Annotated in this window: 57 protein-coding genes (2 of these 57 cut by a window edge); 27 read left to right on the top strand and 30 right to left on the bottom strand. The window is 65.1% G+C overall.

Annotated elements, in window-relative coordinates; translation table 11 throughout:
• The 4 genes from rlmN to AB7D48_RS02935 form a co-directional block, all read left to right on the top strand.
• Positions 1–347, top strand: partial view of a 23S rRNA (adenine(2503)-C(2))-methyltransferase RlmN gene (rlmN, locus tag AB7D48_RS02950; RefSeq protein ID WP_427975825.1) — the 3' end only. 820 nt of this gene lie to the left of the window's left edge; the window shows 347 of its 1,167 coding nt (coding positions 821–1,167); its start codon lies beyond the left edge, outside the window; its stop codon occupies positions 345–347.
• 167 nt (positions 348–514) lie between these two features.
• Complete coding sequence (locus tag AB7D48_RS02945) at positions 515–1,207, top strand: SDR family oxidoreductase (protein ID WP_427975824.1); 693 nt, start codon at positions 515–517, stop codon at positions 1,205–1,207.
• Positions 1,208–1,286: 79 nt separating this feature from the next.
• Positions 1,287–1,832: a PadR family transcriptional regulator gene (locus tag AB7D48_RS02940; RefSeq protein WP_427975823.1), complete on the top strand. Its 546-nt coding sequence runs from the start codon at positions 1,287–1,289 to the stop codon at positions 1,830–1,832.
• 2 nt (positions 1,833–1,834) lie between these two features.
• Positions 1,835–2,155, top strand: a complete 321-nt coding sequence (locus AB7D48_RS02935) for a DUF2218 domain-containing protein (RefSeq protein WP_427975822.1) — start codon at positions 1,835–1,837, stop codon at positions 2,153–2,155.
• A 99-nt stretch (positions 2,156–2,254) separates the two neighbouring features.
• Here the strand turns inward: AB7D48_RS02935 and AB7D48_RS02930 are convergent, their stop codons facing one another.
• From AB7D48_RS02930 to AB7D48_RS02915, 4 genes are read right to left on the bottom strand one after another with little or no spacing between them, the layout of a single operon-like run.
• Positions 2,255–3,172 carry a lysophospholipid acyltransferase family protein gene (locus AB7D48_RS02930; protein ID WP_427975821.1) on the bottom strand — a complete coding sequence of 306 codons (918 nt, stop codon included), beginning with the start codon at positions 3,170–3,172 and terminating at the stop codon, positions 2,255–2,257.
• Positions 3,169–4,113 carry a tetraacyldisaccharide 4'-kinase gene (lpxK, locus tag AB7D48_RS02925; protein ID WP_427975820.1) on the bottom strand — a complete coding sequence of 315 codons (945 nt, stop codon included), beginning with the start codon at positions 4,111–4,113 and terminating at the stop codon, positions 3,169–3,171. The genes AB7D48_RS02930 and lpxK overlap by 4 nt, the downstream gene beginning before the upstream one ends.
• Positions 4,113–5,342, bottom strand: a complete 1,230-nt coding sequence (locus AB7D48_RS02920; protein ID WP_427975819.1) for a 3-deoxy-D-manno-octulosonic acid transferase — start codon at positions 5,340–5,342, stop codon at positions 4,113–4,115. Before AB7D48_RS02920 ends, lpxK begins: the two co-directional genes overlap by 1 nt.
• Entirely contained in the window at positions 5,339–6,001 is a 663-nt protein-coding gene (locus tag AB7D48_RS02915; RefSeq protein WP_427975818.1) for a lysophospholipid acyltransferase family protein, read from the bottom strand. The genes AB7D48_RS02920 and AB7D48_RS02915 overlap by 4 nt, the downstream gene beginning before the upstream one ends.
• Positions 6,002–6,087: 86 nt before the next feature.
• Here AB7D48_RS02915 and AB7D48_RS02910 point away from each other — a divergent pair, with 86 nt between their 5' ends.
• Entirely contained in the window at positions 6,088–6,900 is an 813-nt protein-coding gene (locus AB7D48_RS02910) for a TSUP family transporter (protein WP_427975817.1), read from the top strand.
• Here AB7D48_RS02910 and AB7D48_RS02905 read toward each other — a convergent pair.
• Together AB7D48_RS02905 and AB7D48_RS02900 are read right to left on the bottom strand one after the other, a co-directional pair.
• Positions 6,880–7,776: a YihY/virulence factor BrkB family protein gene (locus AB7D48_RS02905; RefSeq protein WP_427975816.1), complete on the bottom strand. Its 897-nt coding sequence runs from the start codon at positions 7,774–7,776 to the stop codon at positions 6,880–6,882. The two genes, AB7D48_RS02910 and AB7D48_RS02905, sit on opposite strands and share 21 nt — an antisense overlap.
• Before the next feature lie 54 nt (positions 7,777–7,830).
• Complete coding sequence (locus AB7D48_RS02900; protein ID WP_427975815.1) at positions 7,831–8,685, bottom strand: alpha/beta fold hydrolase; 855 nt, start codon at positions 8,683–8,685, stop codon at positions 7,831–7,833.
• A gap of 88 nt (positions 8,686–8,773) precedes the next feature.
• Between AB7D48_RS02900 and AB7D48_RS02895 the strand changes: the two genes are divergently transcribed.
• Genes AB7D48_RS02895 through AB7D48_RS02885 form a run of 3 tightly spaced genes read left to right on the top strand, consistent with a single transcriptional unit; the run spans position 8,774 to position 11,149 of the window.
• Positions 8,774–9,928, top strand: coding sequence for a glycosyltransferase family 87 protein (locus AB7D48_RS02895; RefSeq protein ID WP_427975814.1), 1,155 nt, complete (start codon positions 8,774–8,776; stop codon positions 9,926–9,928).
• A complete protein-coding gene (locus AB7D48_RS02890) occupies positions 9,891–10,340 on the top strand; it encodes an RDD family protein (RefSeq protein ID WP_427975813.1) in 450 nt (149 codons plus the stop codon). The genes AB7D48_RS02895 and AB7D48_RS02890 overlap by 38 nt, the downstream gene beginning before the upstream one ends.
• 47 nt (positions 10,341–10,387) lie before the next feature.
• Positions 10,388–11,149 carry an arginyltransferase gene (locus AB7D48_RS02885; protein WP_427975812.1) on the top strand — a complete coding sequence of 254 codons (762 nt, stop codon included), beginning with the start codon at positions 10,388–10,390 and terminating at the stop codon, positions 11,147–11,149.
• Positions 11,150–11,167: 18 nt separating this feature from the next.
• Here the strand turns inward: AB7D48_RS02885 and AB7D48_RS02880 are convergent, their stop codons facing one another.
• On the bottom strand, positions 11,168–13,054 hold the full coding sequence (locus tag AB7D48_RS02880) for a hypothetical protein (RefSeq protein ID WP_427975811.1): 1,887 nt from the start codon (positions 13,052–13,054) through the stop codon (positions 11,168–11,170).
• A gap of 6 nt (positions 13,055–13,060) precedes the next feature.
• On the bottom strand, positions 13,061–14,038 hold the full coding sequence (locus tag AB7D48_RS02875; RefSeq protein WP_427975810.1) for a mitochondrial fission ELM1 family protein: 978 nt from the start codon (positions 14,036–14,038) through the stop codon (positions 13,061–13,063).
• Positions 14,039–14,072: 34 nt separating this feature from the next.
• Between AB7D48_RS02875 and AB7D48_RS02870 the strand changes: the two genes are divergently transcribed.
• Positions 14,073–15,059, top strand: coding sequence for a peptidase M14 (locus tag AB7D48_RS02870; protein ID WP_427975809.1), 987 nt, complete (start codon positions 14,073–14,075; stop codon positions 15,057–15,059).
• Between the two features lie 66 nt (positions 15,060–15,125).
• On the opposite strand, the gene AB7D48_RS02865 is transcribed toward AB7D48_RS02870, so the two are convergent.
• Genes AB7D48_RS02865 through hfq form a run of 3 tightly spaced genes read right to left on the bottom strand, consistent with a single transcriptional unit; the run spans position 15,126 to position 17,567 of the window.
• A complete protein-coding gene (locus AB7D48_RS02865) occupies positions 15,126–15,944 on the bottom strand; it encodes an inositol monophosphatase family protein (protein WP_427975808.1) in 819 nt (272 codons plus the stop codon).
• Complete coding sequence (gene hflX, locus AB7D48_RS02860) at positions 15,941–17,221, bottom strand: GTPase HflX (RefSeq protein WP_427975807.1); 1,281 nt, start codon at positions 17,219–17,221, stop codon at positions 15,941–15,943. Before hflX ends, AB7D48_RS02865 begins: the two co-directional genes overlap by 4 nt.
• Before the next feature lie 16 nt (positions 17,222–17,237).
• Complete coding sequence (gene hfq, locus AB7D48_RS02855) at positions 17,238–17,567, bottom strand: RNA chaperone Hfq (protein ID WP_427975806.1); 330 nt, start codon at positions 17,565–17,567, stop codon at positions 17,238–17,240.
• A 208-nt stretch (positions 17,568–17,775) separates the two neighbouring features.
• On the opposite strand from hfq, the gene mntR reads away from it, so the two are divergent.
• Complete coding sequence (gene mntR, locus AB7D48_RS02850) at positions 17,776–18,216, top strand: manganese-binding transcriptional regulator MntR (RefSeq protein WP_427975805.1); 441 nt, start codon at positions 17,776–17,778, stop codon at positions 18,214–18,216.
• A gap of 44 nt (positions 18,217–18,260) precedes the next feature.
• Here the strand turns inward: mntR and AB7D48_RS02845 are convergent, their stop codons facing one another.
• Together AB7D48_RS02845 and AB7D48_RS02840 are read right to left on the bottom strand one after the other, a co-directional pair.
• A complete protein-coding gene (locus AB7D48_RS02845) occupies positions 18,261–19,250 on the bottom strand; it encodes a lipid A deacylase LpxR family protein (RefSeq protein WP_427975804.1) in 990 nt (329 codons plus the stop codon).
• 103 nt (positions 19,251–19,353) lie between these two features.
• The gene (locus tag AB7D48_RS02840; protein ID WP_427975803.1) at positions 19,354–20,022 is read right to left on the bottom strand and encodes a DsbA family oxidoreductase; all 669 of its coding nucleotides are present in this window, start codon (positions 20,020–20,022) and stop codon (positions 19,354–19,356) included.
• A gap of 152 nt (positions 20,023–20,174) precedes the next feature.
• On the opposite strand from AB7D48_RS02840, the gene AB7D48_RS02835 reads away from it, so the two are divergent.
• Positions 20,175–20,726 (top strand): nucleotide exchange factor GrpE, encoded by a 552-nt coding sequence (locus AB7D48_RS02835; protein ID WP_427975802.1) that lies wholly within the window; start codon positions 20,175–20,177, stop codon positions 20,724–20,726.
• 186 nt (positions 20,727–20,912) lie between these two features.
• Here the strand turns inward: AB7D48_RS02835 and AB7D48_RS02830 are convergent, their stop codons facing one another.
• A complete protein-coding gene (locus tag AB7D48_RS02830) occupies positions 20,913–23,642 on the bottom strand; it encodes an AsmA-like C-terminal domain-containing protein (protein WP_427975801.1) in 2,730 nt (909 codons plus the stop codon).
• A gap of 17 nt (positions 23,643–23,659) precedes the next feature.
• On the opposite strand from AB7D48_RS02830, the gene AB7D48_RS02825 reads away from it, so the two are divergent.
• The 3 genes from AB7D48_RS02825 to AB7D48_RS02815 all read left to right on the top strand — a co-directional run bounded on the left by AB7D48_RS02825 (position 23,660) and on the right by AB7D48_RS02815 (position 28,170).
• Positions 23,660–26,512 carry a bifunctional [glutamine synthetase] adenylyltransferase/[glutamine synthetase]-adenylyl-L-tyrosine phosphorylase gene (locus AB7D48_RS02825; RefSeq protein WP_427975800.1) on the top strand — a complete coding sequence of 951 codons (2,853 nt, stop codon included), beginning with the start codon at positions 23,660–23,662 and terminating at the stop codon, positions 26,510–26,512.
• Positions 26,509–26,976 carry a thioredoxin-dependent thiol peroxidase gene (gene bcp, locus AB7D48_RS02820; RefSeq protein WP_427975799.1) on the top strand — a complete coding sequence of 156 codons (468 nt, stop codon included), beginning with the start codon at positions 26,509–26,511 and terminating at the stop codon, positions 26,974–26,976. The genes AB7D48_RS02825 and bcp overlap by 4 nt, the downstream gene beginning before the upstream one ends.
• A gap of 108 nt (positions 26,977–27,084) precedes the next feature.
• Positions 27,085–28,170: a GGDEF domain-containing protein gene (locus AB7D48_RS02815; protein ID WP_427975798.1), complete on the top strand. Its 1,086-nt coding sequence runs from the start codon at positions 27,085–27,087 to the stop codon at positions 28,168–28,170.
• A 64-nt stretch (positions 28,171–28,234) separates the two neighbouring features.
• On the opposite strand, the gene AB7D48_RS02810 is transcribed toward AB7D48_RS02815, so the two are convergent.
• A complete protein-coding gene (locus AB7D48_RS02810; protein ID WP_427975797.1) occupies positions 28,235–29,245 on the bottom strand; it encodes a Hint domain-containing protein in 1,011 nt (336 codons plus the stop codon).
• A 203-nt stretch (positions 29,246–29,448) separates the two neighbouring features.
• On the bottom strand, positions 29,449–30,276 hold the full coding sequence (gene mutM, locus AB7D48_RS02805) for a bifunctional DNA-formamidopyrimidine glycosylase/DNA-(apurinic or apyrimidinic site) lyase (RefSeq protein WP_427975796.1): 828 nt from the start codon (positions 30,274–30,276) through the stop codon (positions 29,449–29,451).
• Between the two features lie 26 nt (positions 30,277–30,302).
• Between mutM and AB7D48_RS02800 the strand changes: the two genes are divergently transcribed.
• The 6 genes from AB7D48_RS02800 to AB7D48_RS02775 all read left to right on the top strand — a co-directional run bounded on the left by AB7D48_RS02800 (position 30,303) and on the right by AB7D48_RS02775 (position 36,363).
• Positions 30,303–31,067: a class I SAM-dependent methyltransferase gene (locus AB7D48_RS02800; RefSeq protein WP_427975795.1), complete on the top strand. Its 765-nt coding sequence runs from the start codon at positions 30,303–30,305 to the stop codon at positions 31,065–31,067.
• Complete coding sequence (gene coaBC, locus AB7D48_RS02795) at positions 31,064–32,245, top strand: bifunctional phosphopantothenoylcysteine decarboxylase/phosphopantothenate--cysteine ligase CoaBC (protein ID WP_427975794.1); 1,182 nt, start codon at positions 31,064–31,066, stop codon at positions 32,243–32,245. The genes AB7D48_RS02800 and coaBC overlap by 4 nt, the downstream gene beginning before the upstream one ends.
• Positions 32,242–32,691 (top strand): dUTP diphosphatase, encoded by a 450-nt coding sequence (gene dut / locus AB7D48_RS02790; protein WP_427975793.1) that lies wholly within the window; start codon positions 32,242–32,244, stop codon positions 32,689–32,691. Before coaBC ends, dut begins: the two co-directional genes overlap by 4 nt.
• 22 nt (positions 32,692–32,713) lie before the next feature.
• Positions 32,714–33,166 carry a nickel-responsive transcriptional regulator NikR gene (gene nikR, locus AB7D48_RS02785; protein WP_427975792.1) on the top strand — a complete coding sequence of 151 codons (453 nt, stop codon included), beginning with the start codon at positions 32,714–32,716 and terminating at the stop codon, positions 33,164–33,166.
• A 141-nt stretch (positions 33,167–33,307) separates the two neighbouring features.
• Positions 33,308–35,035 carry an ABC transporter permease gene (locus AB7D48_RS02780; RefSeq protein ID WP_427975791.1) on the top strand — a complete coding sequence of 576 codons (1,728 nt, stop codon included), beginning with the start codon at positions 33,308–33,310 and terminating at the stop codon, positions 35,033–35,035.
• Positions 35,036–35,040: 5 nt separating this feature from the next.
• Positions 35,041–36,363 (top strand): AAA-associated domain-containing protein, encoded by a 1,323-nt coding sequence (locus AB7D48_RS02775; protein ID WP_427975790.1) that lies wholly within the window; start codon positions 35,041–35,043, stop codon positions 36,361–36,363.
• A gap of 141 nt (positions 36,364–36,504) precedes the next feature.
• On the opposite strand, the gene trmB is transcribed toward AB7D48_RS02775, so the two are convergent.
• From trmB to AB7D48_RS02750, 5 genes are all read right to left on the bottom strand, one after another.
• Positions 36,505–37,173, bottom strand: a complete 669-nt coding sequence (trmB, locus tag AB7D48_RS02770; RefSeq protein ID WP_427975789.1) for a tRNA (guanine(46)-N(7))-methyltransferase TrmB — start codon at positions 37,171–37,173, stop codon at positions 36,505–36,507.
• The gene (locus AB7D48_RS02765; RefSeq protein WP_427975788.1) at positions 37,170–38,072 is read right to left on the bottom strand and encodes a DMT family transporter; all 903 of its coding nucleotides are present in this window, start codon (positions 38,070–38,072) and stop codon (positions 37,170–37,172) included. The genes trmB and AB7D48_RS02765 overlap by 4 nt, the downstream gene beginning before the upstream one ends.
• Before the next feature lie 81 nt (positions 38,073–38,153).
• Complete coding sequence (gene metK, locus AB7D48_RS02760; RefSeq protein ID WP_427975787.1) at positions 38,154–39,341, bottom strand: methionine adenosyltransferase; 1,188 nt, start codon at positions 39,339–39,341, stop codon at positions 38,154–38,156.
• A gap of 242 nt (positions 39,342–39,583) precedes the next feature.
• Entirely contained in the window at positions 39,584–40,345 is a 762-nt protein-coding gene (gene dapB / locus AB7D48_RS02755; RefSeq protein ID WP_427975786.1) for a 4-hydroxy-tetrahydrodipicolinate reductase, read from the bottom strand.
• A 5-nt stretch (positions 40,346–40,350) separates the two neighbouring features.
• The gene (locus AB7D48_RS02750) at positions 40,351–41,985 is read right to left on the bottom strand and encodes an electron transfer flavoprotein-ubiquinone oxidoreductase (protein WP_427975785.1); all 1,635 of its coding nucleotides are present in this window, start codon (positions 41,983–41,985) and stop codon (positions 40,351–40,353) included.
• Positions 41,986–42,088: 103 nt separating this feature from the next.
• Here AB7D48_RS02750 and AB7D48_RS02745 point away from each other — a divergent pair, with 103 nt between their 5' ends.
• The 4 genes from AB7D48_RS02745 (at position 42,089) to AB7D48_RS02730 (ending at position 46,544) form a co-directional block, all read left to right on the top strand.
• A complete protein-coding gene (locus tag AB7D48_RS02745) occupies positions 42,089–42,892 on the top strand; it encodes a uracil-DNA glycosylase (RefSeq protein WP_427975784.1) in 804 nt (267 codons plus the stop codon).
• Positions 42,893–43,111: 219 nt separating this feature from the next.
• Positions 43,112–44,716, top strand: coding sequence for a transglycosylase SLT domain-containing protein (locus tag AB7D48_RS02740; protein ID WP_427975783.1), 1,605 nt, complete (start codon positions 43,112–43,114; stop codon positions 44,714–44,716).
• Positions 44,713–45,264, top strand: coding sequence for a molybdenum cofactor biosynthesis protein B (moaB, locus tag AB7D48_RS02735; RefSeq protein WP_427975782.1), 552 nt, complete (start codon positions 44,713–44,715; stop codon positions 45,262–45,264). Before AB7D48_RS02740 ends, moaB begins: the two co-directional genes overlap by 4 nt.
• A gap of 176 nt (positions 45,265–45,440) precedes the next feature.
• Positions 45,441–46,544, top strand: coding sequence for a PA0069 family radical SAM protein (locus tag AB7D48_RS02730; RefSeq protein WP_427975781.1), 1,104 nt, complete (start codon positions 45,441–45,443; stop codon positions 46,542–46,544).
• Between the two features lie 148 nt (positions 46,545–46,692).
• On the opposite strand, the gene AB7D48_RS02725 is transcribed toward AB7D48_RS02730, so the two are convergent.
• The 9 genes from AB7D48_RS02725 to AB7D48_RS02685 all read right to left on the bottom strand — a co-directional run bounded on the left by AB7D48_RS02725 (position 46,693) and on the right by AB7D48_RS02685 (position 52,036).
• The gene (locus AB7D48_RS02725) at positions 46,693–46,995 is read right to left on the bottom strand and encodes an antibiotic biosynthesis monooxygenase family protein (RefSeq protein WP_427975780.1); all 303 of its coding nucleotides are present in this window, start codon (positions 46,993–46,995) and stop codon (positions 46,693–46,695) included.
• 1 nt (position 46,996) lies between these two features.
• On the bottom strand, positions 46,997–47,335 hold the full coding sequence (gene arsC / locus AB7D48_RS02720) for an arsenate reductase (glutaredoxin) (protein WP_427975779.1): 339 nt from the start codon (positions 47,333–47,335) through the stop codon (positions 46,997–46,999).
• A 100-nt stretch (positions 47,336–47,435) separates the two neighbouring features.
• On the bottom strand, positions 47,436–48,329 hold the full coding sequence (gene argB, locus AB7D48_RS02715) for an acetylglutamate kinase (RefSeq protein ID WP_427975778.1): 894 nt from the start codon (positions 48,327–48,329) through the stop codon (positions 47,436–47,438).
• Between the two features lie 7 nt (positions 48,330–48,336).
• Complete coding sequence (yihA, locus tag AB7D48_RS02710) at positions 48,337–49,038, bottom strand: ribosome biogenesis GTP-binding protein YihA/YsxC (protein WP_427975777.1); 702 nt, start codon at positions 49,036–49,038, stop codon at positions 48,337–48,339.
• Positions 48,981–50,732 carry a membrane protein insertase YidC gene (yidC, locus tag AB7D48_RS02705; protein ID WP_427975776.1) on the bottom strand — a complete coding sequence of 584 codons (1,752 nt, stop codon included), beginning with the start codon at positions 50,730–50,732 and terminating at the stop codon, positions 48,981–48,983. The genes yihA and yidC overlap by 58 nt, the downstream gene beginning before the upstream one ends.
• Before the next feature lie 5 nt (positions 50,733–50,737).
• Positions 50,738–50,971, bottom strand: coding sequence for a membrane protein insertion efficiency factor YidD (yidD, locus tag AB7D48_RS02700; RefSeq protein ID WP_427975775.1), 234 nt, complete (start codon positions 50,969–50,971; stop codon positions 50,738–50,740).
• Positions 50,968–51,315, bottom strand: coding sequence for a ribonuclease P protein component (gene rnpA, locus AB7D48_RS02695; RefSeq protein ID WP_427975774.1), 348 nt, complete (start codon positions 51,313–51,315; stop codon positions 50,968–50,970). The genes yidD and rnpA overlap by 4 nt, the downstream gene beginning before the upstream one ends.
• A 29-nt stretch (positions 51,316–51,344) precedes the next feature.
• Complete coding sequence (gene rpmH, locus AB7D48_RS02690) at positions 51,345–51,479, bottom strand: 50S ribosomal protein L34 (RefSeq protein ID WP_284259385.1); 135 nt, start codon at positions 51,477–51,479, stop codon at positions 51,345–51,347.
• Positions 51,480–51,574: 95 nt separating this feature from the next.
• Entirely contained in the window at positions 51,575–52,036 is a 462-nt protein-coding gene (locus AB7D48_RS02685) for a MarR family winged helix-turn-helix transcriptional regulator (protein ID WP_427975773.1), read from the bottom strand.
• 59 nt (positions 52,037–52,095) lie between these two features.
• On the opposite strand from AB7D48_RS02685, the gene AB7D48_RS02680 reads away from it, so the two are divergent.
• The 3 genes in view from AB7D48_RS02680 to AB7D48_RS02670 are tightly spaced (at most 53 nt apart) and all read left to right on the top strand, a layout consistent with a single transcriptional unit that may run on beyond the window.
• Positions 52,096–52,533 carry a carboxymuconolactone decarboxylase family protein gene (locus AB7D48_RS02680; RefSeq protein ID WP_427975772.1) on the top strand — a complete coding sequence of 146 codons (438 nt, stop codon included), beginning with the start codon at positions 52,096–52,098 and terminating at the stop codon, positions 52,531–52,533.
• A 53-nt stretch (positions 52,534–52,586) separates the two neighbouring features.
• Positions 52,587–53,513, top strand: coding sequence for a patatin-like phospholipase family protein (locus tag AB7D48_RS02675; RefSeq protein WP_427975771.1), 927 nt, complete (start codon positions 52,587–52,589; stop codon positions 53,511–53,513).
• On the top strand, positions 53,510–54,685 hold the 5' portion of the coding sequence (locus AB7D48_RS02670) for a sensor histidine kinase (RefSeq protein ID WP_427975770.1). 225 nt of this gene lie beyond the right edge of the window; only the first 1,176 of its 1,401 coding nucleotides appear in the window; it begins with the start codon at positions 53,510–53,512; its stop codon lies beyond the right edge, outside the window. The genes AB7D48_RS02675 and AB7D48_RS02670 overlap by 4 nt, the downstream gene beginning before the upstream one ends.

The raw sequence follows: 54,685 nt of genomic DNA, 5'->3' as shown, positions 1-54,685 counted from the left end.
ACCCGATCGAGGAGCTGATCGCGGCCTGCCGGCGCTATCCCGGCGCCAGCAATGCGCGGCGCATCACGTTTGAATATGTCATGTTGAAGGGCGTCAATGATTCCGAGGCCGAGGCGCGGGAGCTGGTGCGCCTGATCGCCGGGCTGCCCGCCAAGGTGAATCTGATCCCCTTCAATCCCTGGCCTGGGTCCGCCTATGAACCCTCCACGCCGGAAGCGCTGAAAAAATTCGCCGCCATCGTGATGAAAGCGGGCTATGCCTCGCCCATCCGCACACCGCGCGGGCGCGACATTCTGGCCGCTTGCGGGCAGCTAAAAAGTACCGTGGAGCGAAACGCGGCCGAATAAACGCCTTGTTTCCAACAAAAACCGGCCCTTCTGGCCGGTTTTTTCATATTCCGGCCACAAAGCCGCCCGCAGCGTTTCTTTACTTTGTGAAATACCAGACGGCTTGAAGGCACCCGCGCGCGGGCAGAGATTCAAGCGCGGCGGACACAGAGCAGGAGAAGCGGGACATGGGCGTATATCTGATCAGCGGCGGCGCGCGGGGCATCGGGGCAAAGATCGCCGATTGCCTGGCGCAGAATGGCCACCGCACGGTCGTGGCCGACAAGGTCAAGCCCGCCGGCGGCAAGGCCCGTGCCGTGAATTGCGACGTTTCCGACCCCGCCCAGGTCGCCAGCCTGATCACCGGCATCGAAACCATCGAGGAACGGCTGGACGGCATTGTCTGCAATGCCGGAACGATGATCCGCAAGCCCTTGGAGGATTTGACGCCCGAGGAATGGAACAGCGTACTGGCCACCAACCTCACCAGCGCCTTTCTGCTGGTGCGCGCCGGCGCCAAAATGCTGCGCGCCGCGAGGGGAGCCGTGGTGACCATCGCTTCCAGCCGCGCCCATATGTCCGAGCCCGACACGGAAGCCTATGCCGCCTCCAAGGGCGGGCTGCTGGCGCTGACCCATGCGCTGGCCATCAGCCTGGGGCCGGATGTGCGGGTAAACTGCATCTCCCCGGGCTGGATCGATACCGGTCACGAACCCATCCGTGCCGAGGATGGCACCCAGCATCCGGCGGGGCGTGTCGGCAGAACCCAGGACATCGCGGAACTGGCCGCCTATCTCCTCAGCCCCAAGGCCGAGTTCATCACTGGCGCGGAGATCATCGCCGACGGCGGGATGACACGAAAAATGATCTACCAAGCGTGAAAGGTGAAAGCGTCTTGACTTTCGACTGTGTTTAGATATATCTAACATTATCTAAACCAAGGAAAGGATACGTCTCGTCATGAGATCCAGACATCATATGCAATTCATGTGCGGCGAGGGCCCGCGCCAGGAGCGCCGCTTCATGCGGATGGAACGTGGTTTCGGGCGCCGTGGCGGCGGCCGGCTGCTGGAGCAAGGCGATCTGCGCACGCTCGTTCTGCACCTGATCAGCGAAGCGCCGCGCCACGGCTATGAACTGATCAAGGCCATCGAGGAGATGACCGGCGGCGCCTATGCCCCCAGCCCCGGCGTCATCTACCCGACGCTGACCATGCTCGAAGAGCTTGGCCAGGTTGTCGCCGCCACCGAGGGCAGCAAGCGCCTGTTCAGCATCACCGATGCCGGGCGGGAAGCCCTGGCCCCCGCCAAACCCGCGCTGGACATCATGCTGGCGCGGCTCTCCGCCGGCCCCTCGCGCGATGCCATCATGCCGGTCAGGCGGGCGATGGAGAATCTCAAGATGGCGCTGCGCATGAAGCTCGGCAATCGCGGCAACGATGCCGAGACGATGCGCAAGGCCACCGCCATGATCGACGATCTCGTCCACAAGATCGAGGAGCTTTGATCATGCCCGCATCATCCACCAGCAAAACAGGAGACTGGTTCATGAACGCCACCGCGATCATTCCCACCAACTCGGCCCAGCGTTATCTGGGCCAGTTTGTCAGCCATTTCTCGCATAAGCTGCCGGCCGCGCGCGAGCCGGACAACAGCCAGGGCGAGGTAAGCTTCATGAGCGGCCTGTGCACGCTGGATGCGGATGCGCAAAAGCTCTCCATTATCGTCAATGCCGGCTCCCCGGAGGATCTGGACCGGTTGAAGGAGGTGGTGGACAGGCATCTGCTGCGCTTTGCCTTCCGCGAAGAGCTGCAAATCGTCTGGCGCTAGAGCTTTTCCTTCCGCATTGGCCCGTGGGGAAGGCTCTGGGTCATTGTCCCGGCAAGCCGCTTTATCCGGCCGGATAAAGCCATCCGGAAGGAGGTTGTTCTAGCCTGTGCCCTTGGGCCAGCGCCGGTGCAGCCAGAGCCAGTCGCCGGGATGCCGCCTGATCCAGCCTTCCAGAATATGGTTCATCGCCTGGGTGAGGACGAGGCCGTCGGCCTGTCTGTCACCGCCATCCGGCAGGGGAATGGGCGCCTCGCAGATCACGCGCAGCCTCGCCGGCCCCACGCGGATGACATGAATGGGAAACACCGGGCAGCGCAGCTTCAACGCGAAACTGGCCAGGGCATCCATCGTCATCGCGGTCTTGCCGAAAAACGGCACGGCGATTCCGGTATCCAGTTTCTGATCCACCAGCAGCCCCAACGCACCGCCCGCGCGCAGATGCGCATAAGCCGCCCGCGCGCCGGGCGCGCCCTTGGGAAACATCCGCACCGGGTGGTCGTACCCGTCGTCGCGCAGCCGCCTCAGAATATCGTCCACCGCCCGGTTGGAAGCGGCACGGTACATGAAACCGAAATTCACCCTGTGTTTTTCGGCGATCACCGGCATGATTTCCCAATTGCCGAGATGGCCGGTGAAAAACAAAGCCGGCTGGCCGGGAAGCAGGCGCGGCGCCACATGCTCCGCCCAGCCTTCCAGCACGTAGCCAGGTTCGTTGCTGCCCGCCGCAACCTCGCGCATGTCCCGCAGCCGCACCAGCTCGGCGATGCTCTGGCCGAGATTGACCCAGACCTGGCGGATGATCCTGGCACGCTCCGGGGCTGAAAGCTCCGGCATGGCGAGGCGCAAATTCGCCTCCCCCACCTTGCGCGAGACCGGCAATAGCGGGCCGACGCCGCCCGCCACCGCGCCGCCCAGGCGCGAGGCCGCCGTGACAGGCAGCAGCCTGAGCAGCCGGACCAGGGCCCGGACCAGCAACGCCTCGGCCCGGCGGGCGTAAGATTTTTCAGGGCCGCTCATATGTTTAGCAGCATCTCCAGCGCGGCTTCATCCTCCCAGGCCAGGTGCGCCTGCACCACCAGGCACACGGCGCGCAGATGCGGCGGCAGCTTCACGAAATCCTTGGCCGTGGTCACCAGTTTCGCGCCCTTATTGGCGGCCTCCGTCAGCAAGGCCGAGACATCCCGCGCCGCATAGACATGATGATCGGGATAGGCATGATGGCTCACCAGCTCCGCCCCCAATGAAATCACCGAGCGGAAGAATTTTTCCGGCCGGCCGATCCCGGCGAAGGCGATCACCGGGCAGCGGCCCAGCGGTTCCGCGCAATCGGGAACCAGATTGGCGCGCAGCACCGGCAGGCCGGGCGGCAACCGCGCCAACGCGCCGGTTTCGTCCGCGCCGATCAGCACCGCCGCGTCGCAGCGGCGCGCGGCGCTGCCCACCGGCTCACGCAACGGCCCGGCGGGCAGCAGCAGGCCATTGCCAAAGCCATAGCCGCCATCGATCACCAGCAGGGAGAGATCCTTGCGCAAGGCCGGATTTTGCAACCCGTCATCCATCACGATGGCGGTGGCGCCCTCGGCCAGGGCCAGCCTTGCTCCCGCCGCGCGGTCGCGCGCCTTCACGGTCGGCGCGGCCTCGGCCAGCAAAAGCGCTTCATCCCCCACTTCCCGGGCGGTGTGCAGCCCATGCTCCACCAGCAGCGGTCCGGCCAGCGCGCCGCCATAGCCGCGCGTGAGCGCGAAGGGGCGCCCCGGCAGCCGCGCCAGAACATCCAACGCCACCAGGGTTTTACCCGCCCCGCCCACGCCCACATTGCCGATGCAGATGGTCTTGATGCCAACCGACAGCCCAGGGCGGCCCACCCGCCTGGCGGTGGCGAGGCGGGTAACCAGCCCAAAGGGGCGCAACAGATGCGCGGCGGGGCCGCGCCGGGTCCAGAATGCCGGGGATTTCATCACACGCCCCCCAAGATGAGGCCTGCGAGCCGTTCAGGCAATCGTTTGGCATCCGCGAACGCCTCGGCGGCACGCTGGCCCGCCAGCCGCGCCTGTTCGGGCTCGGCCAGCCAGCCCCGCGCGGCGGCGGCAAGCCCGGCTTCGTCCCGCACCTCCCGCAATGCCTGGGCGGCGCGCAGCCGGGCGGCGGCCTCCTGAAAATTCTCCAGATGCGGTCCACAAATGACCGGCCGGGCCAGCAAGGCGGGCTCGACAATGTTATGCCCCCCGAACCCGGCCAGGGAATTGCCGATGAAGGCAAAAGGCGCCAGCCGGAAAAACAACCCCAGCTCGCCCAGCGTATCCGCCACATAGACTTGCCCCGGCAACGGCGCCTGACCCAGGGCGCGGCGGGGGGCCGACGCGCATAAGGCCGCCACCTCCGCGCCGCGTTCAGGGTGGCGCGGCGCCAGAATCGTCACCAGGCCGGGAAATATCGCCGCCAATGCCCGATGCGCGGCATGAACCAGCGCCTCCTCTCCCGGATGGGTGCTGGCCGCCAGCCAGACCGGGCCGGGCAGCGCGGCCCGCAGCGCGGCCAGGGCCGTTTCATCGCAAGGCAGCGGCGATGCGAAGAATTTCAGATTGCCCCATTCCAGCACCTGGGCCGCGCCCAGCGCGCGGAAATTCGCGGCATCTCCGGCGGATTGCGCATGGATGGCGGCGAACCCACCCAAAAGCCGCCGGGCCGTGTCCGGAGCGCGCCGCCAATGGCGGGTGGAAGCGGCGGAGAGCCGGCCATTCACCAGAACCCGCCGGATGCCCCGCGCATCGCACCCTCTCAACAGGTTTGGCCAGATCTCGCTTTCCAGGAACACCGCCGCCTCTGGGCGCCAATGGTCGAGAAACCGCGCCACCCAGCCCGGCACATCCAACGGCGCGAATTGATGCACGGCCCCTCGCGGCAAGCGCTCCGCCGCCAGCCGGGCGGAGGTGACGGTGCCGGTGGTGAGCAAAACCGGCCCGCGCGCCGCCAGCAGCCGGATCAGCGGCAAGGCGGACATCGTCTCTCCCACGCTGGCCGCATGCACCCAGACCAGCCGCCCCGCGGGGCGCGCCAGGGCGGTCATGCCCTCGCGCTCGCCCAGCCGTGCCGCGACCTCCTTGCCGCGCATGGCCCGGCGCCTGAGCATGCGGCGCAGATAAGGCACCGCCAACCGGGTTGCCCCGGCATACAGCCCGAGAATCATGGCGCGGCCCGCATGCGCGCCGCCTCCAGCGCCGCCTCGATGCTGGGCAGGGCCGCCCGCCACTCCTCACGCGGGACCGCCACGGGCGCGCCGCACACCAGCACCAGCCGGCCGAAGGGCAAGGGAATCCGCATATTGTCCCAGCTTCGCCGCAGCGTGATGAAGCGGCTCGTCGCCGCGCCGCAAGGCAGGATATGCGCGCCCGTGAGACCGGCCAAAGCGGCCACGCCCGCCGCCGCGCGCCGCGCGGGGCCGCGCGGGCCATCCGGCGTGAGCGCCACATGGGCCCCGCCTTTGATCATGCGCACCAGCTCCTGCATGCTCGCCACGCCGCCCTTGGAGCTGGAGCCGGACACCAGCCCCAGACCCAGGGCACGCATGATATTGCCGATGAGCTGGCCATCACGGTGGCGGCTGGCCAGCACCACGGCGGGGCGGGTCATGCCCGCCTGGCGGGCCACGCGCAACAGAACCGGCATGCTCGGCAGGGATTCATGCCAGAAAGCCGCGATCATCGGCGCATCGCCCGCCAGCAGCCGCAAATTCTCCGCGCCATCCAGCCTGAAGCCGAATTGCAGCCGCAGGACGGCCTGGATGTACCAGGCCAGAATCCGGGCCAAAAACGCCTGCGCGAAAGCCGATTTCAGGAAGGATCTCACGCCGCGCGGGTAGCATCAAACCGGCCCGGCCGCCAACCTCGGGCCATATTGCCAAGACAGCGTCCTGGCTTTACCGCCGCTCCACCATGCCGCATCTCTTCCTCTCCCACAGCCTTTCCCACAGCCTTCTTTGGCCGGCTTTTCGCGGCCTATCCATCCATGGCTGGCTGCTGGTGGCCTGCGCCTTGTTTCTGGGCGGGCTGGTCAAGGGGGTGGTCAGCATCGGCGTGCCGCTCGTCGCGGTGCCGCTGCTCACCGGTCTGCTTTCGGTCAAGCAGGCGGTGCTGCTGCTTTCCATGCCGATCATCCTCGGCAATATCCCGCAGGCGCTCGAAGGCGGCAAATTCTGCGCCACCCTCAAGAGCATCGGCTATCTCGTGGTTGGCGCGGTCATCGGCATCGCGCTCGGGGTGAAGGTGCTGTTCGCGATTCCGGCGCATCTGGCGGTGGGGCTGGCCGGAATCATCCTGCTTGCCGCCGCCCTCACGCTGCTGGCCGCGCCGAAATTCAGCCTGCCGAAAAAAACCGCGGCACCGGTGGGGTTGCTCGCCGGTCTCGTCAGCGGGTTCATGGAGGGGGTTTCGGCCATTCCCGGCCCGCTTCTGGCCACCTATCTCATCGCCACCGGCGCCACGGGCAAGCGCTTCACCAAGGAGATCGCGCTGGTGCTGGTGATCTCCGTGGCCGTGCTGATCTTCGTGTTCGGCCAGTCCCGCCATGCGAGCGGGGCGGATCTCCTGATGTCCGCGATCGCGGCCATACCGGTCGTCGGGGGCATTCTCGCCGGGCGGCCGCTGCGCGACGCGCTGCCGCCCAAGCTGTTCCGCGCCGTGGTGCTGGTCTTCATCATCGCCGCGGCGGCGCAGATGGTGATGCGCTCAGGCCTGATCCATATCTGACGCACCCTCATCCGGCGCATCCTCGCCCCGGCCTTGCCATTGCCGGTCCAGGGCCGCGTTGCACTCGGCGCCGAACAGGACGACATAGGCCGAGATGTAGAACCACATCATCAGGCCGATGATCGTCGCCAGCGGGCCATAGGTGGCGCTATAGGCGGCAAATTTACCGACATAGAGCCCGAAGGCCCAGCTCGCCGCCAGCCAGGCCAAGGTGGCGATGGCGGCCCCGGGCGCGTAGAATATCCGCCTGTTTCCCGCCGGGCCAAACCGGTAGAGCAACCCCAGCGCGCCGACGACGAAAGCGACCATCGCCGCGAAGCTGATCAGCCCGACGATGAACTCCATGCTCCCCGGCAGGCCGATATAAGCCAGCGCGATGGGCAGGAACACCAGAAAACCGATGGCCAGAATGGTGCCGATCACGGTCACGAAGGTCATGCTCAACGCGACGAGATGAAAACGGATCAGCCCGCGCGTCTCACGCTCCTGATAGGCCAGCGTCAGCGCGTTCAGCACCGATTTGGTGCCCGTGGAGGAGGACCAGAGCGACAGCAGCAGCGATATCGCGAAGGACAGGCCCAGCCCCTTGGCCGGCTCCGACACCAGGCTCTGAATCCGCTGTGAGATCAGCGTATACACATCCGGCGGCATGAAGCTTTCCAGGTAGCGCAATTGCGGCTGCACCGTGTCTGGATTGAACACCAGCCCGTAGAGCGAGATGAGCATGGTGATGGTGGGGAACAAGGCCAGGGTAGCATAAAAGGCGCACCCCGCCGCCACCAGCGAGACACGCTGTGAGGCCGTGGCCTGAACAGCGGAAATCAGCGCCTTTTTCACCAAGGGCAACTGCGCGCGGTTGAATCGTCCGTTCAGCATGAAGGGAGTTTAAAAGCGGGTCCCGGAATCGATCAACCGCGCGGGGCGGGTGGTTTAGCCTTCCAGCAGAAACGCCTTGATCCGCGCCTGGCTCTCATAATCCATCAGCGCCGGGGCATGGCCGGCATCGGCCACCACATAGCCCTCGGCACCTTCCGCCAGCATGCGCTCATATGTTTCCTCCAGCAGCAGGTCGCTCCGCGCGCCGCGAATCACCAGCCGCTTCATCTGGATCAGTTCCCATATGGGCCACATATCCACATCCAGCGGCACGGTGGCGCGAATCGGTTCCACGATCTTGGGATCGTAATGCATGGCGACGGTCTTGCCCTCGCCGGTCGGGTCCAGCACCTGCCGGGCGGAAAACCGCGCCAGATGCGCCCATTCGGAATCCGAGAGCAGCCCGAACGGCGCGTGCACCGCGCGCAAATGCCGTGTCAGCTCCGCCAGGGAGGCGAAACGCTCCGGCGCGTCCATCATGTAATCGCGGATCCGCTGCAACGAGGCGGCGGGGATATGCGGACCTATATCGTTCAGCACCAGTTTCGTGATGGGGGTGTTCTGCGCGGCGGCGATCATCATACCGCAAATCCCGCCGAGCGAGGTGCCCACCCAGGCAACCGGCTTGTTGATCTGCGCCAGCAGATGCGCCAGCGCCACCACATAAGTGGGCGGCTGATAGGCCAGGCCATCGGGCAGCCAGTCGGATTTGCCCCGGCCCGGCAAATCCGGGCAGATCACATGAAAACGGTCCGAAAGCGCCTCGGCCAGTGAATCGAAATCACGGCCATTGCGGGTTAACCCATGCACACACAGCACGGCCGGCGCGGCCGGATTGCCGAACTCGACATAGGCCATTTTATAGAAGCGCGTGCCTAACAGATAGTTGACCGACCCTGCCCGCGCCATATCCCGCTCCTTCTCTCGACCACTTTCTGATCCTGGCCTAAGGCCATAGATGATGCCGCCATCCGCCACAACCAGCCCAGCCAGTCGGATGATCACCCTATTGATCGGCGTCGGCCTGGCGCTGAATCTGGCGATGCTGGCCACCCTGCTGCTGGCGCCCGCCCGGCTGAACAGCGATTTCCTGGCATTCTGGTCCTTTCCGCGCTTCATCGCGGCCAACCCGGCGGCCCGGATCTACGACGCCGCCGCCCTGAGCGCCTTTCAGCAACGGCTCTATCCTGGGTTTCACAGTTTCTACCCCTATCTCTACCCGCCCACCTTGCTGCTGGCGCTCTGCTGGCTGAAACTCCTCGCCTTCAAGCCGGCCGAACTGCTCTGGACCGCGCTTGGAGGGCTGGCCCTCGCCGCGGGGACGCGCGCCATGTTCCCCACCCGCCCCTGGGCGGTTCTGGCCGGATTGCTGGCCTGCCCAGCGGCGTTGATCTGCGCCGCGACGGGGGAGACGGCCTTCTTCACCACCGCCCTGCTGCTGGCGGGCTTTGCCTGCCTGCCCAAACGCCCGGCGCTGGCGGGAGTCTGGTTCGGGCTGCTGACCCTCAAACCTCAGCTCGGTGTACTGATCCCGGTCTTTCTGCTGGCGCGGGGGGAGTGGCGGGCGATCTTTTCCGCCTGCGGCACGGCCCTGCTGCTGAACGGCCTGTCATGCCTGGTGCTGCCCGCCAATCTATGGGCGCTGTGGTGGCACACGCTGCCGGCTTATCAGAGCAGCTATTTCAACGCCGCGAAGGCGCTGAACCTCAACATCATCGTCACGCCCGCCGCCAATCTGGTGGTGCTCGGCGTCCGTGAGAGCCTGGCCTGGGCGGCCCAGGCGCTGTGCGGGCTGGCCATGCTGGCACTCACCGCCTGGGCGGCGCGGCGCGCGCCCTACCGGCTGGCTGTGGCCATGACCCTGATCGCCACCTTTCTCGCCCAGCCGCATGCCTATGCGTATGACAGCATCGCCGTGATCGCCGCGCTGGCGCTGGCGCTGGAAGCCAGGCCGCACGGCGCCATCGTGACCCTGGGGGTGGTGAGCTTCCTGGCGCCGCTGCTGCTGCTCTCCCCTGGCGCGCATTGGTTTCTTTATGCTCCCTTGCTGGCGGCATGCCTGACAGCCATCCTGGCCCTTGCGCTCGCGGCACGAAAAAGCGCAGACTCGCTCCATGAGCCAGACTCTGTTCTACCCCCCGCCGCCACCTGACCAGGCCATTTCCCAGGGCGTGATCCTGCGCCGCTGCGCCGCCTTGGTGCTGGATTCCATCGGCATGGCCCTGTTTGGCTGGGGCATGGTGTTCGCCATCGCCATTTTCGGCGTTCTGACGCTGGGTTTCGGCTGGATCGCCTTTCATATCCTGCCCTGGCTGCCCCTGGTTTATTACACGCTGCTGATCGGCGGCACCGGCGCCACGCCGGGGCAGCGCCTGGCCGGGCTCGCCGTCCGGCAGGACGCGACAATGGAACCGCCCACCCTGGCCCAGGCCTTTGTCTGGACCCTGCTGCTCTGGCTCAGCTTCGCCCTGGCGGGGCTGCCCTTCCTGTTGGCCTTCCTGAATCCGCGCCGCCGCGCGGCGCATGACATGCTCTCCGGACTGACATTGATCCGCGCCGCGTAAAATCCTTATTGACGTGAGGCGCCCAAATCTCAAACATGGGCCCCAGAATGAGTTTCAAGCCCGCCCGGAGACCGCATTTCTTCTACACCACGGCCCCCCTGCCCTGCCCCTATGTGCCAGGACGGACGGAGCGCAAGGTGGTGACCGAACTTGCCGGCGTCTCCGCCGAGACATTGCATGACCGGCTGTCGCGCGGCGGCTTCAGGCGTAGCCACAACATCGCCTATGCGCCGGTCTGCCCGAACTGCAATGGCTGCGTGCCGATCAGAATCCGCGCCCGCGACTTCATGCCCGACCGCACCCAGAAACGCATAGAACGGCGCAACACGGATCTGCTCGTGCAGGAAATGCCGCCCCGCGCCACGGCCGAGCAATATGCGCTGTTCCAGGCCTACCAGCAGGCGCGCCATGGCGATGGCGATATGTCCACCATGAGCTTTTACGATTACCGCGCCATGGTGGAGGATACGCCGATCGAAACCTCCGTGGTCGAATTCCGCCTGCCCAGCGGACGGCTGATCGGCGCCTGCCTGACCGACCGGCTGGGGGATGGGCTCTCCGCCGTCTATAGTTTTTTCGAGACGCAGATGAGCCAGCGTTCGCTCGGCACCTATGCCATCATATGGATGGTCCGCCGGACCATGGAGCTGGGGCTTGAGAATGTCTATCTCGGCTACTGGGTCGAAGAGAGCCGGAAAATGGCCTACAAGGCCAAATTCCACCCCAGCGAGGTGCTGCGCGCCGGCCAGTGGCGGCCACTGGGCGAAACATCGCCCGCCTTGCCTGGCCTGCTGTCCCAGCCGGTCTGAACCGTCCCGGCGCCGCGTTCAAAACCCGAACATATGATCGAGCGAAAACCCGCCCGCCTCGTTCTCCAGCCCATGAAAGCCAAATAGGCGGCACGTCGTGTCGCGGATCAGCACATACCCCGTCTCTCCCGCCGCCTTCAGCGCGGCGGGGGTGAAATGCCGGAGCGGCCTGACCATCCGCGACCCCGAACAGGCGATGCGGATGCGCGCGGTTTCCAGCAGCGCGCCCTGGCCGTCGTAAAGCTCGAGATCCGTGCTGGAGCTTTCCACCCAGGGCGCCGAGGCGGGATAGATCAGCACGCAAAAACTCTCCCGCCCGCCAAAGCCAAGCTTCAGGAACAGCCGCGTGGAAAGCCCAGGCGGTTTGCCGGTATAGCTTTGCGGTTCGTTCTTGTAGGTCATCAGCGTGTTGAAGATATGCGCGCCGAAGCTGCTTTCCGCCGCATGGCCATTGGCGCGCTCCTCGAAACGGAAGAGCGCGTGCAACCAGCCATCCGCCTCGCCACCCTCGCGGAAATCATAGACCAGTTCGGCATGGCCGCCATCGGGCAGCGCGTCCGGTGACAGCACATCGTCAAGATCGACGGCGCATTCATGCGCGCGCGGCAAACGGCCGAGGAATTTTTCCGCGATCTTATCGCCCGAGGGCGCGAACACATCCAGCCGCAGCGGCATGTCACGCTCGGCCTCCACCATCGGAGTGGGCAGCGCGACGGTTTTGAAACGCCCACGCGGCAGCACCGGAAACGGCAAGAGATAACCGCGCCCCATCGACGGATGCATGTCCCAGATCCCTGGATCGGGCCGCAGATCCGCGCGCTCCACATTCACATGCGCGATGCGGGTGCGCCCGTCCCGCATCACCTCGTAGCGTGGGCGGACCACATGCAGGCCCGAACGCACCTCAAGCTGGGCGGGCCAGCGCAGATCCGGAAACAGCTCCGCCACATCCAGCGCGCGGGTGGCGAAGGGCGGGATCTCCTCCTCCAGCGCCACGGGGGCATCGGCCCCCATGCGGTCCAGCGCCAGGGCGCCCTGGGGAATGGGCACGCCATGGCTGTTCTGCACCCATAGGATCACCCGCTCATCCGCGCGCGGGGCGGGCAGCCCGGCAAAGCGGGCGGAGGGCCAGGCATTGGCGTCGTGCGTGCAGGAGAGCGAGGCGCCATTATCCGTGGCATAGGTATCCAGCGCATATTTCACCACATCGTGCCCCGCCACGCCGATGGCGTGAATGAAGAGCTGACCGGTGAAGGGTTTGAGGCCGAAACGCGCGCGAACCTCCTGGCTGTCCAGCACATAACCGCCGGGGCCGGTGGGGGCCGTTTGCGCCCATTCCGCCAAAACCTGCCCGCCCTGGCCAAAGAGGATATGCTGGAACAGCACCGCGCGCGCGCCATAGCCCGCCCAGTAATTGGCGGTGGTGAGGCGCGTGGCGAAGCGGCCATCGTCGCGGAAGAACACGTAATTGGTGGCGAAGTTCCGTGGCTCCAGATAACGCCCCGGCTCGGAGAGCCAGCCCGCCGGCAGTTTCACCGCATCCAGCGTCGCCAGCTCCGCTCCGGGAGGCAGCAAGGCTTGCAGATGCCGGGCTCGTTTTTGCGCATCGAACGCGGCGAGCAGCACGGTGTTCACACGCGCCCGCGGCAGATCCAGCAGGGCCCGCGCCACATGCCCGGCGCGAATTTGGCCAATGGCGCGCGTGTCCTGCACGTAAAGCCCTTCGATCTCGAAATCCGGGCAAAGGGCGAGCAAGGGCGCGGCGATGCCGTCCGGATCGAACAGGGCCACCGGCCCGGCGCGCTCCGCCAGCCCGGCCAGCGCGCGCGCCGCCAGCGGATGCGACAAGGCCTTATAGACCACGTTGCCGCCACGCTTATTGTCGAAGGTCTCGATCTCCAGCATGCGCCCTCACAATCCCAGACGGCGGCGAAGCTCCTGCCCCGCCCATTCCGTGTCGTCCAACGGCGCTGTATCCCACAGCTCCAGCACACCGGCAAAATCGCGTACCCTGCCATCGTCGGCCAGCGCATCCATAAAGGCGCCGATGCGGGAGGATTTCCCCGGCAGCCGCGCCAGAAACACCGGCACGGCGGTGGCCACCGCCTCGGAAACCATGGATACGGAATCCGCCGTGACGATGACGGCATCCGCGCATGCCAGCATGCCGAAATAAGGATTGTCGCCGGTAAAGTCCCATATCCAGGCCCCCAGCGGCTCCAGCGCGGCACGCAGGATGGCCACCACCTCCGGGGCCGTGCGGCGCGAGGGGGTGAGCATCAACCCCGCCCCCTGACGCATCATACCGGCCAGTTGGGCGGCCAGGATGCTCGCCTCGCCCGCCTCGAACCGGTAGCGCCCGTTGGAGCCGCCCAGCAGCACCGCCACCAGCGGACGGGGCAAATGCGCGAAGCGCGGGGCCCAGAGCTCCTTCTGCGCCGCCAAGCGGGCTTGGGTCACGCGGTGCAAGGCGGTGCGGGTAACGATGACGTTCGGCCCTTCGATCCCGTCATGCCGCCCAGCCAGAATCGCGTCGAATCGGGACAGCGCCATGCGCGGATGCTGGATGGCCACCGCCTTGACCCCTGGTCCGCGCAAGGCCGCCGCCACGCGCGCGCCCGCCCCGCCCGCGCCGATCACCACCGGCGGCAAGGGGGACGCGAACAATTGCGCGCCCACCGCCCAGCGCGGATTGAACCAGAAATTGGTGGGGATATGCCGCCAGGGGGCACGAAAACGCAAAGGCCTGAAATCCGGCGTCAAACCGGCGGCTTCGGCCAAGCCCAGCGCCTGCGAACGCAGCCCCGCCAGGTCGGTGCAGATGATACGGGCATCAACCATGATGACGCGGCTTTGCGGCGCGCGGCGCGCAACGTCAACCCGGCGCATTGCGCGCAAACATGGGTAGGCTAGAGTGGCGGGCATGAGTTCCGGCCCATCCTCCGCCGTGCCGCCCGCCGCCCCGCCGCCGGGGCTGCCGGTGTTCGCCGTGGAGATTTCACCGCCGGACATATCCCCTTTTCTTCAGGGCAATACCGGCGTGCCCGGCTTTACCTGCCTGAAATCCGGACAGGCTGGGCCGCACGTGGTCTTGGTGTCGCTGATCCATGGCAATGAATTCGCCGGCGCCATCGTGCTGAAGGAGCTGCTGGAGAGCGGCTTTACGCCCCGGCGCGGCCAGCTCACGCTGGGATTCGCCAATCTCGCCGCCTATGCGCGATTCGACCCGCAAGCGCCCGTCGCCTCGCGCTTCGTGGAGGAAGACATGAACCGCGTCTGGGACGATTTCACCCTGTTCGGCGTGCGCCGCTCAGCGGAGCTGGACCGGGCGCGCGAGATCAAGCCCATCATCGATTCGGCCGATATTCTGCTCGATCTGCATTCCATGCTTTGGCCCTCGGACCCGCTGCTGCTCTGTGGCGCCGGGCCACGCGGGCGGGCATTGGGTTTGGCGGTGGGCACACCGGATCTGGTGGTGGCCGATGCCGGGCATGCCGGTGGCAAAAGGCTGATCGATTACGGGCGCTTTACCGAGAATGCCCCCAATGGCGCCGCCTGTCTGTTGGCCGAGGCCGGCGCCCACTGGCGGCGGGAGGCCGTGGCGCAAAGCCGCGCCACCGTGTGGGCCCTGCTGCGCCATGCCGGGATGATGGAAGGCCACCGCCCAGCCCCGTCACGACGTTTCGCCGAAGTGATCAGGCTGATCACCGCCCGCACGAACCGGTTCACGTTCGAGAGGGAGTTTCGCGGCGGCGAGATCATCGCGCGCGCGGGCACCCTGATCGCCCATGACGGGGATGAGGAAATCCGCACGCCGGAGGATAATCTCATCATGATCATGCCCAGCCTGAAAGTCGGTTACGGCCATACCGCGGTGCGGCTGGCGCGCATGTCGAAGGAAGCAGGGTAGAACGGCGTAACATCGAGCCTGCTTGAAACCCCTCATGGGGCCGTGCGGGATGTCAGGCGGCGCTTATTAGCGCAGCAGCGCATCCGCCAGCGCGGTCCAGCTTGCCTCGTCGGGCGTCAGCAACAGCCCGCCCTCGGTTCGGGACGGCCGGTATGGCGAACCGTCGAAATGCCGGGCATGGCCGCCCGCCTCGCGGTGCAGCAGCACGCCCGCCGCATGATCCCAGGGCAACAGCTTGCGAAACATCTGCGCATGGCAATAGCCGGCCGACAGCATGCGGTATTGGTGCGCCGCGCAACGGTAATCCGTCACCGCCGCCAGCTTGTCCAGCCGGTGCAGCACATGAGAGCGCAAGGGCTCCGGCATGAACCGCCAGGACATGGAGCCGACCATCTGATCGACCGGCACGGGAGCGGCCACATGCATCCGGCGGCGCGCGCCATCGGCCGCCACCAGCCAGCTTCCCCGCCCTTTGAGCGCCACGGCGCAATCATCGCCAAACGGATCGAAGATGAAGCCCGCCAGCAGCTCATCCGCCTCCACCAAGGCCGCCATGACCCCGAACAAAGGCAGCTCGGAGGTGAAATTGGCCGTGCCGTCGATCGGATCGAGGATCCAGACCCGCCCCGGCTCCGCAAGCCGCTCGATGCGCGCCATGCCGCTGGAAACGGCTTCCTCGCCAATGACGTCGTCCTTGGGAAAAAGCCGGTTCAACCCGGCCTTCAGCGCTTGTTCCGCCGCCACGTCGGCCACCGTCACCGGGTCCAGCGGCCCGGCCTTGGTGCGCACATCCCCCGGCGCCAGCTTCTTGAACCGGGGCAGGATCTCCGTCCGCGCCACGTGCCGTAGCAGATCGGTGACGGATTTCACCTCGCTCTCGTTCATAATGTATCGAACCTCGCTCTATCGGTGGCGGAGAGCCTGACCCGCAGCTTCATCCGGGTTTCGCCATCCTCGCGGGAGAGTACCTCGCCATGGCGGTACAGCCACGCAATCCGCGCGCCATCAGCCACGGGCACCTCCAGCTCGAAAACCTCCTGCGTCGCCGCCAGGCGCGAATCAATTTCCGCCAGCAAGCCGGGCAATCCCTCGCCCGTGAGGGCGGAAACAGCCACCCCCTCGCCCTGCACCACATGCGCGACCCCGCCCAGCATGTCCGCCTTGTTCAACACTTCCAGCGCGCGGGTCGGCCAATCCTCGTCCAACGCGCCGTCCTTGGCCATGCGGTTGAGCACGCCGCGCACATCCTTGGCCTGCGCCTCGGTATCAGGATGAGAGACATCGCGCACATGCAGCAGCAAATCCGCCTCCGCCACCTCTTCCAGCGTGGCACGGAAGGCGGCCACCAGCTCTGTCGGCAGTTCGGAAATGAAACCCACCGTATCGGACAGGATGATGTTGCGCCCGGAAGGCAATGTGAGCGCGCGCATGGTCGGGTCCAGCGTGGCGAAAAGCTGGTCCTCCGCCATCACGGCGGCCCCGGTCAGGGCGTTGAAGAGAGTGGATTTCCCCGCATTGGTGTACCCCACCAGCGCCACGATCGGGTAGGGCACCTTCTTGCGCGCGCCGCGGTGCAGCCCGCGCGTGCGCCGGACATCCTCCAGCTCGGCCTTCAGTTTCACGATCCGCTCGCCGATCAAGCGGCGGTCCGCCTCGATCTGCGTTTCACCGGGCCCGCCCAGAAAGCCAAAACCGCCGCGCTGGCGTTCAAGATGGGTCCAGGACCGCACCAGCCGGGAGCGCTGATATTCGAGATGCGCCAGTTCCACCTGCAACGCCCCCTCGCGCGTGCGGGCGCGCTCGCCGAAAATATCGAGAATGAGGCCCGTGCGGTCGATCACCTTGATGCCCCAGGCTTTTTCCAGATTGCGCTGCTGCACGGGACTCAAGGTGGAATCCACCACCGCCACGTCCACCCGCGCGTCGCGCAACGCGGCGGCGGCGGCTTCCACCTGCCCCTTGCCCAGCAGGGTGGCGGGCGTGACCGAGCGGAGCTGGAAAATCCGCTCATGCACGATCACCAGCCCGATGGAAGCGGCCAGCCCCACCGCCTCAGACAGGCGGGCCTCGGCGGAGCGGCTCTGCCCCGCGGCAAAGGCCGCCTGTTTGTCCCAAGGCAGCAAGATCGCCGCCCGGCTCGGCGGGGGCGCTGTGTCCTTCATCACGCCATCCGGGACTTCAGCCTTCGGAGTCCTGGTCGTAATTCGGCTCCGGGGCGCGGCTGAGCTTGAGCGTGCCCGGCCCACCCTCGGCGGCCGGGGCCGCCCCTTCCGTGCGGGCGGCGTCGAACAGCATGATCGGCGCGCCAGGCATCACGGTGCTGATGGCGTGCTTATAGACAAGCTGCGTGTGCCCGTCCCTGCGCAGCAGGACCGAAAAATTATCGAACCAGGTGATGACGCCCTGGAGCTTCACGCCATTGACCAGAAACACCGTCACCGGCGTCTTGCTCTTGCGGACGTGATTCAGGAATACGTCCTGCACGTTTTGCGACTTTTCATTGGCCACGATGGTACCCCTTTGTTTTTGTCGTCCGCTTTGCCGGGCGAGTGATTGATTCGACTGCAAAAATTTCAAGTTTGGCCGGCTGCGTGGCGCAGACCGCCCAGGCCCCCACTATAGCAAAATGGTGCAACGCGACAACCGCGCCTCCTACCTCTTGCCAGCATGGGGCTTTTCCCTCAAATCATGCCCCGATACCGGAGTTCGCCATAAAATGGCCGCAAACCCCCTGCCCGCCGTCCTTCCCGCGGAGCCGACGCAAGCCAGGCGCTTCGGCAAGACCCGCGCCGCCCAGTCCAGCGCCACGCTTGAGGATTACGCCGAGCTGATCGATGACCTGCTGACCAGCACCGGCAGTGCCCGCCCCACGGACATCGCCCGGCGGCTGGGCGTCTCGCATGCCACGGCGATCAAGACCATCGGACGTCTGAAGCGCGAGGGGCTGGCGACCTCCCTGCCTTACCGCGGCGTGTTCCTGACGGAGGCCGGAAGCCGTCTGGCCGCCAAAAGCCGGGAGCGCCACCGTGTGGTGGTGGAAGTGCTCATCGCCATCGGCGTGCCGCGCGAAGCGGCGGAAGAGGACGCGGAGGGCATGGAGCATCACATCTCCCCCGCGACCCTGGCGGCATTCCGGGCCTTTCTGAAACAAGCCTGAGCACGCGGGGGCAAGCCGCGCCGCCTCGGTTTTAACCCGAACGTCTAAAACCTGACGGACAGCGCCACCGAGCCATATTGAAACGCCGGGGCGGAATGATGGAATTCCGGTGTCTCAAACGTCTCCACGGCGGATAGCCGCACACCGCGATAAATCACCGCCGCGCCGACCTCCAAATCTCCTTGCCAATGAGTCAGCCCGGTTCCTCGGCTGGATTGGAAGGTATTGCCCTGGATGAGCAGGTTGTGCGCGACGAAACGCCCCAGCACACCGCCAAAGACATACCACACGAATGGCCGCGTGGGGGTATAGGCGTCCGTGCCGGAAAGCTGAGGCTGGATCAGCGCCGGACCGAAATCCGAATCCAACCCCTGGCCGAAACGCAGGATACCGCCCGCCTGGGCATAAATCTCGCTATTGCCCAACTGCCCGGTGAGCTGCGGCAATAGCTGCAAGCCGACTCCGTCGAAATCCGCGAGATTTTCACGCCAGATGCGCCCGCCGAAAAAATCCAGCGTCGGTTCGTTATGGAGCTGATAACCCCAGCCTTTGTTGGTGGTGTCACCGATGATCGCATGGAAACCGTTCTGCACGGATTGCGCCAGAGAGGCCGGTCCCACGACCCCCACCGCGGCACCGGCGATGGAGCGCATTTGCGTGGTATCCTGGATCAGGCTCAGGCGCAGGGAAAGCTGCCCGGCATAAGGACGGTCCTGCGGGTCGGGATCGTAAAGCTGTGTATCCGTCGGCGTGAAGATCACCTGCTGGAGGTCGATCTCAAGCCGTTGCCGCCCCTCGCCGAACATGCCGTGGCCAAGCTGGGAGATAAATCCCGGCACCGCGCCGGTCGGGCCGACATAACCGAGCCGTTCGCCGGAGGTATATAGCTCATCCGTGCCGGGCAAGGAGAGCGCGTCGTCCTCAAGCTGAACGGTGACGATGCTGTGTGGATCATCCGGCGGCAAGGCGGCGCGCGCTGAGGAAAATGAGCCGAGCGTGGCCACGCCGAGCGCGGCGAGACAAGATGCAGTCACGTATTTCTTCACGTTTGAACAGCCTCTTATTGAAAAGCAAAACCGGAGACGCTGTTACAAGATGGATTGCCGGTAACGAAAAAGCAAACCACCGGCCGGGCTCTCACCGCTCCCGGCCGGTGCTCAAGGCCAGGTCGATCAGCCGTTCCAGCACCTCGCCCTCTTGCGCGCCGGCGATCGCGTGCTCGCCATCGACAAGGAAGCAAGGCACGCCATTTATGCCCAGCCTGTGGGCATGAAGATTCTCCGCATGCACGAACTCCGCCCCCTCGCCCGTCTCCAGAAACTCCATCGCGGCCCGCTCATCCATGCCCGCCTGCCCCGCCAGCATTGCAAGCACGGCATGGCTGCCAATATCCTGCCCCTCGACGAAATGCGCGGCGAAGATACGCGCCACCAGCCTGTCGGCCATGCCCATGCGCGCCGCCTCGCGCACCAGCCGGTGCGCATCCACGCTGCTGGGGGTTCGCCGGATGGCGGAAAAATTAAATTCAATGCCCTCCGTCGCCCCCAACTCGGCGATGGAGGCGTAAAGCCGGCGCGCCCTGTCCTCCGCGCCGAATTTGCGGATCATGTAATCGGCGCGCGCCATGCCGTTCCGGGGCATGTCGGGGTTTAGCAGAAAAGGGCGCCAGTTCAGCTCCGCATCCAGCCCGCGCCGGCGGGCCAGCAGAAAGAAAAGCCGCTTCACCCCCAGATAACACCAGGGACATACGAAATCGAACACGATCTCGATCACCAGCCGTGGCGGCGGAGGAGCCAGACTATTCATTGGCCGAACATAGCGGCATTCGCCCGCCAGGGCGAGCGTTTGGCACACTGGCGCGAAACTTGCCGCCACCGGCGCGCCAGCCCCGGGTTCGCGCGGCCACGCGCGGGGCCGACAAGCTTGTTCGGAGGGGGATTATCGCCTAATTCCGTGGCATGACCGAAAGCAACGACAAGACCCCCGAAACCCCGGCGCCGCAGGACGAGGCCTTGCTGGAAGCACCGGATGAACGCATCGCCCGGCTGGAGCAGGAAGCGCAGGAGATGCGCGACAAATGGCTGCGCGCCGAGGCCGAGATGGCCAATCTACGCGCCCGCACCAAGCGCGAGGTCGAGGATGCGCGCCTCTACGCCGTGCAGAAATTCGCCAAGGATGTGGTCGAGGCCGCCGAAAACCTGAAACGCGGCATCGACAGCCTGCCGGCGCGCGCCGAAGGAGAGCCGGAATTGCTGACCAAGCTACGCGAGGGCTTCGAGGGCATCGAACGCTCCTTCATCGGCATTCTGGAGCGCAACGGCATCACCCGCAGCGACCCGACCGGCGCGGCCTTCGACGCCAATCTGCATCAGGCCATGGCCGAGCAGGACAGCACGGACCATCCCCCCGGCACCGTGCTGCAGGCCTGGAGCCAGACATGGCAGCTCAATGGCCGGCTGCTGCGCCCGGCCATGGTCGTCGTCTCCAAGGCCCCCGCCCAGCAGGGCTGAGCACCGGCCGCGCCGGGGCAATATCCGATCAGATAAAGCCATCCCAGATAAAGCCATCTGATCGGATAAACCGCCCGGAAATTTTCTAAGCCCCGGTACTTTCCCAAGGCCAACCAGCCCTGTTGGGGCGCTGTTTCCAAAAAGCGCCCCTCAGCGGCGCTTGGTCATGTGTTTTTGAAACGGCCGCTAATTCCTCGAAGGCGAGCTAGCCTTCGGCGGCTGTTCCCCGAGCCCGAAAATGCCGCGCAAGACCCCCGGCGTCAGCGCCGAAAGCGGATTGACGCGCACGGAGGGACTGTCCAGATCGCCTTGCACATGCGCGCGCACGGCGAATAATCCGCCCCCCTTCTCAGCGGAGAACAACCGCCCCAGCAGGGGAATTTTCCCCGGCAGGGAATTGATCGCGTAGGCCGGGACGATGGTGGTGTCGAGGTCGCATGTTCCCGCCCGGGTGTTCACCGTGCCGCTGGCCGTAAAGCCCAGCGATTCCGAATAAGCGTCGGCGCCATGCAGCTCCAATATATCGCCATTCAGCGTGAAGGGCACCAAGGCGTGATCGATCAGCAGCCCAGGCCCGGAAACCGCCTCCGCCACGCCGTAAAGCGTGGCGGCCTGCAGCACCTTGGTAAAGCCCGGCGCCTTCACCAGCCGCGCATCCGTCAGCTTCAACGTGCCGCGCGCCGCACCACCGCCAAACGCCGCCGTCAAATCCAGCCCGCCGCCGCGCATCCCGTCATAAGCGCCGAGCGCGCGCAGCAGCTCCCCCGCATCCTCTCCCTGTAAGGTCAGGTCATGGCGCCCATCCGGCGGGGAGGTCACGCTCAGGGTCAGCCCGCGGGCCTTGCCGCTGGCCGTGGAAAGGCTTTCCCCCCGCCCCGCGGCGCCGAGGGTGACATCGCGCAGCGGCGGCGCGGGCGACTTGGCGAGGTAAAATTTCCCGAATGCCAGCCTGGCCCGCCAGGGCAACCCGGCGGCGGCGGGCTCGCCGGCCGGTGCCACCGCCGCCCGCGAGGCCCGCCCCAGGGCGCTGCCTTGCTCTTTCGCGCGCACATCCAGCACCGCGCCGGACAGATTCAGCCCCCACGGCTCGCCGGGCGCCGCCGGTGGCACCAGCGTACCGCTGGCCTCGGTCCGGCCGATATGCGCCGCATCCAGCACGAAACGCGCGCCGGCACCATGGGCGCGCAGCGTGAAATCCGGCGCGTTCACCGTCAGTGTCTGGATCATGTCCAACGCACCGTCCCGCAGCGTGAAGCGCGACATGACGCGCCCAGCCTCGCCGGGGGATTTTTGCCAGCCCAACACCGGCAGGGCGAGCCCGGCCGGGGTCAAGTCGATGGTCAGCACGGCCTGCTGAACCCCGCCCGGTGGACCGCTGAGAGAAAAGTCGAACGGCGCCGTGCCCTGCGCGGCGGAGCTGACATTGCTCGGCGTGTCGAGCCCGAAGACATGCCAGAGGCGCCGCCCGGCAATGCCATGCAGCTGCAAAACCTCGTTCCCGCCATGGTCGAAGGTCTGATCCACCGTCAATGTCGCGGGTTCCCCGGCGAAATCCGTGCGGGCGCTGGCGTGCAGCGTGTGGCCGTCCGTCGTCAGCGCCACCTGGCCATTGGTGAACCCGATGCCGGGGATCAGCGTGTCCATGCGCACATCGGTGATGTCCGCCCGCACAGTCAGCGCCACCTCCTCCTTGTGCAGATCCTTCTTGAAGGGAATGGTGGCGTCCAGCACGCCATGAGCCATGCCGGTGGCGCGCCTGACCTCCGGCGGCGTGCTGTCCAGCAGGTCGAGCGGGGGCGCGCCCAAAATCGCCAGCACGTCCCGCACCTTGCCGGACAGGTCGAGCTTCAGATCGCCGAACTGGTCCTTGGCGGTCATGTCGGTGATGACGAGGCTGCCATGATTCAGCTTCACCCCGCCCGCCTCGCCGCTGGTGGCGGTGATCACCGCCGTATCCATGCCGGGCATGACGAACTGGCCGTTCATATGCACCAGCGGCGTGGCGCCTGTCAGCCAATCCAGGGTCAGGTCGTCGCCGTCGAACTGACCATGCGCGTTCACCACCCTGAAATGCGACAGATCGCCATTGGCCGCCATGTCGAACGTGAAATGCGCGCCACGCGCGGTGCCCGCGGTGATATTCTCCGTCACCCATTGGCGTGTTTCGGGCATTGCCGCGGGCGGCCAGAACGCGGCCAGGTCCTGCGCGCGCACCTCATCCAGCGTCACATCGAGCCGGCCGAGCCATAATCCTTCCCGGTGGGCGTGGAAGCTGAAGGTCAGACGCGGGGCACTGGCGCCGCGCCGCTGCAACTGGGCCATGCCATCGCTGACCGTCACGCCGCCCCCGCGCGCGACCCTCAGCACGAAGGAGGCCTGCTCCAGCGCCACGCTGTTGGGGTTCACGCCGACATCCCCCTTGCCGATGCTGACATGCATGTCCCCGCTCGACAGCGTGAAACCCGCCCCCGGCCATAGATCGGCGGACCATGAGACCGGCACGTTTCCGCCCGGAAAAGTGGCTCCCTCGCCGGTCAGCTGCACGGGCGCCCTGCCGCCGAACAGATCCGCCGCGGGCATGACAAGATTGGCGGTGGGAATATCGGCCAGCGCCCCGCCTGAATCCGTCCGCACCTTAATGCCGCCCAGGCGCAGCACGAACGGCACGGCCCCGCCTTTATGGTACCCCGCCCAGGCCAGCTCGGCCTTGGCCACATGCACATTCACGCCCTCGCCGGTGAGCTGCGTCGCCAAGCGGGACGCCAGCACGGGAATGTCCAGCGGCCCCTGCGACAGCCGGAACGCCAGCAGCCCGAACAGCCCCAGGGCAAGCAGGATCAGCAAAATGGCGATCCGGCCGAGCTGGTGCAGCGCCTCTATGACAATCCAGGCGGCTTGACCTCTGCGTGGCTTCATTCTGTTCTGCTTGCCAGATGCCCGGCGATCTTCACAAGCCATCCTTTCCACAAGCGGCCGATCAGGCGGCGGCCGAGAGGCTGCGCGCGGATTTCGCCGCCCTCGGCACAGGCGAGGCCGCCTTCGCCGCCAGCGAATCGGGCGCCGCGCTGCTGGATGCCCTGGGCGGCAATGCGCCTTATCTGGCGGAACTTGCCTGCCGGGAGCCCGCAACGCTGCTGGCCTGCATGAGGACCGGCCCATGGCGGGAGGCGCAATCCGTCCTCGCCACCCTGGATGGCTTGGCGCCGGACATGCCCCGCCCGGAACTCAGCGCCGCCCTGCGCGGCGCCAAGCGGCGCATGGCGCTTACCATCGCCATCGCCGATCTCGGCGGATTCTGGCCGCTGGAGGAAGTCACCGCCGCATTGTCCAACCTCGCGGAGGCCGCCTTGCGCGCCGCCACCCGGCATTTGCTGCGCGCCTTGCACCAAAGCGGGGATATCGTTTTGCCCGACCCCGGCGACCCCGAACGCGAAAGCGGCTTCACCACGCTGGCCCTGGGCAAGCTCGGCGCGCGGGAGCTGAATTATTCGTCGGACATCGACCTCGTCCTGCTCTACGACCCGGACGCCGCGCCCTATGGGGCGGAGTCCCAGCCGCTGATGGCCCGGCTGGCGCGCGACCTCACCACCCTGCTTTCGGCGCGGGACGAGGAAGGCTACGTGTTCCGGGTGGATCTGCGGTTGCGGCCCGATCCCGGCGCGACACCTCCCGTCGTGTCCCTGCTCACGGCGCTCACCTATTACGAGAGCCATGGCCGCACCTGGGAGCGGGCCGCCTTCTCCAAGGCCAGGCCCGTGGCCGGAGACATCGCCCTGGGTCAGCAATTTCTCGCCGCCATCCGCCCCTTCATCTGGCGCAAATATCTGGATTTCGCCGCGATTTCCGACATTCATGAGATGAAGCGCCAGATCGACGCGCAGCAAGCCGCCCATGGGCTGCGCGGTTTCGACGTGAAGCTGGGGCGCGGCGGCATCCGCGAGATCGAATTCACCGTGCAGACCTTAGGCCTGGTCTGGGGCGGGCAAAACCCCACATTGCGCATTCCCGCCACGTTGGAGGCCCTGCCCGCCCTGGCCCGTGCCGGGCATATGCCAGAGCGCGCGGCCCGGCAGCTCGCCGCCGATTACCGGGAACTGCGCCGGGTGGAACACCGTCTGCAAATGGTGGCGGACCGCCAGACCCATGAATTGCCGGGCAACGATGCCGCGCTGGAGGCTTTTTGTGTTTTCCTGGGCGCGCCCCGGTTCAAACATGAGTTTCCACGCCTGCTGAAGCGTGTGCACAAACATTTCCTGGATTTTTTCGATGCCGGCGCGCCGGAGGGCCAGGACACCCTGGACCCAGGACCGGCGGGGCCGCCACCGGCTGTGTTTTCCGACAGGCTGACGGCGCTGGGCTTCAAGGATGTGAAGCACATCGCCGAGCGGCTGCGCGACTGGGCCGGCGGCGGCATGCCGGCCTTGCGCTCACCGCGCGCGCGGGAATTGCTGGCGGGCCTGTTGCCGCATCTGCTGGCCGCCCTGGGGGCTCAGCCCGAGCCGGACAAGACATTCGCGCATTTCGACACGCTGCTGAGCCGCCAGCGCGCCGGGGTGCAGTTGCTGTCTCTCTTCACCCATAACACCGCCTTGCTGAAGCGTCTGGCCGCCGTGCTCGGCGCCGCCCCAGCGCTGTCCGACTATCTGACCGACGACCCACAGGCGCTGGACGGGCTGCTGGCGCCGCAGGCGCGCTTTGCCGCGCCGCGCCCGCTGCTGCGCAGGCTGCTGGCCGAGGCCGAGGATCTGGAACAGGCCGCCGCCACCACGCGCCGCTTCGTCCGGCAGGAGGAATTCCATCTTTCCGTCGCCACGTTGGAAGGGCGGCTGAACGCGAACGAGGCCGGGCATCTGCGCAGCGCCCTGGCGGAAGCCGCGCTCTCGCAATTGATGCCGTTGGCCCTCGCGGCGCATAAGGAACGCCACGGCCCGGTGCGCGGCGCCAAAATCGCCGTGGTGGCGCTGGGCAAGGCCGGTGCTGGGGAAATGCTGGCGGGGTCGGACCTGGACCTGATGCTGATCTATGATCATGCGCCCGCCGCCTTTGCCCCGACCCAATGGTTCGTGCGGCTCAGCCATGGCTTCATCGGCGCGCTGACGGCGCAAGGGCCGGGCGGGCCGCTCTATCAGGTGGATATGAGGCTGCGCCCTTCCGGCAATGCCGGGCCGGTGGCCGTCTCGCTCGCCGCCTTCCGCAATTACCATGCGCGGGACTCCTGGACCTGGGAGCGGCTGGCCCTGACCCGCGCGCGGGTGATGGCGGCGACTCCCGGTTTCGCCGCCACCGTGCGCGAGGCTATTTTGAATGCGCTGTGCCGCCCGGAGCCGCGCGCCAAGATCCTGACCGATACCGCCGCCATGCAGGCCCGCCTTGCCGCCGACATGCCCCCACGCGGGCCTTTCGACCTGCGGGCCATACCGGGGGGCATGATGGAGACGGGCTTCATCGCGCAGGCGCTGCAACTCATCCATGGCGCCAGCGCGCCCGCCTTGTTCCAGCCCAACACGGCGGGCGCGCTGCGGGGGCTGGCCGCGGCCGGGCTGCTGCGCCAGGGCGAGGCCGAAACGCTGATCCATGCCGATTTTCTCTGGCGCAGCATCCAAGGCATCAACCGCATCACCGGGCTTCCCATCCGCGCCAGCGAGCCGCCAGGGGCGATGATGGAACCGCTGCTGCGCGCCACCGGCTTTGAGAGCCCGGCGGCGCTGCAAGGCGAAATCGCCGATACCGCCAGCGCCGCGCACGAGATTTTCTCACGCTTGATCATTGAAGGAGCTGCCCCATGAGCCTCACCGAAGGTGCCCCGGCACCGGATTTCTCCCTTCCCGCCACGGGGGGGCGCACCGTCTCGCTCGCAAGTCTGAGGGGCAAGCCGTTCGTGCTGTATTTCTATCCTCGCGCCGACACGCCCGGCTGCACCAAGGAAGCCTGCGCCTTTCAGGCCGGGTTGCCGGATTTTTCGGGACTCGATGTCACCGTTATCGGCGTGTCCAAGGACAAAATGGCGGCGCTGGAGACATTCGCCGAAAAATACACGCTGGAATTCCCCCTGGCCTCCGATCCGGACGCACAAGCGATCGATGCCTATGGCGCCTGGCAGGAAAAATCCATGTATGGGAAAAAATATATGGGCATTCAACGTTCCACCGTGCTGGTGGACGCCAAGGGCAAGGTCTCGAAAATCTGGCCGAAGGTGAAAGTTGAAGGCCATGCCGAGGATGTCCTGAAAGCCGTGCGGGCGCTGGGCTGACGACTCCACCGCCGGGCGGGCCAAGCCCGGCGGAAAAGTTAAAGCAACGCTTTCGATACGTTGAATTTCACCATTGCTTAACCTTACCGCCCTCATCATGATCCCGTAATGGAAAAAGGTTCGTGCATCGTGGGCTTATTCATAGAAAACCAAACCCGGGAAAACCAAACCCGGGAAGCGCCCCTCCCCCGCCACGGCACGGATGAAGCCGCGCGGCGCGCGCACAGCCTCGCAAGCTACGAAATTCTGGATAGCGACCCCGAAGCCGCCTTCGATTCCATCGCGCAATTGGCGGCGCTCATCTGCAACGCGCCCCTAGCTGTCATTTGTTTTTTCTCTTCCAGCGGGCAATGGGTCAAGGCTGGCTGGGCCGCGCCTTCGCACACGGCCAGGCTTAAGGCCCTGCCGCGCCATCTGAACCTGCATGACGAAACCTTGCTGGATCAAGGGCACGGCGCCATTCCAGCCATTCTGAACCTGCAATTATTGATCGCCATGCCGCTCATCGCGCCGGATGGGCTCACTCTCGGCAATCTTATCGTGTTCAACCAGCACAAACACACCCTGCGGCGAAACCAGCGCACGGCACTTGGCGTTTTATCCAGGCAAGTCATGGAGCTTTTGGAAATGCGCCGGGCTCTGGTTGGATTGTCCCAGGCCAATGCCCGCCTTGGGCAGCAGAATATGACCGATGCGTTGACGACCGTTCCCAATCGCCGCGCCTATGATCACAAACTGTCCGAGGAAACGGCGCGGGCCGCGCGTACCGGGGGGGCTCTCTGCCTGCTCCTGCTCGATATCGATCATTTCAAGACTTATAACGATGAATTCGGTCATCCCGCCGGAGACGCCGCCTTGAAAGCCGTGGCACGGATGCTGCAATCGGCCTTGCGGCCCTATGATTTTCTGGCCCGTTACGGCGGCGAGGAATTTGCCGTCATCCTGCCTTCAACCAATCTCACGGAAGCGCTTTTGGTGGCGGAACGGTTGCGCGCATTGGTCGCCAACTCACCGCTTCAGCACCGAAACGTAACCGTTTCCATCGGTGTTTCACGGCTCGATGTGGAATCAGGCGCGCGCGCGCTGGTCCAGGCCGCCGACAATGGATTGTACCGGGCCAAGGCCACCGGGCGCAACAAGGTGATCATCGGCAAGCTACGCAACGATACGGTGGCTGGTTCCGCCCGCCGCTAGCCCTCGCCACCCCCGGAATAAACCGGGGACGCTTTCCAGTGGCGACGAGAGCGTGAAAACGCCGTCAGGCGGCCTGGATCAATGAGCCGGAAACCCGCAAGGCCATCAACCGGGCACGCAGCCCTTGCGGCAATTGGCGCGCAGCCTTCACGCGCGGATAGTCCATTTCAGCGATGCAGGCTCCAGCCCCCAGCGCCTCATGCTCGTTCCAATTGTCGAAATTCATTCGTCCCGCGTTGTCAACGAAACTTTCGCTCGCCACCCCGTTGGAGATCAGCAAATCATGGCTTGCCAACTCGACATGGTAATAAACAAAATGATCCGCCATCTCCTCGCGCAGAATGGTCAAACCATTCACCAACGCGCCCGCCTCAACCAGAACGCCATCCAGAAACAAGGCATGGGCGGGGGAGACACGAAGGTCCTGCCTCGGCAAGGCCTCTCCCAAGGCACCGGCCTTGATCAGAACCGGCGCGGCACGCAATGGATCGGCGAAGCGACCCGCGATGGTGGAACGGCCCAGCCAGCGCACCGGCACCGCCTGGCCCGCCGCGGTGAGAACCATGTCCCCGGCCTTGAGGGTCTCCACGGCGACTTCGCCTGAAACAGTCCTGATCTTCGTGCCGGCGAGAAAACAAGTCACGTCGGTGACGGTGCCGCCATCCTCCAGAGCGTAGGATCCACCGGAGGCGGGCTGATAGGAGGTATATTGGTAATACGGGTTGTGCCTGCTGTAGCTGTTGCCATTGAACGTGCCGCTGGTGACCGTGACCGTGCCCGTATAAAGGCTGGCCGGCTCCTCGACACCGTTTTCCCAATCCAGGAATAATTTGCTGCCATCCGAGGCGGTGAGCTCAATCTCGTAATTGAAATTCGAACTCTCCCCACCCCCATGATAGACCGTGCCCGTGCTGTAGACTTCCGTCGTGCCGTCATTGGTCAGCGTCACCACGACATCCGAAACACTCGTCAGCGTTTCCGCGCTGTCATAAGTATCCGTCCATGTTCCGGAAATGGAAGCGCCATCCGTAAAAACGGCATCGTTCAGAGTCGACGTCACGGTGGTATCTGACATGCTGATTTCCTATAAACTTCGCAATTCCGACAAAAAGCACGAGCGATTTTGTCAGGTTAGCTGCCCGATCCGTTCTAATTGATCAAGCAACATTTCCGTTATCGGATCGGCCCAGACCACCCAAAAACAACCATAAGTGGAATGAACTGTTTTCGAAAAAAAACAATCGACGCCCCGCCAGCGCGGCTCGGTTCAGGTGAAACTCAGCGCTGCGTTTTCGCGCAATAAAACGTGCCGCGGCCAGATTGGACGACCCGCCGGATCCCCTCGCAGGCGGGAGGGCCAGGACAGCGCTCACACGCCTCCCCCTCACGGCCATAAACTTTCCAGGCATGCTGAAAATAACCAAGCTCACCGCTTGGCTGCACATAATCGCGCAAGGAGGACCCTCCCGCCGCGATCGCCTCGACCAGCGTGGCGCGCACGGCCTGGGCCAGCGCCTCAAACCTGGGGCGGGAGATTTTGCCCGCCGCGCGGAGGGGGGAAATACCCGCGCGAAACAGCGCCTCGCTCGCATAGATATTCCCGATGCCCGCCACCACCCGCTGGTCCAGCAGCACGGCCTTTATGGGGGCGGATCGCCCCTTCGCGATCGCGGCCAGATAATCGCCGGAAAACTCATTGCCCAGCGGTTCCGGTCCCATCCCCGCCAGCAATCTATGGTTGTCCTCCGCCGCCGTGCATACCAGATCCAACATTCCGAACCGGCGTGGATCCACAAACCCCACGCGCCCGCCATCTTCGGTCTCGATGGTCAAATGCTCATGCGCGGACTCGGGCTTATCCAGCAACATCCGGCCGGACATGCCGAGATGGATCAGCATCGACCAGCCATTATCCAGCCGCATCAGCATGAACTTGCCCCGGCGCCGGAAACCCCGCACGGTGGCGCCGGTCAGCATGCGCGGCAGTTCAGGCGGCACGGGCCAACGAATATCGGCGCGGCGCAGGGTGGCGCGGACAATGCGCCGGCCGGTCAGATGACCGTCCAGCCCGCGCATCACGGTTTCGACCTCGGGGAGTTCCGGCATGGCAAAACAAGGCTATAAAGCCCCCCATGAGCCAGAACAATGCCCCGCACGATCCGCAAGACACCGCCGATTTCGGCTTCCGCTCCGTCCCCAGGGGCGAAAAAAGCACCCTGGTGCGGGAAGTGTTCGATTCCGTGGCCGGCAAATACGATGTGATGAACGATCTGATGTCGCTCGGCATCCACCGGCTCTGGAAACGTGAATATCTCACGATGCTGGACCCGCGCCCCCACCACAAGCTGCTGGACCTGGCGGCGGGCACCGGGGACATCACCTTTGGCTGGCTGAAACGCGGCGGCGGACCGGTGGTGATGTCGGACATCAACGAATCCATGCTGAATGTGGGGCGGGACCGGGCCACCGCCAACGGCTATCTGGGCGATATCGAGTTCCTGGTGGCGGACGCGGAGGCGCTGCCGCTGGCGGCACGGGCATTCGACCGTGTCTCCATGGCATTCGGGCTGCGCAACTGCACCAACAAGCAGAAAGTGATCGAGGAAGCCTTCCGCCTGCTGCGCCCGGGCGGGCGCTTCCTGGTGCTGGAATTCTCCAAGCTGCAAATCGCGGGGTTGGAAAAGCTGTACGACACGTGGTCCTTCCAGGCCTTGCCGAAAATCGGCGGCATCGTGGCCAAGGATTCCGAGAGCTATCAGTACCTCGCGGAGAGCATCCGCATGTTCCCCCCGCAGGAGGAGCTAAAACAGATGTTCGAGACCGCTGGGTTCGAGCGCGTGAGCTACCGCAACCTCTCCGGCGGCATCGCCGCCATCCACGCCGGCTGGAAGCTGTGAAGCGCATCCTGCTCATCGTCACGGGCGGCATCGCGGCCTATAAGGCGCTGGAGCTGGTGCGCCTGGCCACCAAGGCGGGCATTGGCGTTACCGCCGTGCTCACCAAATCCGGCGCGCAATTCGTCACGCCGCTGTCGCTGCAGGCCCTCACCGGCTCCAAGGTCCATCAGGATCTATTTTCCCTGACCGATGAAAGCGAGATGGGCCATATCGAGCTGTCCCGCTCGGCCGATCTCGTCGTCGTGGCCCCGGCCAGCGCGGACATATTGGCCAAAATGACCGCCGGGCTGGCCGACGACCTCGCCAGCACCCTGCTCCTGGCCACGGACAAGCCCGTGCTGGTGGCCCCGGCCATGAATGTGCGCATGTGGCAACACCCGGCCACCGAGGCCAACATGGCCCTGTTGAAGCAGCGCGGCGTGCTGGTGGTGGAGCCGGATGAAGGCCCGATGGCCTGCGGCGAATATGGCCCCGGCCGTCTGGTGGAACCGCCGGAGATCCTCGCCGCCATCCAGGCCGCGCTGCATACCGGCCCGTTGCGGGGCAGGCACGCCATCGTCACCTCCGGCCCCACCCATGAGCCGATCGACCCGGTGCGCTTCATCGCCAACCGCTCCTCCGGCCGCCAGGGCCATGCCATCGCCGCGGCCCTGGCGGCCCTTGGCGCGCGTGTCACCCTTGTTTCCGGCCCCGTCGCCCTGGCGGACCCGCCGGGCCTTGTCACCATCCATGTGGAAACCGCCCGCGAAATGCAGGAAGCCGTGCAGGAAGCCCTGCCGGCCGACATCGCCATTTGCGCCGCCGCCGTGGGGGATTGGCGCGCCGAAACCGAGGCCGGGCAAAAAATCAAGAAAGATGGCGGCACCCCACCCGCCCTCGTCTTGGCTGAAAACCCGGATATTCTGGCGGGTCTTTCCGCCCCCGGCCCACGGCGCCCGCGCCTCGTCGTCGGTTTCGCGGCGGAGACGGAGAAACTGGCGGAACACGCCGCCGCCAAGAAGGCCCGCAAGGGGTGCGACTGGCTGGTCGCCAACAATGTCGGTGGCACCGGCATCATGGGCGGCAGCGAGAACGAGGTGCTGCTGCTCACCGAAACAGGTGGCGCGCATTGGGAACGCATGAACAAGCTGGCGGTGGCGCAACGCCTTGCCGCGAAGATCGGAGAATATTTCAGATGAAACCTGTTGGAGTGAAGATCCGCCGCCTGCCGCATGGCGAAGGGCTGGCATTGCCGGGCTACGCCACGGCCGGCGCCGCGGGCATGGATCTTCTGGCCGCCGTGCGGGCACCCGTGACCATCGAGCCCGGCCAACGCGCCCTCATCCCCACCGGCTTCTGCATCGCCCTGCCGGATGGCTATGAGTTGCAAATGCGCCCACGCTCAGGCCTCGCGCTGAAAAACGGCATCACCCTGCCCAACGCTCCCGGCACCATCGACGAGGATTATCGTGGCGAGATCGGCGTGATCATCCTCAATACTGGCGATACCGCCTTCGAGGTCACACGCGGCATGCGCATCGCCCAGGTCGTGCTGGCGCCGGTGGTGCGCGCCGCCTGGGAAGAGGTGGACGATCTCACCGAAACCCCGCGCGGCACGGGCGGGTTCGGCTCAACCGGTCACTGACCCCGGCGAAGTGGAGAGCAGCATGGAACGGATCACCATCACCATCGATGACGGGCTTCTCGAAAGCATCGACGCGCTGGCCGCCCGCCGGGGCTATGCCAGCCGCTCCGAGGCGATCCGCGACATGCTGCGCGACGCCGCCAAGCAGGACCAGATGACGGACGGCGCCGCCCAATGCGTCGCCAGCCTGAGCTATGTTTACGATCACTCCATGCGCGACCTGCCGCAGCGCCTGGTCGAGGCCCAGCATGCGCATCATGACCTTGGAATCGCCACCACCCATGTGCATTTCGACCATGACCATTGCCTGGAAGTGGCGCTGCTGCGCGGCAGCGCCGAGGCGATTCAGCGCCATGCGGACAGCCTCACCGCCCAGCGCGGCGTAAGCTATGCGCATCTGCATCTCATTCCTCTGACCCGCGCGGACCAGCCCCACAGCCATGATGGCCACGGCCATGCCCATGGCGGGCTTTAGGGGCCCACAGCTTCAGCAACAAGCCGAGCCGGGTACGCGCCGGGGGCTGTCATGAAAGCGCAACCCTTCCCCGGGTGACAAAAGCCGGTCACATGGCTAAGGGGGGAGGCAGATCTTCTCCATCCGAAGCCAGGCGGCCCGATGACGAATTACACCCCCCCTGCCCTGGCTGGGCAACGTTTGCCAAACCGATTCGACGGCGCCGCCATGCTGCTGGTCTTGGCGCTGCTCATCGCGCTGGTCGAGGTCGGGCGCACCACCATCGGCACGCCCATCGCGCAGATCGAGAACACCCCCATCCATCTCGACCCGTCCTGGCTGCCTTATTACGCGTTGCGCTCCACCGCGCGCATGTTCGCGGCCTTGTCCTTCTCGCTGCTCTTCACCTTTACCTATGCCACGCTGGCGGCAAAATCCCGCCGGGCGGGCATGGTGCTGATCCCCATTCTGGACATTCTCCAGTCCGTGCCCATTCTGGGGTTCCTCACCTTCACCACCGTGTTCTTCCTGCATCTCTTTCCCGGCAAGGTGATGGGGGCGGAGCTGGCCTCGGTCTTCGTGATCTTCACCAGCCAGGCCTGGAACATGGCCTTCAGCTTCTACCAGTCCCTCACCACCCTGCCAGCCGACCTGCAGGAAGCCTCGCGCAGCTTCCGCCTCTCCGCCTGGCAACGTTTCTGGAAGCTCGACGTGCCCTTCGCCATGCCCGGGCTGGTCTGGAACACCATGCTCTCAATGTCCGGCGGCTGGTTCTTCGTGGTGGCATCGGAGGCGGTGACCGTCGGCAACACCCAGTTCACCTTGCCCGGCATCGGCTCCTATGTGGCCGTGGCCCTGGCCAGGGAGGATCTGCCCGCCATTTTTTACGCCATCCTGGCCATGCTGGTGGTGATTTTGCTTTACGACCAGTTGCTCTTTCGCCCGCTGGTCGCCTGGTCCGGCAAATTCCGCTTCGAGACCACCGCCGCCATCTCCGGCCCTGAACCCTGGATGCTCAAGCTGCTGCGCCGCACCGCCTTGTTCCGCGCCATCGGCGAGGCGATCGGCGGGGTGTTCGCCGCCATCTTCCGGCTGCGCCTCTCCTTGCGTCAGCCAAGCCAGGTGGACGAGACCAGGGAAGCCTCCCGCTTCGTGGATGGGCTATGGTTCGTGGCGATTGCCGCCATCGCCATCTACGCCGCCTGGCAGATCGTGAATTACGTCTCCGCCACGCTGCATTGGCACGATCTTGCCACGGCCTTGCTGATGGGCGTGTACACCGCCATCCGCGTGACGGTGCTGATGATCATCGCGGCGCTGATCTGGGTACCGGTGGGGGTATGGATCGGGCTGCGGCCAAAAGCCACGCGCGTCGCCCAGCCCATCGCGCAATTCTTGGCCGCGTTTCCGGCCAACCTGCTCTTTCCGCCGGTCGTGCTGGCCATCGTCTATTTTCACGCCAATCCGAATATCTGGCTTACACCGCTGATGCTGATCGGCACGCAATGGTATGTGCTCTTCAACGTCATCGCCGGCGCGGCCGCCTTTCCGGGCGACATGAAGGAGGCCGTGGCGAATTTTCATATTCACGGGCTGCTCTGGTGGCGCAAGGTCATGATCCCCGGCATATTGCCCTATTTCATCACCGGCGCGCTCACCGCCTCGGGCGGCGCCTGGAACGCCTCCATCGTCGCCGAGGTGGCAAGCTGGGGGCACGAACAACTCGCCGCGCAAGGACTCGGCGCCTATATCGCCCAGGCGACGGCTTCGGGCAACACACCGCGCGTCGTGCTGGGGGTCGCGGTGATGTCCTGCTTCGTCATCCTCTTCAACCGCATATTGTGGCGGCCACTTTATGCCTATGCCGTCCGCCGCACCACGTTGGGGTAAACGCCATGGATCATCAGAGCACACCACTCGTCTGCGTGCGCAATTGCCGCCAAGCCTATCACAAGGATTCCAGCGCCGATCTGGTGGTGCTGGACGATGTGGACCTCACCCTGCACGAGGGCGAAATCGTCGCCCTGCTCGGCCGCTCGGGCTCGGGCAAATCCACGCTGCTGCGCATCGTCGCCGGATTGCTGAAACCGACCTCCGGCGAGGTGAATTGGCGCGGCAAACCGCTGAAAGGCCCCGCCCCCGGTGTCGCCATGGTGTTCCAGAGCTTTGCCCTGTTCCCCTGGCTGACAGTGCAGGAAAATGTGGAGCTGGGGCTGGAGGCCTTGGGCGTGGGCAAGGATGACCGCGAGGAACGCTCCGAGGAGGCCATCGACCTCATCGGCCTTGGCGGCTATGACGGCGCCTACCCCAAGGAGCTGTCCGGCGGCATGCGCCAGCGCGTCGGGCTGGCCCGCGCCCTGGTGGTGCATCCCGACCTGCTGCTGATGGACGAGCCTTTCTCGGCCCTGGACGTACTGACCGCCGAGACGCTGCGGACCGACCTCATCGATCTCTGGATGGACGGCAAGCTGCCGGTCAAATCCATCCTGATCGTGACGCATAATATCGAGGAAGCGGTGCTGATGGCGGACCGCATCCTGGTCTTCTCCTCCAATCCCGGCCGGGTGGCGCATGAGTTGAAAGTCCCCTTCACCCATCCGCGCAACCGTTTCGATCCGGCTTTCCGCGAAATGGTGGACGATATTTACGGCATCATGACCCGGCGCAAACCGCCGGAAATTCATGCCGCCGCCGCCCTCGCGCCCAACCCGTTCGCGCATCCCCTGCATCCCGTCGGCACCAATCTCATCGCCGGTCTGCTGGAAACGCTGAACAGCGAACCTTATGACGGCCGGGCCGACCTGCCCGCCTTGGCCGCCGCCCTGCAATTCGAGGTGGATGAGCTGCTGCCCCTGGGTGAGACACTCGGCATTCTGGGGTTCGCCGTGCTGGAGGAAGGCGATATTCTGATCACCGAAACAGGACGGCACTTCGCCGAAGGCGAAACGGAGGAGCGCAAGCAGATCTTCGCCGAAGCCTTGCGCGCGCATGTGCCACTGGTCACCGAGATCCGCAGCGTCATCGACCAGCGCTCCAACCATCGCGCCGCCGCCGTGCGCTTTCGCGACCAGTTGGAGGATCACATGTCGCCCGAATATGCCGAGGAGACGCTGCGCACCGTCATCGCCTGGGGCCGCTATGCGGAAATCTTCGAATATGACGAAGAGGCCCAGCAATTCGGGCTGGAGGAAGAAGACGAGGAAGAACACGAGGATTGATCTTCCAGGCGCGGCGCTGAGCGTGGCCACGCCTGGAAAGATCCGCTCTCATCCGATCGGATGAGAGCGCTCGCCAAGATCACAGCCTCGCCAAGACAACAACCCCGGGGCCTTGCCCGTGCACGCAGGCGAACGCAAAAGTCAGCGCCGGATCAGGGACCAGTAGACCGGCGTGCGCCCAGCGGCGATGGCCTTGGCCTCATAGCGCGTATGGGGCCAGCCTTCCGGGTGAGTGTCCGTCCGGCCGACGGTGAAAAACGCCTGCCCGGCCAGAACCTCGTCCGTCCATTCCTGATAGGTCGGATCGTCCGAGGCGATGCGCCATTCCCCGCCGGGGCGCAGCACCCGCGCCACCTCGGGCACGATCTCGGGATGCACGAAGCGCCGCTTGGCGTGGCGGGCCTTTGGCCAGGGGTCGGGAAACATCAGGAATAATTTCGAGAGCGCGCCATCGGCGAAGCCGCGCAGCAGCGGCCTGGCATCCTCGGTATAAAGCCGCAGATTGGGCAAGGGCACCGGATCGCCCGCGCCATCCGGCGCGATGCGCGAGAGCAGCGAGCAGATACCATTATCGAACACTTCCGCCGCGATATAACCAATATCGGGGTTATGCGTGGCCAGCTCATAAGCATGCTCACCGCCGCCAAAGCCCACCTCCAGCCACAGCTCACGCGGCTGGATGGCGAAGGGCGCGTCCGGCCATGCGGTTCGCGGCAGGAATTCCTCCAGCAGCCATTCCTGGCGGGGGCGCAGCTTCTTGCCGCGGGAGCGACCATAAAGGCGGTCGGGGGGTGGTTTCAGAGTCGTCATGCGGTCTTTCTTTGCCCGCGTACCAGGGCCACGCCAAGCCCCGCCACCGCCATACCCGCCCATGCCAGCAGCGGCATCGCCTCATCCAGCAAGCCCCAGCCCATCAGCCCGGAGATCGGCGGCACCAGATAAAACAGGGCCGAAACCTGCGAGGCTCTGCCAAACCGCAACATGGCGATATAAAGCGAAACGGCCACCAACGAATTGGCGATGACGAGATAACCCATCGCCGCCACGAAGGGGACCGTGACATCGACCCGCAAATCCAGCAGCGCGAAAGGCAGCATGGTCACCAGCGCCACCGCATATTGCACCGTGTTGGAGGCAACAGGGTGCATGCCCGTGCCGAACCGTTTTTCATACAGCGTGCCGCCCGTCATGCCGAACAAGGCGCCAAAAGCGCATAATACGCCCAGCACGGAGATATGACCGGTCTCGCCATATCCCAAAATCGTCACCACCGCCCCGCAAAACCCCAGCGCCAGCCCGACCCAGCCCTTGGCGCCGATCTTCTCGCGCACCAGCATGGGCGCCAGCACCCCCACCAGCATCGGCTGCAACGAGGTCACAAGCGCCACCACTCCCGCCGAGGCGCCCAAGGCCAAGGCCGCATAGCACATGCCAAAATAGACGCTCTGGATACAGACCCCCACCACGGCCACATGCAGCCAGGCCACGGGCCGTTTGGGAAATGCCGGCCGCAGCCAGAGAATGAGCGGCAGCAGCACCAGCAACGCCAGCGCGTAACGCAGCACCAGAAAGGTGAAGGGAGACGCGTATTGGATGCCGATCTTGGAGACCGGAAACCCCGCCGACCAGAACAGCAGAAACAATACCGGCGCGGTGCGCAACCAAAGCGGCTGGGGAGACACGATCCGGTCTTCGACGCGCTCTTGCATGGAACACCAGTGAAATGCGCCCCAGGACCGGGGGCCACGAATGAACGGTTTTCGGGGCTCCTCACGAAGCCCCGAACCATCTCAGCGGTTGAAGGCGCTCTTCAGAGAGGGCACCAGGTCGGTCTTCTCCCAGGTGAAGGTGCCCAACGCCGCATCCGGCGCGCGGCCGAAATGGCCGAAGGCCGAGGTCGGCGCATAGATCGGCCGGTTGAGCTGCATATGCTCGCGGATGCCGCGCGGGGTCAGGTTCACCAGTTCGCGCAGCGTCTTCTCCAGCTTCGTCTCGTCCACATCCTGGCCCGTGCCGTGCAGGTCCACATAGAGCGAAAGCGGCTGGCTGACGCCGATCGCATAGGAAAGCTGCAAGGTGCATTTCTCGGCCAAGCCGGCGGCCACCACGTTCTTGGCCAGATAACGGCAGACATAGGCGGCGGAACGGTCGACCTTCGTGGGATCCTTGCCGGAGAACGCGCCACCGCCATGCGGCGCGGCGCCACCATAAGTATCCACGATGATCTTGCGCCCGGTCAGGCCGCAATCGCCATCCGGCCCGCCGATTTCAAAAATCCCCGTCGGATTGACGTAGAATTCCTCATCCTTCGGCATCCAGCCATCCGGCAGGGCCGCGGCGACGATCGGGCGGATCATCTCCTTCACCTGAGCGGGCGTGAAGCCTGGCTCATGCTGGATGGAAACAACCACGGAGGTCGCGCCCACCGGCTTGCCATCCACATATTTCAGCGTCACCTGGCTTTTGGCGTCGGGCAGCAGGCCCTTGACCTGGCTGTTGGCGGCGCGGCGCAACTCGGAAATCCGGCGCAGGATCAAATGGGAATAATAGATCGGCGCGGGCATCAACGCCTCGGTCTCGGTGCAGGCATAACCGAACATGATGCCCTGGTCGCCGGCCCCCTCGTCCTTGTTGCCGGCGGCATCCACCCCCACGGCGATATGCGCCGATTGCGCGTGCAGATGCACGGCGATGTCGGCGTTCCTCCAGGAGAATCCCTCCTGGTCGTAGCCGATATCGTGCACGGCCAGACGGGCCAGATGCGCCAGATATTCCTTGGTGATGGTTTCCGGTCCACGCACCTCGCCCGCCAGGATGATGCGGTTGGTGGTCACCAGCGTTTCACAGGCCACGCGCGCATAAGGGTCGGCCGCCAGATAGGCATCGACGACGGTATCGGAAATCCGGTCGGCAACCTTGTCCGGATGACCCTCGGAGACGGACTCAGAGGTAAACAGAAATTCTCCGCGATCGCGCATGCAAAACCCCCGTAAGACTTCGAGCCGCAGGGCGATTCACCCTGGAACGGCGCGGTTCGGATGGCGCATTGGGGGGCTTGGGTCAATATGCCGGACTTTTATGGCTGCCCGGCCGCCTCCCCCGCGCCAAGGTGATATTGAAAAGGCCCCCGACCTGTTGTTTTCCAAAAAATCCGCGAAATCACAGCTTTCTTGCAAAACCGTCGGCGGCTGAAACCCATTTGTCCACAGGCCAGCGGCCTCTACAGCTTCAAAAAATCCTTCATGCCATACAGCCCTGCCGGTTGCGCATGCAGCCACAACGCCGCGCGCACGGCACCCGAGGCAAACACCCGCCGGTCGAAGGCATGATGGGTGAGGCTGATCTGCTCGTCCCCCGCCGTGAACATCAGCGTATGCGAGCCCACGACCTGACCGCCGCGCAGCGTGGCGAAACCGATCTCGCCATCCTTGCGCGGGCCGGTATGGCCGTCCCGGCCGGAGACGATCACATCGGCGAGTTCCACACCCCGCCCCGCCGCCACCGCACGGCCGATGGCGAGCGCGGTACCGGATGGCGCATCCACCTTCTGGCGGTGATGCATCTCCACGATCTCGGCGTCATATTGCGAGGCGGGCAGCACCGCCCCCAGCTTCTTGGCCAGCAGCAGCACCAGATTCACGCCCGTGCAGAAATTCGGCGCCGCGATGACGGGAATAATGCCCGCCGCCGCCTGAATCGCCGCCTCATCCTCCACGTCATAGCCGGTGGTGCCCAGCACCCAGGGCGTTTCGGTCTCGGCCAGGGCCTTGGCATGGGCCCGCACCGTGCTGGCATGGGTGAAATCGATCACCACATCCGACTCCCGGGCCAACGCCACGATGTCCGGAAAATGCGCCGCCCCCGCCGGCCCGGCGCCGGAACGGCTGGTGCCACCGGACAGCGTGGCCGCGGCGGCGGCCTCCTGCGCCAGATAAATCCCCATCCGGCCGGAAATGCCGGCAATGCCGATGCGTAAACTCATGAGGCCTACATTCCGCCCGGATAATTCGGCCCGCCGGCACCTTCCGGCACCACCCAGTTGATGTTCTGGGTCGGGTCCTTGATGTCGCAGGTTTTGCAATGCACGCAGTTCTGCGCGTTGATCTGCAGGCGCGGCTCGTTCTCCTCCGCACCAACGATTTCATACACACCCGCCGGACAATAGCGTGTCTCGGGGCTGGCATACTCCTTGTAATTCACCGTGATCGCAATGGCCGGGTCCAGCAATTGCAAATGCGCGGGCTGGTTTTCCTCATGGTTGGTATTGGACAGGAAAACCGAAGACAACCGGTCGAAGGTCAGCTTGCCATCGGGCTTGGGATATTCGATGGGCGTGCAATCCTTCGCCTTCCTCAGCGAGGTGTTGTCGGCATGATTCTTCAGCGTCCAAGGCGCCTTGCCCTTGAAGACATAGCTCTCCAGCGCCGCGTTCACGAGACCGCCGTAAAAACCGAATTTGGCGAAACCGGGACGGATATTGCGCACCGCGTGCAATTCCGGCCACACCCAGCTTTCCTTCAGCTTGTCGGGATAGGCGTTCAGCACATCCGGCTTGTCGCCCGCGATCGCCTCGGCGATCGCCTCGGCGGCGACCATGGCGGATTTCATCGCCGTATGGGTGCCCTTGATCTTCGGCACGTTGAGCGTGCCCGCCGCGCAGCCGATCAGCACGCCACCGGGAAACGCCAGCTTCGGCAGGGACTGAAACCCGCCTTCATTGATGGCGCGCGCGCCATAGGAAATGCGCTTGGCCCCCTCGAAGGTCGGCGCGATGGCCGGATGCGTCTTGAAGCGCTGGAATTCCTGGAAGGGCGAGAGATAGGGGTTGGCATAATCCAGCCCCACCACGAACCCGACCGACACGAGATTCTCGCCGAAATGATAGAGGAAGGATCCCCCATAGGTATCGGTGGAAAGCGGCCAGCCAATGCTGTGCTGGGTCAGGCCCTTGCGGAACTTCTCCGGCTTGATCTCCCACAGCTCCTTGATGCCGATGCCATAGGTCTGCGGGTCCACGCCCTCGCGCAGGCTGAATTCCTTCATGAGCTGCTTGGAGAGCGAGCCCCGGCAGCCCTCGGCGAAAATGGTGTAGGTGGCGCGCAGCTCCATGCCGCGGGCATAATTGTCGGTCGGCTCGCCATCCTTGCCGATCCCCATGTCGCCGGTGGCGATGCCGACCACGCGGCCAGCCTCGATCAGCGCCTCGGCGGCGGCGAAACCAGGATAGATCTCCACCCCCAGCTCCTCAGCCTGCTGGCCCAGCCAGCGCACCACATTGCCGAGCGAGACGATGTAATTGCCCTCGTTATGCATCTGCGGCGGGGTGGGCAGCTTGCGCGCCCCGGTGGGGGTGAGCATCACGAACTCATCGGCCGTGACGGGCGTGGCAAGCGGGATCAAGCCGGGATCAACATCCGGAATCAGCTCCTTTAGCGCGCGCGGCTCCAGCACGGCACCGGAGAGAATATGCGCGCCGACCTCGGACCCTTTTTCCACGACGCAAACAGATAGCTCGGGATTGAGTTGCTTCAGGCGAATCGCCGCCGCGAGCCCGCCAGGCCCGGCGCCAACGACCACCACATCGAACTCCATTGCCTCGCGCGGCAGCGCCTCATCCGACATTGTTGCGTCCCTTTATTGTACCACGGTCCCGACGGTCTAATGATAAACCTACCCGCGAGTAAAGGGCTGGCGGGCCAGCCCGCCGCAAGATAATGAATTGGCCATGGAGCTTATGGACGCGCTGAGGCTGCAATGGGAATGGGGCGCCGACGAGGCCTTGCTGGACACCCCCCAGGATCGCCGCCACGCCGCGCCGGCGCCATTGAGTTTTCCCGCGCCAGCCGCCGATGCTCCAGCCAAGCGCCCCACCCAACGCCCCGCGCCGCCGCGCCGCGCCGCCGCGCCCTCCCTCGCCGGCCCCGAGGAAGCCGCCCGCTTGGCCGCGAGCTGCGCCACGCTGGAGGAGCTGGCGGCTTGCATGCGCGGCTTCACCGGTTGCGCGCTGCGCGACACCGCGACACAGCTCGTCTTCGCCGATGGCGCGGCGGATGCGCGGCTGGTCATCATCGGCGAGGCCCCGGGCGGCGAGGAAGACCGGACAGGCAAGCCCTTTGTCGGCCCCGCCGGACAATTGCTGGACAAAATGCTGGCCTCCATCGGGATGGACCGCGGCAAGGCGCGAATCATCAACAGCGTGCCCTGGCGCCCGCCGGGCAACCGCACACCGACGGAAGCCGAGATCGCGCTCTGCCTGCCGTTTCTGCACCGGCAAATCGCGTTGATCGCCCCGCGCGTGCTGCTCACGCTGGGGGCCGTGGCGGCCAAGGCCTTGCTCGGCGCGGACGCGCAAGGCGGGATCAGGCGGCTGCGCGGTAAATGGCGCCAGGCGCATATCGAGGGGCTGCCAACCTCCCTGCCCTGCCTGCCCAGCTACCATCCCGCTTATCTGCTCCGCACGCCGCTGGCCAAGCGCGAAGCCTGGGAGGACTTTCTCAGCCTGCGCGCATGGCTGGAAACACGAGGCTGATTAACGTAATTTTCATTGCCTTATTTTAAAATAATCTCTGGAATCGCAAGCCGAACTATGGCAGAAATGTGTTCAGCGGAAAGCGTCGCCTTGCCACATCATGGCGGGTGCCGCCTTTAAGGCTTGCGTCGGCGCCAAGACCTGTGTAGGTCCACCGGCATGCGAGGAGCCATAAAACCGCTCTCCCGCCTGAACATGACCAGAACGGCGATTGCCGCCATGTCTGTTTTCGCCTTTAGCTGCATGGGTTTCGTGCAGGCAAAGGCGGAGTCCCCCAATGTGGGACAAGGCCCGGGAACGACGACGCCCCCCACACAGCCGACAGACGGCATCAACGGGGAATCTGTAGCCTATGCCGTGCCGCGAAATGCCCCTTCCGGCAATGTCGAGGTCGTGCTGCCGCAACCGCTGACCCCCAGCGATGTGGCATTCTATCAACGCGCCCTGCAATTGCAGCAGGAGGGGAATTTCAGCGCCTCGGACAAGATGCTGGCCCGCGTGTCGGACACCGGCCTGGTCGGCGCGGTTCTGGCCAAGCGCTATCTGAGCGACAATTACGTCACCAAACCCGCCGAGCTGACCGCCTGGTGGGCAAAATACGCCAATCAGCCCGCGGCACCCGCCATCTATGCGCTGATGCGCCACAAGCTGCCCCGCGCGCGGATGCCGGCCGCCCCCCACCCCGAATTGCTGCCGGAAGAAACGCTGGCCTATCGCGGCGCGGCGCGGCCTTCCTCCGCGCCGGATGGCGCAAGCTGGCGCCGCCTTTTCACAGCCGGGCTGGATGCCTGGAAACAGAACGATCTGCATGAGGCGGCGGATGATTTCCGCAAATCGGCGCAGCTTGGCGGCATTTCCGACGATGACCGGGCCGCCAGCGAGTTCTGGGCCGCGCGCGCGGCCCTGCGCCAGCAGCAGCCCGACCAGTATTTGGACTGGCTGCATGAAGCGTCCTGGGCCAGCGGCACGTTCTATGGCATGCTGGCCGGGCGCCTGCTCGGCCAGGGCATGGGCCCCACCGGCATCTCCGCGACCCTAACCGAAGCCGATGTCACCGCCGTGGATTCCCTGCCCGACGGGCATCTGGCCTTCGAGCTGCTACAGGTCGGGCTGGACGATCAGGCCGAGATCGCCTTGCGCTCGCTCTGGCCGCAAATCAAAACCACGCCCGGGCTCGGCCGCTCGGTAATGGCCGTGGCCGCGCGGGCCGGGCTGGTGAATGTGACCATCGCCATCGCCGGCACCTTGCCGGACCCGGCCAATGAGATCGCCGGAACCAAGCTGCCCTTGCCCGCCTTGCATCCACAAGGCGGCTTTAGCGTCGATCCGGCGTTGATCTACGCCCTGGCGCGCACCGAATCCGGCTTCGATGCGCAGGCGCGCTCACGCGTCGGGGCGCGCGGCCTGATGCAGCTCATGCCGCAAACCGCCGCCACCATGCAGCGCTTCGAAGGCATCACCGGCTCCATCACCAACCCCTCGACCAATCTGGCCCTTGGGCAGGCCTATCTGAAATATCTGGCCAAGCAGCCCGGCATCGACAATAACCTGCTCGCCATCCTGGCGAGCTATAATGCCGGCCCTGGCGCGGCGGCGGCCTGGTACAGCAAAATCGGGGATCATTCCGACCCCCTGCTGTTCATCGAGAGCATCCCGAACGATCAGACCCGTCATTTCGTGCACCAGGTCCTGGCCGATAGCTGGATTTATGCCGAGGAAATCGGGTTGAAGCCACGCAGCCTGGATGAGCTGGCGGAAGGCGATTTTCCGGTGCTGCGCGCCAGGCCGCGCGCCACGGCGGTTGAAACCGCCGACGCGCAATGAACCGGATCGACGAAAGCCGGGCCTTCATCCCGGTGCGCATCGCCATCGCCACCATCTCCGACACCCGGACCCTGGCCAATGACAGCTCCGGCGACGCCCTGGCGGCGCGGATCGCCGAGGCCGGGCACGAGCTGGCGGACCGGGCCATCGTCAAGGACGATGCCGACCGCATCGAAGCCTTGCTGCGCGGCTGGATCGCCGAGCCGACGGTGGATGTCGTCATCACCACCGGCGGCACCGGCGTCACCGGCCGGGATGTAACACCGGAAGCCTTTCAACGCGTGCTGGACAAGGTGATCGAAGGATTTGGCGAGCTGTTTCGCATGCTCTCCTACGCCAAGATCGGCACCTCCACCATGCAGTCGCGCGCCCTGGGCGGAGTGGCCAACGGCACCTACCTCTTCGCCCTGCCCGGCTCCACCGGGGCCGTGAAGGATGGCTGGGACGATATTCTGCGCTTTCAGCTCGATGCCCGGCACCGCCCCTGCAATCTGGTGGAGCTGATGCCCCGGCTGAAGGAACATCTGTCCGGCCGGAACATGGGCTGAAACACGCCCAGCCCGCCAACCAGACTTAGTTTATCTCCCACCGTTAACCGCCTCGCCCCCGGGTGAGCCGGTTTTTCATGCCTCCACGCAAAACTCCACACAGAACGTTCTTATTTTGTTCTTGACTTGTGGTTCTGGAATGACCTTAATCAAGGCCAGAACGGAGCATGAACATTATGTCTGTTTCCCGCGTGCATATCAAGCAGGATACCGTTCCCGGTGCCCTCAAGGGTCGCGGAACAAGCCAGACCCCGGCCAATCGCTTCGAGGTGGCGCGGCTGGAGGCGTTCGACGATGGTTGGCGGCGCGATGAGGACACCTCCAAGCCCCAGACCACGCTGATCCGCGATGCCACGCGGAGCATCATCGCCCGTAACGACAGCCCCGATCTGGCCTTCGAGACCAGCGTGAATCCCTACCGGGGCTGCGAGCATGGCTGCATCTATTGCTTCGCGCGGCCCAGCCACGCTTATCTCGGCTTTTCCGCCGGGTTGGACTTCGAAACCAAGATCGTCTTCAAGCCCGAGGCCCCGCGCCTGCTGGAAAAGGAACTCTCCCGTTCCGGCTACAAGCCCGCCGTGATCGTGCTCGGCTCCAATACCGACCCTTATCAGCCCGTGGAGCGCACCCTTTCCCTCACCCGCTCGATTCTGGAGGTTCTGGAGCGCTTCAACAACCCTGTCGGCATCGTCACAAAATCCGCCGGCGTGGTGCGCGACAAGGATATTCTCGGTCGCATGGCCGCGAAAAATCTGGCGAAGGTGCATCTGTCCATCACCACGCTCGACCCGGCCCTGGCCCGCGCGATGGAACCGCGCGCCGCCTCCCCGGCCCGGCGGCTATCGGCGATCCGCGAACTGGCGCAGGCCGGGATTCCCGTGGGGGTCATGGCTTCCCCCATGATCCCCGGCCTCAACGATGCCGAGATGGAGCGCATCCTCGGCGAGGCCGCGAAGGCCGGCGCCAACAGCGCCTACACAACCATGCTGCGCTTGCCGCACGAGTTGGGCGCCCTGTTCACGGACTGGCTGGAAAAATATCTGCCCGAACGCGCCGCACATGTGCTGAGCCTGATCCGCCAGAGCCGCGCCGGACAACTCAATGAGTCGCAATTCCACGCAAGATTCATGGGAACTGGCCCTTATGCCGGGATGATGCGGCAACGCTTCGTCCGCGCCGTGCAGCATCTTGGTTTGGATGAAACCGGCTCACAGCTTGACATTTCTCAATTCCACATTCCCGGCCCGGCTCCGGCCAGCCCGCAAATGAACCTGTTTTAGAAAAGGAACCTCACCATGGCATGGCTGTTTTGTGTCAATCCCAGCATCGTCATAGGTCTCGCCTCCGCGCTGGGCTGCCTGTATTTCCTGCTCATCTGCGCGGAGGAAGTCCGCGCATTGCTGGCCTACCGGCGCCGCGCGGCCTGTGTCATCGCCGAACCTCTGGCCAGGCATAGGCGCGTGAAATTTCCGCGATTTCCACGCGATAGGACTCATACCATCTTTGCCGCCCGTGGCTTTGCGCCAACAGATGCTCGGCTTGCCTCTTCCAGGCCGTGATCGCGGCGAGGTCAGGCCAGTAAGACAACGCCACCTCCTCCTCCCCTTCCGTCACCGCGTGAAATTCCACGCAGCCGAACTCCCGTAGGGCCAGTTCACGCAACCGGGCGGCCATCCTGGCGTAATCCTCATCCAGCCGCGCGATGCGGGCCCTGAAGATCACCACGAACATGTTACAGCAATTCGCGCGCCAGCTCGGCGGGGCGGCAAACCCTGGCACCTTTTGGCGTCACCACCACGGGCCGGTTGAACAGAATGGGGTGTTGAGCGATCGCATCCAAAATCGTCTCGGCGGCGGCCCCTTTCAGCCCCAGCTCCGCGGCCAGGGGTTCCTTTTCGCGCAGAAGCCGCGCGGCACCACCCAGCCTGCCCGCGAGATCCGCAAGCGCCGCGCGGGAAAGCGGCGTTTTCAGATATTCGACAATCTCCGGCTCAACGCCGGCTTCGCGCAGAATTTGCAGCACGCTGCGCGACGTGCCGCATTTTGGATTATGATAGATTGTCGTTGTCATCGCCCTTCCCGTCCTTTCTTGTTGGCCTAGCCGACAATCCAGACATCCGGCCGGGCCGCGAGGCGGCTTGATCAGAGGGGCACGCCCCCATGAAAACCGGTCATTTATGAATCATCGTGCCGATGCCATGCTCGGTGAACAATTCCAGCAACAACGCATGCGGCACGGTGCCATCCAGAATGGTCGCCCCCTTCACCCCCTGCGTCACCGCTTCCATGCATGTCTCCACTTTCGGGATCATACCGCCTGAAATCGTTCCATCCGCGATCAGCGCCCGGATCTGCGGAAGGGAAAGATCGCTGAGCAATTGCCGGCTCTTATCCAGAACCCCCGCCACATCGGTCAGCATCAGCAGGCGCTGCGCGTTCAGCGCCCCCGCGATGGCGCCAGCCACCGTATCGGCGTTGATGTTATAGGTCTGCCCATCCTCGCCAGCCCCCACCGGGGCAATCACCGGAATCAGCCCGGCGCCGGTCAGCGCATGAATCACACGTGTGTCGATAAACACCGGCTCGCCCACATAACCGAGATCCAGCGCCTGCTCGATCATCGAATCGGTGTCCTTATAGGTGCGGCGCAGCTTGCGCGCGCGGATCAGCCCGCCATCCTTGCCCGAGATGCCCACCGCCAGCGCACCGGCGGCATTGATCAGCCCGGCCACCTGTTTATTGACGGAACCGGCCAGCACCATCTCCACCACCTCGACCATGGCGGCATCCGTCACGCGCAACCCCTGCACGAAGCTGGATTGAATGTTGAGGCGCTTGAGCATCGCGTTGATCTGCGGCCCGCCGCCATGCACCACCACGGGGTTGATGCCAACCTGCTTCAGCAGCGCGATGTCACGGCCGAATTCATTGGCGAGCGACCCGTCCATGGCATGGCCGCCATATTTCACCACGATCGTGGCCCCGGCATAGCGGCGCAGATAAGGCAGCACCTTGGTGACGATGTGCGCGTCCCGGGTGGCGTCGTTCAGTTCTTCGCTGTTCATCTGCACCTCACTCAACGAATTCGGCGATGGCGGCCCGCAATTCCTCGATCCCGACCCCGCCCGCGCTGGAGGTGGTCATGACCCGGTTCATGGCCGCCGGATGCCGCGCCGCCAGCGCCAGCACCTCTTCCTGTTTGCGTTTCAGCGCGCCGGGTTTGACCGCATCCGCCTTGGTCAACACGATCTGGAAGGAAACAGCCGACTGGTCGAGCAGTTCCATCACCGTGAGGTCCGAAACCTTCACCTCCACCCGCGCGTCCAACAGCAGAAAGACGCGGCGCAGATTGGGCCGGCCCCGCAAATAATCCAGCATCAGCCCCTGCCAGTCCCGCTTGATCTCCTTCGGCGCCTCGGCATAGCCGTAGCCTGGCATATCCACCAGCACCACCGGCCCCGCCTGGCATTCGAAGAAATTGAGCTGGCGCGTGCGCCCGGGCTGATGCGAGACGCGGGCCAGCGCCTTGCGCCCGGTGATCGCGTTGATCAGCGAGGATTTGCCGACATTGGAACGTCCCGCCAGGGCGATCTCATTGCCGCGCGGTTCTGGAAGATGCTCCAGCGCCTGCGCGGCATAAAAGAACTCGCAAGGCGAGGCGAAAAGTTTCCGCCCCGCCTCGATCTGTTCCGGCGCCGGGCCGTTGCCCGCGAAATTCAGCCCTTCGCCGGGACTGCCTGCTTGGGCGCCATCGCCCTGCGCATGATCAGCCATTGCTGCCCCACGGAAAGAATATTGTTCCACGCCCAGTATAGGACCAGCCCCGCCGGAGAGCGCGCCAACATGAAGGTAAAAATAATCGGCATGAGCTGGAACATGCGCTGCTGCGCCGGATCAGCCGGGGCCGGATTGAGCTTCTGCTGCAAATACATGGTGAAGCCCATGATGATCGGCAGCAGGCCGATATGCAGCATGGGGCTGATCGCGGTCGGATCGAACGGAATCAAGCCGAAAAGATTGAAGAGATTCGTCGGGTCCGGCACGGAAAGATCGTGGATCCAGCCATAGAACGGCGCCTGACGCATCTCGATGGTGATGAAGATCACCTTGTAGAGCGAGAAGAACACCGGGATCTGCAACAGCATCGGCAAGCAGCCCGAGGCCGGGTTGATCTTCTCGGTCTTATACAGCTCCATGGTCGCCTGCTGGAGCTTGGTATTGTCACCTTTATACTGCTCCTTCAGCGCCGCGATCTTGGGCTGCAACGCCTTCATCTTCCCCATCGAACGATAGGAATAGCTCGCCAGCGGGAAAAAGAGCAGCTTCACGCCGACAGTGAAGATCATGATGGCCAGGCCGAAATTACCGGTCAGCGTGTTCAGCCAGTCCAGCGCGAAGAAGATCGGCTTGGTCAGGAAATAGAGATGGCCGAAATCCACCGCCTTGTAGAAATTCGGGATATGATAAATCTGCTGGTAATAATCCAGGATCTTCACCACCTTGGCGCCGGTGAAGAGATGGCTGGTGAAACCCGCCTGGCCATCCGCCGGAACCGTGACCGGCTTGTCGGTGATGAAGCTGGTCTGATACGCGCCGCCATCGCCATCTTGGACCTTGCCGTAGCTCATCGTGGCATGCATCTGCGCCCCTTGCTCGGGCGCCACGGCGGCCAGCCAGTATTTGTCGGTGATGCCGCTCCAGCCACCGGGGCCGGAGCTGGAATAAGCGACACCGCCCGGGGCCTTCTCGCCGTCATCCTTCAGCGTCCCATAGCCTTCCTGCTTCAGCGTGCCGTTGAATACGCCCAACGGCCCCTCGAACAGCACCCAGCTGGATTCTTCCTCCTTGGGCTTGTAGTCGCGCACGACCCGCGACCAGGGGTAAAGCGCGACCGGCGCCGCGCCGTGATTCACCACGTTCTGGGTCACGGTGAACATATATTTATCGTCGATCTTCAGGATGAGCTGGAAGATCAGCCCCTGCCCATTATCCCAGGAAAGCGTGACCGGGGTCCCTGGCGTCAGTTCCTGCGCGCTGGGGGTCCAGACGCTCTGATCGTCCGGCACCTTCACGCCCGCGGGCGCTGTCCATCCGAACTGGGCATAAGACGGCGTATCCCCGCCGCGCCGGCCCATGATCTGCACCAGCGGCGATGTCTTGGCGATGGTCTCGTGATAATCCTTCAGCACCACATCGTCGAACACCGCGCCGGTCAGGCTGATGCTGCCCTTGAGCATCGGCGCGTCGACCGTCAGGCGCGGTCCGTTGACGCCAGCCCCGCTCGCGGTTGCGGGCGCGCCGGCGGTCATGGCGGTTTGCGCCCCCGCGCCGGCCGGTTTCGTGTCCTGCTGGGCCGTTTTCACCGGGCTGGGCGCCGGGTGCGGCAGGAATTTTTCCTGCAGCACGGTAAAGATGGCCAGAATGCCGAAAGACAAGGCAAGGGCTAGGATCAGGCGCTTCGAGTCCATCAGATTCAGCTATCCTTGGGAGTGGGGACCGGGTCGTATCCACCGGGGTTGAAAGGGTGGCAGCGCAATATGCGCCGGGCCGCGAGCAGGCTGCCCCGCGCGGCGCCGTGGCAAGCCAGGGCCTCGCGCGCATAGGCGCTGCAGGAAGGGTAAAAACGGCAATTGGCGCCAATCACGGGGCGCAGCGTGAGTTCATAGACGCGCACGGCGCCGGACAGCATGAGGGCCGCCGGGCTCATGCCAGCACCTCGTCCAGCGCCCGGGCCAGATTGCCGGTCAGGCGGGAAAACGCGATGTCGCCCGTTTCCCGCCGCGCGATCAGCACCAGCTCGACGCCCCGCAGCTCCCGCCCGGCCAGAACCAACCGCGCCGCCTCGCGCAGCCGCCGCTTGGCGCGGTTGCGTGAGACGGCGTTGCCGATCTTCTTGGTGGCCGTATAGCCGACACGCGGCATCTCGTCCCGGCCATCCTGGACAGCCTGGAGCACGAAGCCATGTTTGGCGACTTTTTTCCCCCGCGCGGCCAGGCGCAAAAACTCTGCGCGCCGGGTCAACCGGGCGGGCGGTGTCTGGGCGTTGGCCATGAGCGTCTGCCGGCGCGCGGGGCGCGCGATCAGGCGGAGAGCTTGGCGCGGCCCTTGGCGCGGCGGTTGGCGATCACCTTGCGGCCGCCAACAGTCGCCATGCGGGCACGGAACCCGTGCCGGCGCTTGCGGACGAGCTTGGAAGGTTGATAGGTCCGTTTCACGGCATTCTACTCCGGCAAAAGACAAATAAATCTATTCGCCGGACCGTCCCCGGTCTGGCGTGTTGGCGGGGTATAGGCGGGGGGGACATGCCCCGTCAATCTCGCCCGCGCGCGGCTTTCGCCAGCCAGCGGCATAAATCCGCCTTTTTCGCCGTCTCCAGCCCGGCGGCGAGCTCTTCTTCCAGCGCCAGCACCCGCCGCTTGGCCTCGGCCAGCATCGTTCGCCCGGATTCGGTGAGACACAAATGCAGGATGCGCCCATGGCGCGCATCCGCCGCCCGGTCCAGCAACCCGGCCCTGAGCAGGTTTTTCACGATGACCCCCACCGTCTGCGGCGTCAGCAACGCCAGCCGGGCCAAATCCGCCCCCGAGGCGCCGGGATAGGCATGCACCATGGTCAGCACCGCGAATTGCGGCAAGGTCATGGGAAGATCCGCCAATGCGCGCTCCTGCCTCTGACGGTGAACATGCGCCGCCTGGCGCAGCAGATAGCCAAGATACCCTTCCTCGCCGCGCTTGCCCTCGCCCGCTTCGGGAATGTCCGGGCCGCTCTTCATATCATAACCCTTATATGTTATCAGAGCTATGACAATATCGCACCCTCAGGAGCTTCGCAATGAATTTGGCCGATTTCTCGAAACTCTACCCAGCCATCCCCGCCGGGCTGCGCGCCCTCACCGGGGCGGTCAAGGAGGCCGGGCTGGACCCCGCCCTTACGGAACTGGTCAAGATCCGCGCCTCGCAGATCAATGGCTGCGCCTTTTGCACCCAGTTCCATCTGGCCACCGCGCGCAAGCTGGGGGTGGCGCAGGCGAAGCTGGACCTGCTGGCAGCCTGGCGCGATTCCGGGCTGTTCTGCGACCAGGAGCGTTCCGCCCTGGCCTGGACGGAACGCCTAACCGCCCTGCCCCACGCGCCTCTCACCGAAGCCGAGCGTGAAGCGGCCGAGCACGCCTTTCCAGGTCCTGAATTCGCCCTGCTCTGCACCGCCATCGCCACCATCAACGCCTGGAACCGGATCGCCGCCGGACTCGCTTTTCCTCCAGCCGGCTGACCATACGGCAATTGCCAAGACTCGCTTTTTGCGTTCACAAAACGGTACGCGCCATGAATACATTTATTTCCTCTCGCGCCCGAACCGTTCTCGCCCTGCAGGGCGGCGGAGCGCATGGCGCCTTCACCTGGGGCGCTCTGGACCGGCTGCTGGAGGAAGGGCTGGTTTTCGACGCCGTCACCGGCGTTTCCTCCGGGGCGATCATCGGCGCCATGGCGGTGCAGGGCATGGTCAAGAACGGGCCGGAGGGTGCCCGCGCCGCAATCTCGCGCCTCTGGACCAAGGTGATGGAGGGCAACCTCTTCGGGAATGTCCCGGCCACGCCGCTGGACTGGATGTGGGACACCACCAAGGCGCTCAGCAACGACCTCGCCTGGAGCGGCCTGACCCAGGCCCTGCGCCTGTTCGACCCAGCCCAGCTCAACCCGCTCGGGCAAAACCCGCTGGAACCGCTGCTGCGCGAACTTCTCGACATAACGGCCCTGCGCGCGCCCTCCGCCCCGCGCCTCTATGCCAGCGCAACCGACGTGGAAAGCGGCGAGGCGACGATTTTCACCAACGCGCAAATCGGCGTGCCGGAATTGCTGGCCTCGGCCTGCATTCCCATGATGTTCCCGACCGTGAAAATCGGCGGGCGGCATTATTGGGATGGCGGCTATAGCTGCAACCCGGCCCTGGCCCCGGTTCTCACCCCCCGGCCGGACAGGCTGATCCTCATCCGCGCCCAACCGCGCCAGCGCCGGGGGGTGCCAAGCTCCACGGCGGATATTGTCCACCGCCTGCACGAAATCGCCTTCCAGGCGCCGCTCGCGGCGGAACTGTCCATGCTGCCGCGCCAGGTGCGGTTGCTGGACATCCCAGCCGACCAGGCCCTGGCGCGGCATCCCCTGACCTCCAAACTCAACACCGACCGCCCCTTTCTGGAAATGCTGTTTTCCGCCGGGCGCGAGGCCGCCGCGCACGCCCTGCTCTCGGCATGAGCTGGGCGCGGGGTCTGGAGCGGCTGAAGCCCCAGCCCGCGAGCCTGTCCAGCAAGGTGCTGTGGATCACGGTGGCCACCATATTCTGCATCGAGTTGCTGGTGCTCATCCCGGTGCTGGGACGCCAGCGCATGGTCTGGATGAATGACAACCTCCAGCACCGCGCGGAGATCGCCGCTTATGCCCTGCAAACCGCGCCACCCTCCGCGCAAGGGGAGATATTGCGCCTGGCGGGCATTCAACGGCTAAACCTGATCTCCCCCCGCGGCCAGACCCAAAGCTGGCAAGTCCCGGGGTTCACGCCAAACGCCACCCCTGTCACCATCCCCTCGCGGGAACGGGTTTTCCATAGCAGTTGGAAAACCTGCCTGAACATCGCCGGGTTCGCCCCCAGCGAGGAAACATTCCTGTTCTCATCCGCGACCTCCTCGAACGCGATGATATTGGTCGATGCCGACACCTCCCCCCTCACCGCGCGGCTGCGCCTTTATGCGCGCCGGGGGGTCAGCTTCATCGTCATCGTCTCGCTTTTATCCGGGCTGCTGGTCTATGCGGCGCTCAACCGGCTGCTGGTGCGGCCCATGGAGATCATGACCGCCTCGATCATCCATTTCCGCGAGAGCCCGGAAGACGCGGACAGCACGGGGCTGAACTGGCTGACCAACCGGCCGAAGGACGACATCTCCACCGCCGCGCGTGAACTCAAGGCCATGCAGGAGGAACTGCGCGCCGCTCTCTGGCGTAATGCCCGCCTGGCCGCCGTGGGCACGGAAGTGGCGAAAATCGCGCATGATCTGCGCAATATTCTCTCCTCCGCCCTGCTGATGGCCGACCGGCTACAGGATATTGACGACCCCACCGTGCGCCGGGCCACCCGCACGCTCATCCCCTCCGTGGAGCGGGCCACGCAGTTGGTTTCCCGCACGGTCGAGTTCGCGCGCGAGGGGCCGCCGCAAATCATGCGCGCGCCCGTCTCGATCCACGAGTTGATCGAAGAGGCGTCCGAAAGCCTGGCGCCGGAGAGCAGTGGCTGGCGGCTCGAAAATCTCGTGCCCGCCGACCTGGTGCTGCCCATGGACCGCGCCCTGCTTTACCGTGTGTTCCTCAACCTGATCCGCAACGCCGCCGAGGCGGGCGCCACCCTCATCGGCTTGAGCACGGAAACCCAAAAC

The organism is Acidocella sp., assembly GCF_050253495.1.
Lineage (GTDB): Bacteria > Pseudomonadota > Alphaproteobacteria > Acetobacterales > Acetobacteraceae > Acidocella.
This window is presented reverse-complemented; position numbering and strand designations above follow the sequence as displayed.

Excerpts from the sequence above, each read along its gene's own strand:
- AB7D48_RS02945 (WP_427975824.1), top strand. The coding sequence starts at position 515 with ATGGGCGTATATCTGATCAGCGGCGGCGCGCGGGGCATCGGGGCAAAG.
- AB7D48_RS02940 (WP_427975823.1), top strand. The coding sequence starts at position 1,287 with ATGAGATCCAGACATCATATGCAATTCATGTGCGGCGAGGGCCCGCGC.
- AB7D48_RS02935 (WP_427975822.1), top strand. The coding sequence starts at position 1,835 with ATGCCCGCATCATCCACCAGCAAAACAGGAGACTGGTTCATGAACGCC.
- AB7D48_RS02930 (WP_427975821.1), bottom strand. The coding sequence starts at position 3,172 with ATGAGCGGCCCTGAAAAATCTTACGCCCGCCGGGCCGAGGCGTTGCTG.
- lpxK (WP_427975820.1), bottom strand. The coding sequence starts at position 4,113 with ATGAAATCCCCGGCATTCTGGACCCGGCGCGGCCCCGCCGCGCATCTG.
- AB7D48_RS02920 (WP_427975819.1), bottom strand. The coding sequence starts at position 5,342 with ATGATTCTCGGGCTGTATGCCGGGGCAACCCGGTTGGCGGTGCCTTAT.
- AB7D48_RS02910 (WP_427975817.1), top strand. The coding sequence starts at position 6,088 with ATGCCGCATCTCTTCCTCTCCCACAGCCTTTCCCACAGCCTTCTTTGG.
- AB7D48_RS02905 (WP_427975816.1), bottom strand. The coding sequence starts at position 7,776 with ATGCTGAACGGACGATTCAACCGCGCGCAGTTGCCCTTGGTGAAAAAG.
- AB7D48_RS02900 (WP_427975815.1), bottom strand. The coding sequence starts at position 8,685 with ATGGCGCGGGCAGGGTCGGTCAACTATCTGTTAGGCACGCGCTTCTAT.
- AB7D48_RS02895 (WP_427975814.1), top strand. The coding sequence starts at position 8,774 with ATGATCACCCTATTGATCGGCGTCGGCCTGGCGCTGAATCTGGCGATG.
- AB7D48_RS02890 (WP_427975813.1), top strand. The coding sequence starts at position 9,891 with ATGAGCCAGACTCTGTTCTACCCCCCGCCGCCACCTGACCAGGCCATT.
- AB7D48_RS02885 (WP_427975812.1), top strand. The coding sequence starts at position 10,388 with ATGAGTTTCAAGCCCGCCCGGAGACCGCATTTCTTCTACACCACGGCC.
- AB7D48_RS02880 (WP_427975811.1), bottom strand. The coding sequence starts at position 13,054 with ATGCTGGAGATCGAGACCTTCGACAATAAGCGTGGCGGCAACGTGGTC.
- AB7D48_RS02875 (WP_427975810.1), bottom strand. The coding sequence starts at position 14,038 with ATGCGCCGGGTTGACGTTGCGCGCCGCGCGCCGCAAAGCCGCGTCATC.
- AB7D48_RS02870 (WP_427975809.1), top strand. The coding sequence starts at position 14,073 with ATGAGTTCCGGCCCATCCTCCGCCGTGCCGCCCGCCGCCCCGCCGCCG.
- AB7D48_RS02865 (WP_427975808.1), bottom strand. The coding sequence starts at position 15,944 with ATGAACGAGAGCGAGGTGAAATCCGTCACCGATCTGCTACGGCACGTG.
- hflX (WP_427975807.1), bottom strand. The coding sequence starts at position 17,221 with ATGAAGGACACAGCGCCCCCGCCGAGCCGGGCGGCGATCTTGCTGCCT.
- mntR (WP_427975805.1), top strand. The coding sequence starts at position 17,776 with ATGGCCGCAAACCCCCTGCCCGCCGTCCTTCCCGCGGAGCCGACGCAA.
- AB7D48_RS02840 (WP_427975803.1), bottom strand. The coding sequence starts at position 20,022 with ATGAATAGTCTGGCTCCTCCGCCGCCACGGCTGGTGATCGAGATCGTG.
- AB7D48_RS02835 (WP_427975802.1), top strand. The coding sequence starts at position 20,175 with ATGACCGAAAGCAACGACAAGACCCCCGAAACCCCGGCGCCGCAGGAC.
- AB7D48_RS02830 (WP_427975801.1), bottom strand. The coding sequence starts at position 23,642 with ATGAAGCCACGCAGAGGTCAAGCCGCCTGGATTGTCATAGAGGCGCTG.
- AB7D48_RS02825 (WP_427975800.1), top strand. The coding sequence starts at position 23,660 with ATGCCCGGCGATCTTCACAAGCCATCCTTTCCACAAGCGGCCGATCAG.
- bcp (WP_427975799.1), top strand. The coding sequence starts at position 26,509 with ATGAGCCTCACCGAAGGTGCCCCGGCACCGGATTTCTCCCTTCCCGCC.
- AB7D48_RS02815 (WP_427975798.1), top strand. The coding sequence starts at position 27,085 with ATGGAAAAAGGTTCGTGCATCGTGGGCTTATTCATAGAAAACCAAACC.
- AB7D48_RS02810 (WP_427975797.1), bottom strand. The coding sequence starts at position 29,245 with ATGTCAGATACCACCGTGACGTCGACTCTGAACGATGCCGTTTTTACG.
- mutM (WP_427975796.1), bottom strand. The coding sequence starts at position 30,276 with ATGCCGGAACTCCCCGAGGTCGAAACCGTGATGCGCGGGCTGGACGGT.
- AB7D48_RS02800 (WP_427975795.1), top strand. The coding sequence starts at position 30,303 with ATGAGCCAGAACAATGCCCCGCACGATCCGCAAGACACCGCCGATTTC.
- dut (WP_427975793.1), top strand. The coding sequence starts at position 32,242 with ATGAAACCTGTTGGAGTGAAGATCCGCCGCCTGCCGCATGGCGAAGGG.
- nikR (WP_427975792.1), top strand. The coding sequence starts at position 32,714 with ATGGAACGGATCACCATCACCATCGATGACGGGCTTCTCGAAAGCATC.
- AB7D48_RS02780 (WP_427975791.1), top strand. The coding sequence starts at position 33,308 with ATGACGAATTACACCCCCCCTGCCCTGGCTGGGCAACGTTTGCCAAAC.
- AB7D48_RS02775 (WP_427975790.1), top strand. The coding sequence starts at position 35,041 with ATGGATCATCAGAGCACACCACTCGTCTGCGTGCGCAATTGCCGCCAA.
- trmB (WP_427975789.1), bottom strand. The coding sequence starts at position 37,173 with ATGACGACTCTGAAACCACCCCCCGACCGCCTTTATGGTCGCTCCCGC.
- AB7D48_RS02765 (WP_427975788.1), bottom strand. The coding sequence starts at position 38,072 with ATGCAAGAGCGCGTCGAAGACCGGATCGTGTCTCCCCAGCCGCTTTGG.
- metK (WP_427975787.1), bottom strand. The coding sequence starts at position 39,341 with ATGCGCGATCGCGGAGAATTTCTGTTTACCTCTGAGTCCGTCTCCGAG.
- dapB (WP_427975786.1), bottom strand. The coding sequence starts at position 40,345 with ATGAGTTTACGCATCGGCATTGCCGGCATTTCCGGCCGGATGGGGATT.
- AB7D48_RS02750 (WP_427975785.1), bottom strand. The coding sequence starts at position 41,985 with ATGTCGGATGAGGCGCTGCCGCGCGAGGCAATGGAGTTCGATGTGGTG.
- AB7D48_RS02745 (WP_427975784.1), top strand. The coding sequence starts at position 42,089 with ATGGAGCTTATGGACGCGCTGAGGCTGCAATGGGAATGGGGCGCCGAC.
- AB7D48_RS02740 (WP_427975783.1), top strand. The coding sequence starts at position 43,112 with ATGTCTGTTTTCGCCTTTAGCTGCATGGGTTTCGTGCAGGCAAAGGCG.
- moaB (WP_427975782.1), top strand. The coding sequence starts at position 44,713 with ATGAACCGGATCGACGAAAGCCGGGCCTTCATCCCGGTGCGCATCGCC.
- AB7D48_RS02730 (WP_427975781.1), top strand. The coding sequence starts at position 45,441 with ATGTCTGTTTCCCGCGTGCATATCAAGCAGGATACCGTTCCCGGTGCC.
- AB7D48_RS02725 (WP_427975780.1), bottom strand. The coding sequence starts at position 46,995 with ATGTTCGTGGTGATCTTCAGGGCCCGCATCGCGCGGCTGGATGAGGAT.
- arsC (WP_427975779.1), bottom strand. The coding sequence starts at position 47,335 with ATGACAACGACAATCTATCATAATCCAAAATGCGGCACGTCGCGCAGC.
- argB (WP_427975778.1), bottom strand. The coding sequence starts at position 48,329 with ATGAACAGCGAAGAACTGAACGACGCCACCCGGGACGCGCACATCGTC.
- yihA (WP_427975777.1), bottom strand. The coding sequence starts at position 49,038 with ATGGCTGATCATGCGCAGGGCGATGGCGCCCAAGCAGGCAGTCCCGGC.
- yidC (WP_427975776.1), bottom strand. The coding sequence starts at position 50,732 with ATGGACTCGAAGCGCCTGATCCTAGCCCTTGCCTTGTCTTTCGGCATT.
- yidD (WP_427975775.1), bottom strand. The coding sequence starts at position 50,971 with ATGAGCCCGGCGGCCCTCATGCTGTCCGGCGCCGTGCGCGTCTATGAA.
- rnpA (WP_427975774.1), bottom strand. The coding sequence starts at position 51,315 with ATGGCCAACGCCCAGACACCGCCCGCCCGGTTGACCCGGCGCGCAGAG.
- AB7D48_RS02685 (WP_427975773.1), bottom strand. The coding sequence starts at position 52,036 with ATGAAGAGCGGCCCGGACATTCCCGAAGCGGGCGAGGGCAAGCGCGGC.
- AB7D48_RS02680 (WP_427975772.1), top strand. The coding sequence starts at position 52,096 with ATGAATTTGGCCGATTTCTCGAAACTCTACCCAGCCATCCCCGCCGGG.
- AB7D48_RS02675 (WP_427975771.1), top strand. The coding sequence starts at position 52,587 with ATGAATACATTTATTTCCTCTCGCGCCCGAACCGTTCTCGCCCTGCAG.